42 protein-coding genes are annotated in these 44,791 nt (G+C 46.8%); 19 read left to right on the forward strand and 23 right to left on the reverse strand.

Annotation, left to right across the window (positions count from 1 at the left end; translation table 11 throughout):
• The first annotated feature begins 412 nt into the window (after window positions 1-412).
• Window positions 413-3,370: a CHAT domain-containing protein gene (locus IQ257_RS13015; protein WP_193877933.1), complete on the forward strand. Its 2,958-nt coding sequence runs from the start codon at window positions 413-415 to the stop codon at window positions 3,368-3,370.
• 259 nt (window positions 3,371-3,629) lie between these two features.
• Here the strand turns inward: IQ257_RS13015 and IQ257_RS13020 are convergent, their stop codons facing one another.
• From IQ257_RS13020 to IQ257_RS13030, 3 genes are all read right to left on the reverse strand, one after another.
• Window positions 3,630-3,833: a hypothetical protein gene (locus IQ257_RS13020; RefSeq protein ID WP_193877931.1), complete on the reverse strand. Its 204-nt coding sequence runs from the start codon at window positions 3,831-3,833 to the stop codon at window positions 3,630-3,632.
• 175 nt (window positions 3,834-4,008) lie between these two features.
• The gene (locus IQ257_RS13025; RefSeq protein ID WP_193877929.1) at window positions 4,009-4,698 is read right to left on the reverse strand and encodes a hypothetical protein; all 690 of its coding nucleotides are present in this window, start codon (window positions 4,696-4,698) and stop codon (window positions 4,009-4,011) included.
• Between the two features lie 44 nt (window positions 4,699-4,742).
• Entirely contained in the window at window positions 4,743-6,839 is a 2,097-nt protein-coding gene (locus tag IQ257_RS13030) for an S-layer homology domain-containing protein (protein ID WP_193877927.1), read from the reverse strand.
• Window positions 6,840-6,977: 138 nt separating this feature from the next.
• On the opposite strand from IQ257_RS13030, the gene IQ257_RS13035 reads away from it, so the two are divergent.
• The 5 genes from IQ257_RS13035 to IQ257_RS13055 all read left to right on the forward strand — a co-directional run bounded on the left by IQ257_RS13035 (window position 6,978) and on the right by IQ257_RS13055 (window position 12,508).
• Window positions 6,978-7,988: an ABC transporter ATP-binding protein gene (locus IQ257_RS13035; protein ID WP_193877925.1), complete on the forward strand. Its 1,011-nt coding sequence runs from the start codon at window positions 6,978-6,980 to the stop codon at window positions 7,986-7,988.
• Between the two features lie 315 nt (window positions 7,989-8,303).
• A complete protein-coding gene (locus tag IQ257_RS13040) occupies window positions 8,304-9,104 on the forward strand; it encodes an ABC transporter permease (RefSeq protein WP_193877923.1) in 801 nt (266 codons plus the stop codon).
• Window positions 9,105-9,182: 78 nt separating this feature from the next.
• Window positions 9,183-10,940 carry a GldG family protein gene (locus IQ257_RS13045; RefSeq protein WP_193877921.1) on the forward strand — a complete coding sequence of 586 codons (1,758 nt, stop codon included), beginning with the start codon at window positions 9,183-9,185 and terminating at the stop codon, window positions 10,938-10,940.
• A 34-nt stretch (window positions 10,941-10,974) separates the two neighbouring features.
• The gene (locus tag IQ257_RS13050; protein ID WP_193877919.1) at window positions 10,975-11,751 is read left to right on the forward strand and encodes a DUF4340 domain-containing protein; all 777 of its coding nucleotides are present in this window, start codon (window positions 10,975-10,977) and stop codon (window positions 11,749-11,751) included.
• Between the two features lie 106 nt (window positions 11,752-11,857).
• Window positions 11,858-12,508, forward strand: a complete 651-nt coding sequence (locus IQ257_RS13055; RefSeq protein WP_193877917.1) for an ABC transporter permease — start codon at window positions 11,858-11,860, stop codon at window positions 12,506-12,508.
• A gap of 128 nt (window positions 12,509-12,636) precedes the next feature.
• Here the strand turns inward: IQ257_RS13055 and IQ257_RS13060 are convergent, their stop codons facing one another.
• Entirely contained in the window at window positions 12,637-13,287 is a 651-nt protein-coding gene (locus tag IQ257_RS13060) for an ABC transporter permease (protein WP_193877915.1), read from the reverse strand.
• A gap of 100 nt (window positions 13,288-13,387) precedes the next feature.
• Here IQ257_RS13060 and IQ257_RS13065 point away from each other — a divergent pair, with 100 nt between their 5' ends.
• From IQ257_RS13065 to hppD, 3 genes are all read left to right on the forward strand, one after another.
• Window positions 13,388-14,023, forward strand: coding sequence for an HAD-IA family hydrolase (locus tag IQ257_RS13065; protein ID WP_193877913.1), 636 nt, complete (start codon window positions 13,388-13,390; stop codon window positions 14,021-14,023).
• A 132-nt stretch (window positions 14,024-14,155) separates the two neighbouring features.
• Complete coding sequence (locus IQ257_RS13070; RefSeq protein WP_193877911.1) at window positions 14,156-14,872, forward strand: SDR family oxidoreductase; 717 nt, start codon at window positions 14,156-14,158, stop codon at window positions 14,870-14,872.
• A 112-nt stretch (window positions 14,873-14,984) separates the two neighbouring features.
• Entirely contained in the window at window positions 14,985-16,097 is a 1,113-nt protein-coding gene (gene hppD, locus IQ257_RS13075) for a 4-hydroxyphenylpyruvate dioxygenase (RefSeq protein ID WP_193877909.1), read from the forward strand.
• A 78-nt stretch (window positions 16,098-16,175) separates the two neighbouring features.
• Here hppD and IQ257_RS13080 read toward each other — a convergent pair whose 3' ends face one another.
• On the reverse strand, window positions 16,176-16,796 hold the full coding sequence (locus IQ257_RS13080; protein ID WP_193877907.1) for a CPP1-like family protein: 621 nt from the start codon (window positions 16,794-16,796) through the stop codon (window positions 16,176-16,178).
• A 596-nt stretch (window positions 16,797-17,392) separates the two neighbouring features.
• Between IQ257_RS13080 and IQ257_RS13085 the strand changes: the two genes are divergently transcribed.
• Window positions 17,393-18,118, forward strand: coding sequence for a winged helix-turn-helix domain-containing protein (locus IQ257_RS13085; RefSeq protein WP_193877905.1), 726 nt, complete (start codon window positions 17,393-17,395; stop codon window positions 18,116-18,118).
• A 136-nt stretch (window positions 18,119-18,254) separates the two neighbouring features.
• Here IQ257_RS13085 and IQ257_RS13090 read toward each other — a convergent pair whose 3' ends face one another.
• Entirely contained in the window at window positions 18,255-18,542 is a 288-nt protein-coding gene (locus IQ257_RS13090; protein ID WP_193877903.1) for a TatA/E family twin arginine-targeting protein translocase, read from the reverse strand.
• 311 nt (window positions 18,543-18,853) lie between these two features.
• The gene (gene psbH, locus IQ257_RS13095; RefSeq protein WP_193877901.1) at window positions 18,854-19,057 is read right to left on the reverse strand and encodes a photosystem II reaction center phosphoprotein PsbH; all 204 of its coding nucleotides are present in this window, start codon (window positions 19,055-19,057) and stop codon (window positions 18,854-18,856) included.
• Window positions 19,058-19,142: 85 nt separating this feature from the next.
• On the opposite strand from psbH, the gene psbN reads away from it, so the two are divergent.
• On the forward strand, window positions 19,143-19,274 hold the full coding sequence (psbN, locus tag IQ257_RS13100) for a photosystem II reaction center protein PsbN (protein ID WP_193877899.1): 132 nt from the start codon (window positions 19,143-19,145) through the stop codon (window positions 19,272-19,274).
• A 129-nt stretch (window positions 19,275-19,403) separates the two neighbouring features.
• Here the strand turns inward: psbN and thiS are convergent, their stop codons facing one another.
• Window positions 19,404-19,625, reverse strand: coding sequence for a sulfur carrier protein ThiS (gene thiS / locus IQ257_RS13105; RefSeq protein WP_193876669.1), 222 nt, complete (start codon window positions 19,623-19,625; stop codon window positions 19,404-19,406).
• 3 nt (window positions 19,626-19,628) lie between these two features.
• Window positions 19,629-20,705 carry a thiamine phosphate synthase gene (locus IQ257_RS13110; protein ID WP_193876667.1) on the reverse strand — a complete coding sequence of 359 codons (1,077 nt, stop codon included), beginning with the start codon at window positions 20,703-20,705 and terminating at the stop codon, window positions 19,629-19,631.
• Window positions 20,706-20,907: 202 nt separating this feature from the next.
• Here IQ257_RS13110 and IQ257_RS13115 point away from each other — a divergent pair, with 202 nt between their 5' ends.
• The 3 genes from IQ257_RS13115 (at window position 20,908) to IQ257_RS13125 (ending at window position 24,594) form a co-directional block, all read left to right on the forward strand.
• Window positions 20,908-22,710, forward strand: a complete 1,803-nt coding sequence (locus tag IQ257_RS13115; RefSeq protein WP_193876665.1) for a DUF1565 domain-containing protein — start codon at window positions 20,908-20,910, stop codon at window positions 22,708-22,710.
• Between the two features lie 76 nt (window positions 22,711-22,786).
• Window positions 22,787-23,242, forward strand: coding sequence for an ATP-binding protein (locus IQ257_RS13120; RefSeq protein WP_193876663.1), 456 nt, complete (start codon window positions 22,787-22,789; stop codon window positions 23,240-23,242).
• Window positions 23,243-23,403: 161 nt separating this feature from the next.
• Window positions 23,404-24,594: an HhoA/HhoB/HtrA family serine endopeptidase gene (locus IQ257_RS13125; protein WP_193876661.1), complete on the forward strand. Its 1,191-nt coding sequence runs from the start codon at window positions 23,404-23,406 to the stop codon at window positions 24,592-24,594.
• A gap of 93 nt (window positions 24,595-24,687) precedes the next feature.
• On the opposite strand, the gene dnaK is transcribed toward IQ257_RS13125, so the two are convergent.
• From dnaK to hemW, 5 genes are all read right to left on the reverse strand, one after another.
• Window positions 24,688-26,631, reverse strand: coding sequence for a molecular chaperone DnaK (gene dnaK / locus IQ257_RS13130; protein WP_193876659.1), 1,944 nt, complete (start codon window positions 26,629-26,631; stop codon window positions 24,688-24,690).
• 349 nt (window positions 26,632-26,980) lie between these two features.
• On the reverse strand, window positions 26,981-29,167 hold the full coding sequence (locus IQ257_RS13135; RefSeq protein WP_193876657.1) for a CBS domain-containing protein: 2,187 nt from the start codon (window positions 29,165-29,167) through the stop codon (window positions 26,981-26,983).
• 578 nt (window positions 29,168-29,745) lie between these two features.
• Complete coding sequence (locus IQ257_RS13140; protein WP_193876655.1) at window positions 29,746-30,690, reverse strand: fused MFS/spermidine synthase; 945 nt, start codon at window positions 30,688-30,690, stop codon at window positions 29,746-29,748.
• A 134-nt stretch (window positions 30,691-30,824) separates the two neighbouring features.
• Entirely contained in the window at window positions 30,825-31,286 is a 462-nt protein-coding gene (locus IQ257_RS13145) for a hypothetical protein (RefSeq protein ID WP_228060677.1), read from the reverse strand.
• A 130-nt stretch (window positions 31,287-31,416) separates the two neighbouring features.
• A complete protein-coding gene (gene hemW, locus IQ257_RS13150; RefSeq protein WP_322744310.1) occupies window positions 31,417-32,679 on the reverse strand; it encodes a radical SAM family heme chaperone HemW in 1,263 nt (420 codons plus the stop codon).
• A 280-nt stretch (window positions 32,680-32,959) separates the two neighbouring features.
• Between hemW and IQ257_RS13155 the strand changes: the two genes are divergently transcribed.
• Both IQ257_RS13155 and IQ257_RS13160 read left to right on the forward strand, forming a co-directional pair.
• Window positions 32,960-34,039 carry a PIN/TRAM domain-containing protein gene (locus IQ257_RS13155; RefSeq protein WP_193876652.1) on the forward strand — a complete coding sequence of 360 codons (1,080 nt, stop codon included), beginning with the start codon at window positions 32,960-32,962 and terminating at the stop codon, window positions 34,037-34,039.
• A gap of 242 nt (window positions 34,040-34,281) precedes the next feature.
• Window positions 34,282-34,503: a ferredoxin-thioredoxin reductase variable chain gene (locus tag IQ257_RS13160; RefSeq protein ID WP_193876650.1), complete on the forward strand. Its 222-nt coding sequence runs from the start codon at window positions 34,282-34,284 to the stop codon at window positions 34,501-34,503.
• Between the two features lie 168 nt (window positions 34,504-34,671).
• Here IQ257_RS13160 and IQ257_RS13165 read toward each other — a convergent pair whose 3' ends face one another.
• The 9 genes from IQ257_RS13165 to IQ257_RS13205 form a co-directional block, all read right to left on the reverse strand.
• Window positions 34,672-34,890 (reverse strand): hypothetical protein, encoded by a 219-nt coding sequence (locus tag IQ257_RS13165; protein ID WP_193876648.1) that lies wholly within the window; start codon window positions 34,888-34,890, stop codon window positions 34,672-34,674.
• Window positions 34,891-35,050: 160 nt separating this feature from the next.
• On the reverse strand, window positions 35,051-35,608 hold the full coding sequence (locus tag IQ257_RS13170; protein ID WP_193876646.1) for a DUF2231 domain-containing protein: 558 nt from the start codon (window positions 35,606-35,608) through the stop codon (window positions 35,051-35,053).
• Window positions 35,609-35,647: 39 nt separating this feature from the next.
• Entirely contained in the window at window positions 35,648-37,348 is a 1,701-nt protein-coding gene (gene crtO / locus IQ257_RS13175; protein WP_193876644.1) for a beta-carotene ketolase CrtO, read from the reverse strand.
• Between the two features lie 258 nt (window positions 37,349-37,606).
• The gene (gene tkt, locus IQ257_RS13180; protein ID WP_193876642.1) at window positions 37,607-39,613 is read right to left on the reverse strand and encodes a transketolase; all 2,007 of its coding nucleotides are present in this window, start codon (window positions 39,611-39,613) and stop codon (window positions 37,607-37,609) included.
• A gap of 225 nt (window positions 39,614-39,838) precedes the next feature.
• Window positions 39,839-40,624: an exodeoxyribonuclease III gene (gene xth / locus IQ257_RS13185; RefSeq protein WP_193876640.1), complete on the reverse strand. Its 786-nt coding sequence runs from the start codon at window positions 40,622-40,624 to the stop codon at window positions 39,839-39,841.
• A 72-nt stretch (window positions 40,625-40,696) separates the two neighbouring features.
• Entirely contained in the window at window positions 40,697-41,344 is a 648-nt protein-coding gene (locus IQ257_RS13190; RefSeq protein WP_193876674.1) for a helix-turn-helix domain-containing protein, read from the reverse strand.
• Window positions 41,345-41,557: 213 nt separating this feature from the next.
• Complete coding sequence (locus IQ257_RS13195; protein ID WP_193876638.1) at window positions 41,558-42,046, reverse strand: Dps family protein; 489 nt, start codon at window positions 42,044-42,046, stop codon at window positions 41,558-41,560.
• A gap of 240 nt (window positions 42,047-42,286) precedes the next feature.
• Window positions 42,287-42,550 carry a ParB N-terminal domain-containing protein gene (locus IQ257_RS13200; RefSeq protein ID WP_193876635.1) on the reverse strand — a complete coding sequence of 88 codons (264 nt, stop codon included), beginning with the start codon at window positions 42,548-42,550 and terminating at the stop codon, window positions 42,287-42,289.
• 143 nt (window positions 42,551-42,693) lie between these two features.
• The gene (locus IQ257_RS13205) at window positions 42,694-42,879 is read right to left on the reverse strand and encodes a hypothetical protein (RefSeq protein WP_193876633.1); all 186 of its coding nucleotides are present in this window, start codon (window positions 42,877-42,879) and stop codon (window positions 42,694-42,696) included.
• Between the two features lie 239 nt (window positions 42,880-43,118).
• On the opposite strand from IQ257_RS13205, the gene IQ257_RS13210 reads away from it, so the two are divergent.
• The 3 genes from IQ257_RS13210 (at window position 43,119) to IQ257_RS13220 (ending at window position 44,690) form a co-directional block, all read left to right on the forward strand.
• A complete protein-coding gene (locus IQ257_RS13210; protein WP_228060678.1) occupies window positions 43,119-44,033 on the forward strand; it encodes a heme-dependent oxidative N-demethylase family protein in 915 nt (304 codons plus the stop codon).
• Window positions 44,034-44,184: 151 nt separating this feature from the next.
• On the forward strand, window positions 44,185-44,358 hold the full coding sequence (locus IQ257_RS13215; RefSeq protein WP_193876631.1) for a hypothetical protein: 174 nt from the start codon (window positions 44,185-44,187) through the stop codon (window positions 44,356-44,358).
• 38 nt (window positions 44,359-44,396) lie between these two features.
• On the forward strand, window positions 44,397-44,690 hold the full coding sequence (locus tag IQ257_RS13220; protein ID WP_193876629.1) for a type II toxin-antitoxin system RelE family toxin: 294 nt from the start codon (window positions 44,397-44,399) through the stop codon (window positions 44,688-44,690).
• The last annotated feature ends 101 nt before the right edge of the window (window positions 44,691-44,791 follow it).

Consider the following 44,791-nt stretch of genomic DNA (forward strand, 5'->3'; position numbering starts at 1 on the left):
GGTGAGGGGGAGATGGGGGGAGTTATGATGGAAAATCCGGCGCTTCTATCCCTTTGTGTCCTTGTCTCTTCAAAAAAACCCTAGTCCCTAGCTATAAGATTGAGCGATCGCATTCAACTACTCTTCGTCGCGCTGATGATAGTCGTGGGCGAGAATTGAAGACTCGACGATGAGGTTCTAGGATTCATTCGCCACACTCAAAGACTCAATCACCACACTCAAAGACTCATTAAAGAGATTCTGAGTCTCGATTGAAAGTGAGATGCCCGACTTCTTAGAGAAGTCGGGCATCTGAACATCTCAAATTGCATAACCTCTCACCCATCGGAGATATAGCATAGATAGATTGAGTCAGCACTCGGCTTTCTTATTTACAGGCAAGAAATCTAATTATTCATCCTGAGAGTAACTTATGCAACTACGAAGCAGACTATTCGGCATCATTACCCTATTGGCTGCTACTGGTGGTGTTTTTACTGCAAGTTTTGCAGCGCCATTCTCTGTGCTGCCAGTAATGGCTCAAACCTCTACTGAACAGGAAGCGGAAGCCGATCAACTTTTTCAGGAAGCTGGTAGACTTTTTCAACAGGGGATTGAACAGTATAAAACTAGTCAATTCCAAGCTGCCATACAGTCTTGGCAGCAAGCGTTGGATATTTATCTGGAGATAGGAAATAACTCTGGAATTGCTAATTCTTCGGGTAGTTTGGGCGTAGTTTACCTTTCTTTAGGGCAATACGAGAAAGCGATTGAGTTTTTTCAAATTGCCTTGGTAATTCAACAAGAAATAGACGATCGTGTAGCCGTTGCTGCTTCTTTCGCTAATTTGGGTAATGCTTACTATTTCCTAGGACAATACCAGAAAGCGATTGAGTTTCATCAACAGTCCTTGGCAATTAAACGAGAAATAGATGATTCGCCCAACGGCAATAGCTTCGCTTCACGGGCAGCAGTTGCTAATTCTCTGAGTAATCTGGGCGTAGTTTACGAGGCTCTAGGGCAATACCAGAAGGCGATTGAGTTTCATCAACAGTCTTTGGCAATTCAACAAGAAATAGGCGATCGCTCAGGAATTGCTGCTTCTTTCGCTAATCTGGGCACTGCTTACGCTTCTCTAGGGCAATACCAGAAAACAATTGAGTTTTTTCAACAGTCCTTGGTAATCGCACAAGAGATAGACAGTCCAGAAACTGAAGCTATACTTTTGGGTAATCTGGGCAATGTTTACGGTTCTCTAGGGCAATACCAGAAGGCGATTGAGTTTCATCAACAGTCTTTGGAAATCAAACGAGAAATAGGTGTTCGCTCAGGAGTTGCTAGTTCTCTGGCTAATCTGGGCAATGCTTACGCTTTTCTAGGGCAATACCAGAAAGCAATTGAGTTTTTTCAACAGTCCTTGGCAATCGCACAGGAGATAGACAGTCGAGAAATTGAAGGTAAAGTTTTGGGTAATCTGGGCAATGTTTACGATGATCTAGAGCAATACCAGAAGGCGATTGAGTTTCATCAACAGTCTTTGGCAATTTCACAGGAGATAGGCGATCGCTCAGGAGTTGCTTATTCTCTGGCTACTCTGGGCAATGTTTACGCTTCTCTAGGGCAATACCAGAAGGCGATGGAGTTTCATCAACAGTCCTTGGCAATCACACAAGAAATCGGCGATCGCGCACTAGAAGGTTTAGTTCTCAACAATCTTGGTAGCTTGCTAGCCCAACAGAATCAACCAGAATTAGCAATTATCTTCCTCAAACAATCCGTCAATGTCACAGAAGCAATTCGGCGAGATATCCAAGGACTACCCCAAGAACAACAACAATCCTACACCGAAACCGTGGCAAGCACCTATCGCCGCCTCGCCGACTTACTCCTCCAACAAAACCGCATCCTCGAAGCGCAACGAGTACTCGACTTACTCAAACTCCAAGAACTCGACGACTACCTCCATAATGTGCGAGGAAATGAAGAAACAGCCCAAGGAATTGAAACACTTCCCCCAGAACAGCAAATCCTCGCCGAATACAACCAACTGCAAAACCAAGCCATTGAACTGGGCAAAGAACTCGCACAGTTACGCCAAATTCCTGAATCTGAATGGACACCCGCGCAAGAACAACGTATTGCTGAACTCGTCGCTAAACAAGGACAACTCAAGCGCCTATTCGTAGAATTTACCCAACGTCCCGATGTCGTCGCACTGGTTAATCAGTTAAACCAAACTGCCAAAGAACAGAGTCTGCAACTCCCCCGACTTACCAATATCTCCGACAACCTCCGCAACTTAGAGCAAAATGCCGTCCTGCTGTATCCCCTAATACTAGAAGACCGCTTAGAATTAGTCCTAGCAAGTCCTGATTCTCCCCCCATTCGCCGCACAGTACAAGTCACGCGAGAAGAATTAAATCGAACCATTGTTGAGTTTCGGCAAGCTTTACAAAATCCGCGTAGTGACGCTGTGACTCCCGCCCGTCAATTATACGACTGGCTGATTAAACCCCTAGAAAATGACCTAGCCACAGCAGACGCCCAAACTATTATCTACGCCCCTGACGCTCAACTGCGCTATATTCCCTTAGCCGCATTACATGATGGAAATAACTGGTTAGTCCAACGCTTCCGAGTCAATAATATTACCGCAGACAGTCTCACCGACTTTGATAAGGCACCCCAAGCACAACTGCGAATCTTAGCGGGTGCCTTTACCCAAGGGAGTTACAGCTTTTCTGTGGGTAATGAGCAATTTACCTTTGCCGGACTTCCCTTTGCTGGGAAAGAAGTGGAAATCTTAGCAGAGGCGGTTCCCAATACAACGAAACTCATTGATGAGGAATTCAGCAAAACCGCCATACTCCCCCGCATGGACAATCATTCCATCGTTCATTTTGCCACCCATGGGGCGTTAGTGCAGGGCTTGCCGGACGAATCGTTTATCCTATTGGGGAATGGCGATCGCATTTCCATGCGCGAAGTCCAAAACACCTGGTTTTTGACGAATGTAGACTTAATCGTGCTGAGTGCTTGCGAGACAGGATTAGGCGGACAATTTGGCACTGGCGAAGAAATTCTCGGCTTTGGCTATTTGATGCAAAATGCTGGGGCAAGGGCGGCAATTGCTTCTCTGTGGCAAGTCAGTGATGGGGGGACTCAAGTCTTGATGAATGCGTTCTATGCGGCATTGCAAGAGGACAAGATTACCAAAGCCGAAGCCTTGAGACAGGCACAAATTGCCTTAATTACTGACAACTACGAAACGTTAGGTGAACAGCGAAGCACTATTGCAGTAGTACGGGATAGTCTGCCAGAAGCGGTGGTGAATCGTCTCAGTCATCCTTATTATTGGGCACCGTTTATTCTAATTGGTAATGGGTTGTGAAGAGTGGGGAGGAGAAATTTCTAATCTTTGGCAGGAGTTCATTTGCCCAAACAGTATCCTATGTCAGCAAAAGATCTGGTTCACAATGCTGCAAAGTCTGCTCCCCAAAAAGACGGGTGGACAATTATAAACTGAAAGAACCTACGTCTTGAGAACTCATGCACCTACGAAGCGGACTGCTCGGCATCATTACTCTATTAGCTGCTACTAGCGGTGTTTTAACGGCAAATTTTCCAGCGCCTTTCTCGACGATGAGGTTCTAGAGTTTTGAGATGGAACTATTGAGTATCCAACCTTGCTCTTCCCAAGGTTCGAGGGGGGCAACCGCGTAAAAGGCAGCAATTTTTTCAATTTGATGAATCTCTTCAGCGTTGACTCCTTTGAAGAGGGTTTCCAATGCCTCCTGATCTGCTTGGGTCAGGGGGACCTGGGGATAGGCGCGATCGCGGGGCGTGTTGGACATAGTTTGGCACCAATCTGCAAGGGTTCAACTATTACAAAATTTTACAAGTCCTTTACAGAATTACATCCGTCACTATACTCAATTGTCCTCTTCCGTGATTCTGACTAGAGAGGGAGTCAGCTTCAACCTCCATTGAATCAGTACGAGATCCCTTGTCCGTACTAATCCCGAGCAATTACTCCTGCTCCCCTGGTGTCAGTACATTCGTTGAAGTAGTATCTTCCTGGTCAGCAACTTTTTTGAGTTTAAAGTAAAAACCCGAATAATCCGGCAGTGGAGTGAATTGATGAATAGGGTTTTTATTGGCATCGCTGCGAGACCAATCTGCCTCGTAAAGAGAACTAACATCCGTATCATTCACCACGTCTGAACGTAATTTTTCCTCATCAATAAGCATCTCACTTACTTCTTCAATTGTAGATGTTGCTGAAAACAGCTCCTCTGAGTCATCAATGGGTACTGGTTCCTCCGGTTCACAAACCTCAACTCTTAGATTTTCATCAACAGCGTCAGGCAAACTCTCGATCGCAGACAACAAACTCAATTGTTGGTTCGGTTTAGCCGTATCAGTTCCTCCTGTTAAATTTTTGGGGAGTTTGCGGCAAATCAGCCGCTCAAACTCGTGGTTAAAGCGATAGATTGGTTGTCCGCGTCGAAACCAAACGGTTAGAATTTGCTCCACAGAAACGGCTTTATAACGTCCCTGATATAACGCTTCGATTACAGCTAGACGTATCCAGTTACTCGTATAGTGCTTCAACCACTGATGCACCAATTCTTCAGCACTATAACCCCTCAGTTCAAACCCGTAGTGACTGAGCAACTCTACTGCATAGCCAACTGCTGAATCTGAGTCCCTGGTCATTGGTTATTTGTCATTAATGGTTGGCTTTTACAAAGAATAAATGACTAAGAACTACGGACTATATAGGGTGAGTTGATCGCGTTTGCACGTCCTTTATTCACCAACGCCTGATACAGAAAAGCACTGGCATCGGCGCGTGTCGCTGCCTGTTTCGGTTGCAGGAGGGATTGTTGAGGATAATTAACAATAATGCCAGCTTGGGTGGAAGCAGCAACTGCACTTTGAGCATAGGCTGGAATGGTATCTCGATCTTGGTAAGTTTCCAAAGCATTAGCTGCCGCCTTAGGTAAAGAAAGCCCATTCACTAACGAAACAATTAACTCAACACGCCGCAAACTCTGCTGGGGATGGAAGGTTTGATCGGGAAATCCAGACAGGAAGCCGCCGCGATAGGCAGCTTGAATAACAGATGCTGCCCAGAAATTAGTGGGAACGTCGCTAAACTGAGTGGCTGGGCGGATGGGAGTTGGGTTGAACACTTTTACCACCAAGGCGGCGTATTGCGCCCGATTGAGTGGTACATCGGGTTTGAAGCTACCATCGGCAAAGCCACTCACTAAGTTTAGACCAGCAAGGCGGCGAATAAAGTCCTCTGCCCAATGGTTTTGAATATCGGTAAACGAAGGAACGTAGGAATCGGGATTGACAATGTAAGGAGAGGCGATTGCTTCTGCTTTGCCTGCTGATACCAATGCCTGATAAATCAACACGGCTACCTCCGCGCGACTAATTGCCCGCATCGGTTCGATCACATCGGTTTGGGGATAATTCACCACCATGCGTCGCCCAGTTGCTGTCGAGATGGGGTCTGTGGCGTAACTGGGAATCTGGGCGCGATCGCGGTAGAACTGCAAGATGTTAGAATTTCCTCCCGTAAGTCCCAAACCATTGATCAGTGACACCAGCGCCTGGGTCCGGGTTAAATTTTGCTGGGGGCGAAATGTGTTATCGGGAAATCCGGAAATAAATCCCATAGTCCCAGCTTTCTGAATCGCCGCTGATGCCCAAAAATCACTGGGAATATCTCGAAACGACCCGGTACTAGCACCCACCTGCCGGGGTAAATCAAACGCTTTGGCAATGATCGCGGCATACTGTGCGCGGGTAATACTCTCTTCTGGCTTAAATGTACCATCAGGAAAGCCACTAATCAGCCCCTTATCAACCAGTCCCCGAATAAATGCCCCTGCCCAATGACCCGTCAAATCGCGGAACTGAACCGGACCAAGGGCAGGTACTAGAACTTGAGCGGAACGCAAGTCGATCGAACCGGAAATCCGGGCTGGATTCAGCAGATTGCCTACCGATACCAAGGTCAAAGACGTGCCGTTTTGCAAATCCACCTTACCGTTATTTTGCAAAATATTCCCGGCTGGGTCTTGGGTACTGCCCAAATTGGGTTGGGCGTTACCGTTCACCATCAGCCCTGCCTCAGTATTATTTTCAATACGATTACGGCGCAAAACGGGTCGGGCATCGCGGGAGAGGACAATTCCTGCCCTATTGTTAACTAAGGTGTTGTCTGCCACTAACGGTGCTGCCGAATCGCTAATGGCAATGCCGTAACCAGTGGTTTGACAGAGATTTCGCAGCACTTCTCCTTTAGCATTGCGCACCAAGAAAATACCACTGGCAGCATTTTCCTTCAATTCATTATCTAAAATCAGAGGTTTGCTGGTTCCAGTGACAAAAATCCCCTCCCGACGGCAGCGCGTGAAGGTACTATTGGCAACTACAGGTGCTGCGGATTCAATCCAAACACCCGTACCATTCTCTGCTGGATTAGTGACGGTGACGCCTCGCAGTTCAGCACCCGACTCCAACCGCAGAGCGATCGCTTGATTGCCAAAAGTTGGGCTGTTATACTGTCCGCTCCCCACGATCGCAATCTCCTTCCCTTTACTGGGTTCGTGTCCTACTACAATCGTTCCTGCGGGAATAACCAGGGGAAATTGTTCTCCATTAGCGGTATTGTAGGTGCTGGGAGCCAGGTAAATTGTAGTGTCAGCAGCCACTTGCTCGATTGCCCAAGTCAAGGTTTTAAAGGGGGTGTTGACAGAACCCGCATTGGCATCACTACCAGTGACTGGGTTGACGTAAAGTGTGGTAACTGAGCCTTGTCGAAGTGTGGATTGAACCATAAAGCAAGCTTCTTCAGTCCTTATGTAAAGAGGATGGGGGGAGTTGTGTAGGAAAATGCGGCTGTTCTATCCCATTTTTTCCTTGTCTCCTTGTCTCGGTGCATTCTTTATTCTGCTCAATTATTGACCCCTGACACTATGATCGAAGTCGAGCATCTTAGCAAAATCTACGGTTCTACTCCAGCCATTCAGGATGTCACTTTCGAGGTTGAACCTGGAGAAATTTTAGGGTTTCTCGGACCGAACGGTGCTGGAAAAACTACAACCATGCGGATTTTAGCGGGTTATTTACCGGCAACTAGTGGCAGTGCTCGCATAGCGGGCTACGATGTGCATGAAAATTCTCTGGCAGTCCGACAGCGAATCGGTTATTTACCGGAAATACCGCCTCTGTACCCGGAGATGACGGTTGAAGGATTTCTGCATTTTGTGGGTCGCATCAAGGGGGTAGCCGCAGGCGATCGCCCTAACCGGGTTAAACAGGCGATAGAACGTTGCAACCTCAGTGAAAAAAGCAACGTACTCATCCGCAAACTATCGAAAGGGTTTCGGCAGCGAGTTGGTATTGCTCAAGCGATCGTTCATGACCCCCCTGCCATTATTTTAGACGAGCCAACGGTAGGTCTTGACCCCCGACAAATCATTGATGTCCGCAACTTAATTAAAAGTCTGGCAGGGGAACATACTATTATTCTCTCAACTCATATCCTGCCAGAGGTGAGTATGACCTGTAGCCGCGTTGCCATTATCAACCAAGGTCGTATTGTCGCAACCAATAGCCCAGAAAATTTGATGGCGCAGTTATTTGGGGGAACGGGATATGAGTTGGAAGTCGATGGTGACGTTGTGCAATTGCAAAAGCTCTTGCAAATTCTGCCAGGAGTTTGTTTAGTAGAAATTGTTCCCACTCAAGAGTTACCTCCCAGTCGCTCTTTAATTCGCATTGTCTCAGCACCAGGCGCTGAACCCGGACGGGATATTGCTGCTGTCACAACTGGGGCGGGTTTAGGATTGCATGAGATGCGACGCACTCGCGCTACTTTAGAAGATGTCTTTTTAAAATTGACGACACAGGAGCAACCGGCTACTCCAGTGGAGCATCAGGATTTAGAGGAGTCTGAGGTTACTGATTCTGCACCAACGTCTTGAGGAAAGGTTTAATAAACACTTGGGTTCCTCTTGCCATATGATACCTCTACAAGGTTAGTCCTGTAGCCACAGGTGTGAGAGATAAGCCCCAGACTCCCAAAATCTACCCTATTTGGTAGGGTGAGAGCGGACAGTAGGATACTCAAACCTATCTGTTAGCCTTAGCAAAGCGGGATACAGGTAAGCGCTAGCTAATCCCATGGCTCAGGAATTACCCTTGTCAGTGTACTGAGGGCAAGAGAAGGCAAGTCTGTACTCAGTTGCTCTGGTTCTGAGCGTGAAAACCAAAGCGTTAGTAATCGAAAGGAAGTCTAAATGCGAATCATCATTGGCAACATCGTGGCAATTTTTCGTAAGGAATTGCAGGGCTATTTTGCCTCGCCCTTAGCTTATGTGGTAGCAGGCTTTTTCTGGCTGCTATCTGGCTTCTTTTTCGTAACTATTCTATTGGGTCCGAATGGTATCATTCAGCAAGCAGCGGCGCGGGACCAACTGGGAATGCCAACGCCCCCAGTAGATGTTGCCTATGAATTTTTGAACTGGTTTTTAAGCGTTATGGGTTCCCTGGTTCTGTTCGTGCTGCCGATTCTCTCGATGGGGCTTTACGCCGAGGAGCGCAAACGCGGTACGCTGGAACTGCTAGCAACGTCACCGATGACGAACTGGACAGTGGCAGTGGGAAAATTGTTGGGTGTGCTAACATTTTTTACCATCATGGTTCTGCCTTTGCTGGCTTATGAAGCGATCGCCCTGAGTGCAGCCGATCCCGCCATTCAACCCGCCGTGCCTTTACTGGCTCATGCCGGATTGATTTTGCTAGCCGCATCGGTTCTCTCCTTGGGAATGTTCATTTCATCCCTAACCGATAGCTCAATTCTGGCAGCTTTTTTGACCTTTGTTTTAATTTTATTTCTCTGGATTATCGATTTGATTGCTGAGGGTATTGGCGGTCTAGTTGGACAAGCTTTAGGTCATTTGTCGCTCCTAGAAAACTATAACAATTTAATACGAGGTGTTCTTGATACTAGCAGCCTCATTTTATTTACTAGTTACATCCTTCTCGGCATATTTTTAACTGCCCAGTCAATCGAAACTTTACGTTTTCAGCGTTCTTAAATAGTTGGATAATTGACTTTTAGAAAAAGAAACATGACAAAAAACAAATGACAAAGGACAAATGATATAAAGACCACTATGAAAACAAGCAGAATTAAAGGGAAGTATTTAAACTATCTATTTTGGCTCGGTCCCATCCTAACTATTATGGGTATCAGCGCCAGAGTCGTCTCTGGTGAATGGTCGCCCGTCACTTTGGGGTTACTGATTGCGGGACTCATCATTATTGGATTGTGGGTGCTATTGCTGGAGAGTTTAGCACCTGGTTTTTGGGGACGCCGTTCCACTCAGGTAGGGACGAATGCCGTTGTTGCTACCCTATCGGTGTTTGTAATTTTGGGGCTAATTAACTTTTTGGGGGTTCGCTATGCGGTGCAACTGGATTTAACGGAAAATAAGCTTTTTAGCCTCTCGCCTCTGTCCCAGGAAGTGGTAAAAAATTTGGAGCAGTCGGTAAAGGTTTGGGTATTTCAAAGACCTGCAAGTCCGGCTGATCGGGAATTACTGGCAAATTATCGCCGATACGGGTCAGAGTTGGAATTTGAGTTTGTTGACCCGCAGCTTAAACCCGCACTGGCTCAAAAATTTAACGTGCAGTCTCCGGGAGAGGTTTACCTAGAATACGGAACTGAACGGCAGTTAGTGCAAGTTTTAACTCCCTCGGAACCGCTTTCGGAAGTCGAGTTGACTAATGCCATCGAACGTATCACGAACGATCGCGCCGCTACAGTTTACTTCCTCCAAGGGCATGGGGAACGCCCTCTTGAGGGAGAAGATGGACTCTCTCTGGCAGTACAAGCCTTGGCAGAGAAAAATTTTACGGCTCAACCCCTTAACCTAGCCGATCGCTCAGAGATTCCCGAAGATGCCTCACTTGTGGTTATCGCAGGTCCCAAACGGGCGCTGTTTGAGCCAGAAGTTGAAGCCTTCAGACAGTATCTTTCAAAGGGTGGCAGTCTATTAGTAATGGCAGATCCAGATACTAATCCCGGACTGAACAGCTTGCTCGCCGACTGGGGTGTTAAGTTAGATAACCGAATTGCCATTGATGCTTCCGGTCAGGGACGTGTTGTAGGTTTGGGTCCGGCAACGCCTCTGGTCAATAAATACGGCGACCATCCCATTACTAACGATTTTGGGGATGGCTTTTCATTATATCCGTTAGCGCGACCTCTAGAAACGAAACCCATAGAGGGTATTAAGGAAACTCCTCTAGTCATTACGAATGACCAGAGTTGGGCAGAGAGTTCACCGGAAAACCAACCTCTAGAATTTAATGAGGAAGAGGGTGATATTCCAGGTCCTCTGATGTTGGGTGTTGCTTTAAGCGGTACACCCGAATCCACAACAGCGTCATCCCAGGCAAAAGGCGAAGATACAGAAAGTTCTCAGACTGCTTCTCAGGACGAGAAAAACGCTGAAGCTAAGGAAGCCGACGCTTCACGTTCCCCGGAAGCTGAGGCAACAGCTAGTCCTGAAGTCTTTCCCCAGGAAAACGCTGAAGCATCGCCATCTCCTGAGGAAGAGGATACCGATAAAAAGGAAACCAGTCCCAAGAAAACGGCTGATGAGGCGCGACTTGTTGTTTTTGGCAACTCAAATTTTGCCACCGATGGTTGGTTTGAGCAACAGTTGAACAGTGATGTCTTTCTCAACTCCGTTACCTGGTTGAGCAAAGGGAACGAACAAGCCCTTTCGATTCGCCCCAAAGAACAGCAAAATCGTCGGATTAATCTAACGCCTGGGCAAGCTGGGTTATTGGCTTGGACAGCAATTGGGATTGTGCCGATAGTAGGGTTTTTGACAGCCGGAGTAATATGGTGGCTGCGTCGTTAATGTTCAAAATTCACGCATTCAAAATGGTTGACTAATGAAACTACAGCGAACTACTCTGATTTTGTTAGTCTTAGCGGTGTTCTTAGGCGGTTTTGTTTATTTTTATGAAGTTCAGGGAGCACCGAAGCGGGAAGCAGCAAAGGAAACTAAGAAGCCAATTTTTTCCTTTGAAGAAGACCAGATTCAAGGGGTGACAATTTACCTCAATAAGGATCAACGTAAAAAGATTTTCAAGTTTGAGAGAGTCGGCAAGGAGAAAATGCCTTGGCAGATGAAGTATCCTAAGGATGTTTCAGCCAGTGATGCCTCTGTTGCTTTTTTATTGGACTTACTTGTGGAAGGAAAGAGCGATCGCTCTTTCACCGTTCCGGCAACCCAACTCAAGGAATATGGGTTAGACAAGCCGCAAGCCACGGTAAAAGTGGAGCTAAAAAATCGGGAAATTCATCGGATCAATTTAGGTAAGCCGGACTTTAATCGCAGTTTCTTATACGCTCAGATTGATCCGCGAACTCAGGATTCGGGGCAGGTGGATGTGCTTTTAGTGCCAGTAGACTTTGAGTATGCTGTCAATCGTCCTGTATCAGAATGGGAGCAAAGTACAGAGGAAGAACCTGAACGTTTCCAGGAACCAGAGGCTGAACAAACCCCATCGCCTACTGAGGACAAAGAGACACCAGCAACAGAAGGAAAACCATCGCCTACTGAGGACAAAGAGCAACCTGCTACGGAGGCAAAACCATCGCCTACTGAGAAAAAAGAGACACCAGCAACAGAAGAAAAGCCATCGCCTACTGAGGAAAACGAGTAGACATCGTGTATAGCGTTTCCTAGCATCGTCTCTACAGGATTGCGGTTAAAAGAGGTGTTGAAAATGAGGTGCAAAATAACTGGGAAAAGAATTCCCCTGTAATCCCATGAACTACATCATCCAAAATCCTGAAAATGTTTTTAAATTACTGTTAGAACACCTCAAAATGACTGCTTTGACAATGGCAGTTGCTGTAGCGATCGCTCTACCCTTATCATTACTAATTACTCGCTATCGCTGGCTTAACGTTCCGGTTTTAGGAGTTCTGGGAACCCTTTACACCATACCGAGTCTGGCGTTAATTATTTTACTAGTGCCAATTTTTGGATTGAATCGTCAGTCTGTAGTGGTGGCGATGATTGTTTATACCCAAGTCATTTTGGTACGAAATTTCTCGGTAGCGCTGCAATCGGTTGAACCCACTATTCTGGAAGCGTCACGAGGGATGGGAATGAATTCTTGGCAGCGTTGGTGGTGGGTACAGGTGCCGTTAATTTTACCAATTTGTTTGGCGGGGGTGCGTCTAGCTACTATTGTAGCGATCGCAATTGCCACTATCGGAGCCAAGTTTGGTGCTGGAGGATTGGGAGTATTACTCTTTGAGGGTGTTGCCCAAACTCGTTACGATAAGATTTGGACAGGAGCTATTGCTGTAGCTGTACTGGCGTTTTTCCTAAATAGTTTGCTATTGGGCTTGCAGTGGCTTTCAAGTTCAACCCGAAAAGTTATCCCGCCTGGTTTATTTGTAAGGCATTAATCAGTCGAGTGCTGACGGCGGCTGATATTGTCACAAGTCAGTCTCCTTAATTCGACTACCATTTGTGCAATTTCTTCTTGAAAGAAATCTAAATAGACTTTATTTGAAATAGCTATAGAACACATTTATCATTCCGAATTCCTTCTTGGTTGCAGATACCGTTGCAAAACACTCAAACTTACCTCAGCCACCACTGCTAGCAGCGCCACGGGAATGGCACCAACCAACAGAATTGCCGTATCGTAAAGCGAGAAGCCTAGGACGATGAAACTCCCGAATCCTCCGGCACCGATAAAAGCAGCAAGGGTAGCGCTAGCGATCGCTTCCACGGTAGCGGTTTTGATGCCAGCAACAATTAAAGGTAACGCTAAAGGGATTTCTACCTGTAGCAGAAGTTGTTTGGGTGCCATTCCCATACCCTTTGCTGCCTCTAGAATAGCTGGATCTATGCTGCGAAAGGCAACATCGGTGCCAATCAGAATGGGCGGCATAACCAAAATCGTTAGAGCGATCGCGGCAGATTGGAAGCCAAGACCAAAATAAGGAATGGCAATAAATAGAATCGCTAAACTCGGAATAACCCGCAACGCATTAAAACTGTTAATTAAGACAGTTGATACCACCTGCGAACGAGAACTCAGCAGTCCGAATGGCAAACCCAGCACTAACCCAATACCTAATGGCACTCCCACCAGCAGCAAATGCTGTCCAAATGCTTCAACAAATTTATCACTATGACTGGTAGCATAAGTTAGGGTTTGAGTAAAACTATTGAACATTGTAGATTTTTGAGCAGCTAACGTTGGAAGGCTTGTAAAATTTATCCTATACGTTACGTTGCTGTATTAACTAACACCTATCAACAGTCCGAGTTAACTCATGAGCGTAAAAGTAATTATTTTTGATTTTGACGGTACTATCGCTGACACCCTTGATGCTATTGTCAGGATTACCAATCGTTTGGCTGTCGAATTTGGCTATAAACCAACCACTCCTGAGGAACTCGAACAAGTTAGAAAAATTAGCTCTCGACAAATTATTAAACTATCAGGTCTTTCAATTTTTAAAATTCCTTTCTTGCTGAAAAGGTTGAAAACAGACCTACGCCAAGAAATTGAGCAGCTCAATACAATTACTGGAATTAAAGAAACATTAGAAAATTTAAAAAATGATGGAAAAATAATCGGCATTCTAACTTCTAATTCCGAGGAGAACGTCAGCATTTTTCTAAAAAAGCATGATATGCAAAATTTGTTTGATTTTATTGATTCGGGGACAACACTATTTGGAAAACACAAGATTTTGAAAAAATGGATCAAAAAAAATAAATTCAAACCCGAAAATATTATTTATGTGGGAGATGAAACAAGAGATATTGAATCAGCCCAAAAGATTAACATCAAAATCGTTGCAGTGACTTGGGGATTTAATTCATCGGAAGCATTAGCCGAGTGCAATCCGGATTTTTTAATTGATCATCCGAGGGAGCTGATTGAGTTGATGAAACATCTGTAATCGTTTCAAAGAAGACAGCAGACTGGCTCTGGATGCTCTCAAGGTAGCAGCCAACCCCTGAGTAAACTTGCTTAATTATAGGCAAGTTTGTATCAGCACTATAATCATTAATGTAAAGATATGTAAACAATCATGCAGGATAAAGTTGTTGTTATTGTAGGTGCCACTGGCGGTATTGGTTCTGCCTTAACGCACCAACTGGCGCGGAGCGGTTCCCGTCTGGTGTTGGCGGCAAGAAAGAGCGTGAGCCTAGAGACTTTGGCATCCCAGCTACCCACTGCCTCTCCAGAGCAAGTCTTGGTGGTGCCGACTGACATCACTAACCCCTTAGAAGTGGAGACACTCATGGAGAAAGCGGTTGCTCAGTTCGGTCAAATTGATGTGCTAGTGAATGCTGCGGGAGCTGGAGTTTTGAAACAGTACAATAAAATTCAACCGACTGACTTAGATGCCATGTTGGACTTAAATCTCAAGGGGAGTTTCTATACCTGTCAGGCAGCAGCAGAGGTGATGAAAGGGCAGAAGTCTGGTCACATCTGCAATATTGTTGGCATCTTGGGCAAGCACTCCATGGCGATGGCATCGGCATATTGTGCCTCAAAGTTTGGTGTTGTCGGTTTTAGCAAATGCATGGCAGAGGAACTGAAGCGTTTTGGTATCAAGTTTACGCTGTTCTACTTTGGGGGTATAGATACTCCCTTCTGGGATAATGTCAGCTTAAAGGTTGATCGGCAGAAGATGCTGAGTCCTCAAACGGCGGCTGATGCTATTCTGTTTGCACTCAAAGCCGAGCCGCAAGCCGTGCCAATGGAAATCAACCTTCAGCCGGAAAGTCACTTATTTTTCTGATGGGGCATACTATCGCAGCGGAAATAATGTTTCTTCTTTCTTGGGAATGACCTGTAAATCTTCAAAAAACGGCAAAATTGACAATCAGGTAAGCTCCCAGATGGGATAGATAATGAAAATCGATCACATTCATTTCTATGTAGAAGATGCTACATCCTCTCGCGACTGGTTTATCAAGTTCATGGGCTTTCAAGCTTTAGGAGTGGGTGCTAGTCACCACACTCGCACAACGGTGGTAAAAAGTGGCAAGGTTTGCATCGTGCTGTCGTCCCCACTGACTACCGATAGTCCAGTTGCCGAATTTCTACACCTACATCCTCCCGGCGTTGCTGATATTGCTTTTGCAGTTTCAGATCTAGAAGGTACTATGGATCGACTGGTTGAGCAAGGAGCTAAAGTCCTGCAACCCGTTCGGGAACAGTATTTAGTCGGGGGATGTTTGAAGTGGGGCAAAATTGCGGCTTGGGGTACGCTGACTCATACCCTGGTAGAACGGCAGGGCATTCATCCTGGGTTGTGGCTACCCGTTCAAGCTGACTGGGTTGGAGAGGCGAATGAGGTTGGATACTCACCGACTGAGGTTTCCGGGGCAATTGCTCTTTTTACGAGTATCGATCATATTGTGTTGAATGTTGCTCCTGGGGATTTAGGGCGGGCAGTGCAGTGGTATCAAACTGTTTTGGGATTCCAGCCACAGCAAGTTTTTGCGATTGAGACAGAGCAATCGGGTTTGTGTTCTCAGGTGATGGTTCATCCTGTAACTGGGGTGCAACTGCCAATTAATCAACCAACGTCAGCTAATTCCCAGATTCAGGAATTTTTAGATGTAAATCGAGGATCGGGAATTCAGCATATTGCTTTGGCAACGGATAATATCGTAGCGGCGATCGCTCAATTGCGTCATCGGGGTTTATCCTTTTTAGAAGTTCCTGCCAACTATTACACCCAGCTACGACAGCGCTACCCAAAAAGCGATCTACCAATAGCCCAATGGCAGAAGATTGCCGCTCAACAAATTTTGGCAGACTGGCAGGAAGAGTCGCCCCAAGCGCTGTTACTTCAAACCTTTACCCAGCCTATTTTCAAGCAGCCCACGTTCTTTTTTGAGGTGATTGAGCGTCGCAGCCAAGCTCAAGGTTTTGGAGAAGGAAATTTCCGCGCTTTGTTTGAAGCGATTGAGCGGGAGCAGTTGAAACGAGGCAGTTTGGGGATTCAGTCAGGATAGGGTCGTTAAAAAGGAAGGGGCAAGGGAAAATTCTTCTTCCCTATTCCCTATTTCTTTATTTATTCCTCAAAATGTTTATCAACGGAGAAAACTACTAATCAGCCAGAGCAACACAAACGTTATCAACGTGGCAAATTTTTCAATAGTCAAGCCAATACCCATTAATTGCGACTCTATGACACCCCCCAGCGCAGTTCCCAGTCCAACACCGATTAACAAACCTGCCAACGTTAGCAATACAGCCCGACCAAATTGTTGTTCTTTGCGATTGAGAAAGTAAATGTTACATCCAAAGCCTAAGGCGACAGCCAAGGGGAGAATTGACACACCGGAGTACAAAACTGCCAGACCGCTCAATATCAAGAACACGACACCAGGCCAAAGCAAATCGCTGGTCGTCGGTGTGTCTAAAAACCGTTGCAGCCAAGCTGGAGGGGAATTAGCAGGAGTTTGGGAAACATTCAAGGGGGTTTGAGGCAATCTCTCTGGGAAGCGAATGCGTTCCGGCACCTTGATTTTTCCCTCTTGCCGCATTCTGAGGCGATCCATAATAATGGCATCGTAAGCCGCCTCTACAGTTTCTACAAGCTTTGGGTCGCCTCGATATTGTTGCATCAGGCGTCCTTTCGCATCCTGAATTTCATCAAACGATGCGTCTTCCGTAACCCCAAGCTTTTCATAGGGATTTTGATCGCTCATTCAAAACCTCCGAGACATCCCTTGTTTTCACTAATAGGAGTGCAACATTAGGCTGGATATTAGGTTGGAGACCGATGACGCTCATATCCTGCTGTTGCACCCGACAGGAAACAGGTTAGGCGTTATCGAGTGTAATACTAACTCCCCCTGAAAGCTAGTGTAGCCTGATCCTCGAAAACAAGTCCTCTCAAACGAGCATTTCTTTGCGTTTGGATAGGAAACAGGCTCTAGAGGGTTAAAGCTGTTAGGATAAAGCCGTGACATTTGGATAATATAGCCTCAGGGCATTTAGGGTCAGCTTTTTGCTTGTCTGCCGTTTTGGAATCAGTCACGAGTCAGTGCTAGAAGTTTTTAGGCTTTTGGGTAGCTTGTGGACTATCAACCTAGGTATGATGTAGCAGCTATTGGCATACCCCAGTTCTGCGACGATAATTGACTTAAAGGCTGTATAACACCATTGGTGTCAAAACTTCTGTATCTTGATTCCTGATTCAGTTCTGTGTGGAAAGTAATGACTAAAATGCCCTAATCCACCAGTGGTGTGAAAAAATGTGCATCTCCTCTCAAATTCCTGATTCAGTTCTCTGTGAAAATTTATGACCATGGCCGCCGCCAAAATTCTTGTCGTGGATGACGATCCGGCAATCCGTAATTTAATTATGCGCTTTTTAAGCCAGAAGAGCTATGAAATGCAGTCGGCTGAAGATGGCAAGACTGCTCTAGTCGTGTTTGAGCAATTCAACCCAGACCTAGTAATTTTGGATGTAAATTTGCCTGATGCTATTGGCTACAACCTTTGCCAGGAAATGCAGCGCCGTACCGATGTCTTTGTCCTGTTTCTCACCAGTCGATCAGACGCTTCTGACAGAAATCTAGGATTTAAGCAAGGTGGGGATGATTACATTACCAAACCCTTTGATTTACAGGAACTGGAAAACCGAGTTGGAGCGATTTTGAGGCGCAAGCGGGAAGTAACCCCAACTGAGCAAACGCGCCTCATTTTCAGCGATTTGGTCATCGATCCGGTACGTCGGGAGGTGACTCTCCACGAGAAGCTCGTTCAGTTAACTGCTCTAGAATTCGATCTCTTGCATTTTCTGGCTTCTCATCCGGGTCAAGTACTGCGTCGTTCCGAGCTAATCCAGGAAGTTTGGGAGTACGACTACGTCGGAGACCAGCGGGTTGTTGACGTTCATATCGGTCAAATTCGCCGGAAGATTGAACTCGATTCTAGTGACCCACAATTAATCCAAACTGTTCGTGGAGTGGGTTACAAGTTTGAAGCTCCTAACAACACGCAAAATGGCAAAGCTCAAGCCTGAAAAGCCCTAACTCTAGTGAGCAATTCCAAGAGTGTTCCGGCTAATGAACCCTTTGTTTGATTACCGACACAATTGGCTAGAGTAGCAGCCCGTGACTAAAGCTTGTACCCGTGATACAAGCCCTACCCTAGTCCTCTCAGCTTTCTTGAGAGGAAATAGCCCTATGGTTGGAAGCCTCTACTGTGGCAGGTTCCTTTTCAGCTACTTCCTTGCTTTGAGGCAGCGTTGCCGTATTTACCGTTTGCTCTAGCTGTTCAGCTTCACGCTTAAATTCAGTTTCAAACTCCTTCGATGCGTCTTGAAAACCCCGGATTGCTTTACCCAGACTTCGACCAATTTCCGGCAACTTCTTGGGTCCAAATACCAGAAGAGCGATGACGAGAATCAGCGCCATTTCCGGAAGACCAATACCAAAAACGTTCACCTAATGACCTCCTGCAATTTGTCGGTAGCTCCTCCCAGCTTTGATTTGAGACGCGGATGAGCGTGATTCTGGGAATTAAATAGAGCGGGTACTCGGGCGATATACCCTTGATTGTATCGCTATTGCTAGTAGCCGTGGAAAAATGGCATACCCTTTTACCATTCCCACGAACATCTTCAAGAGGGAGTCTTTTTAAAGCTAAATTCCCCTCAAAACTCAGTTTTGGAGGAATTTAGCTCTTGTGGGAAGTAATTGAAACAACCAGATGAACTGGGATTGGGAACAATGGCTTAGAGTGTGAGTACAGCAGACTACTGACCCAAGCTTCTCCAGTCTACATTGATGTTTTCAAGCAGCAGTGAAGAGTTGTACAGCTGCAGGATGATTAGCAAGAAAACAAAAAACAGAAGCATGAAGACTGCCATCAGTGGCGTAGTTCCCCAACCGGGAGCAACTTTACCATACTCAGAATTCAAGGGTTTTAGAATATCTCCTAACCGAGTCTGTTGTGCCATGGGTGTCCTAATGAATGGATTGTGAACAAGTTTTGTAATGTTCTGTAATATTATAGGGGAAGAACACTCATAATTTATGTCAACTATGGAACCCGCAATAGTTCTTAGCATTTCTATCGCCGTCATTGTGATCGCGGTCACTGCTTTTTCAATCTATACCTCTTTCGGTCCGCCCTCTGCTGAATTGAGCGATCCCTTTGAAGATCACGAAGACTAGTACAGCGTGGCGGAAAGTGACCACCTATTGTCAGGCTGGGGAGCTGGGGAGCAGAGAAAGTATATATACTTGGTCAGTTATTTCTGCCAGCCTGAATTAATAGAGATTAAGCACGCTCCTCCTTTTCCTTTAACCTCCTCCGACAATGGTGACTATTTCCAACCTGTCCCCTGGTTGTATCTGAGTCTGAGTCCAAAACTGTCGGTGGAGAATTTCACCATTATATTCGACGGCAACTAGGCGCGGATTTAAGCCGAGCCGTTCAAGTAACTGGGGGAGTCGAGTTTGAGGAGGACAAGTGTGGGGTTCGCCGTTGACTTGGAGGGTAATGCGATCGCTGCTGGGGTTCATAAGTTAGAAAACGTTGGATTCAAGACGGCGGAGGGTTTGCTGTCTGCTGAGTTGAGATAGAAAATACTGAGTAACAAGAGTCGGTTGTTCTGCCTGCATGATTGCCCGCACAATTGCCACTCGTTGAGCACCCGCCCCTAAAACTTCATTGATGTTATTCGGATCGATTCCCCCAATCGCAAACCATGGAATCGAAGCATTTTCGGCGGCATACTTGACATAATCCAAACTAGCCGCAGGTCTATCTGGTTTGGTCGGCGTTTCATAAACAGGACCAACGCCAATGTAATCGGCTCCTTGTGCGATCGCTAGCTGCATTTCGTCCGGGTTAGTCGTCGAACGACCAATCAAGCGCTGGGAACCGAGTAACTGCCGTGCCAGAGCGATTGGTACATCCTTTTGTCCCAAATGAACCCCATCGGCATCGACTGCTAAAGCTAAATCGACGCGATCGTTCATAATAAACAACGCTCCGTAATGATGGCACAGTTGAGAGAGTTTCTGAGCATGAGCAGCTTTTACCACATCGTCAGCATCTTTTTCCCGGTACTGAACTAGGGTTAGTCCCCCTTGAAGCGCTGCTTCTACCGTTGACAATAGCCGCTCTGAGCTAGAAGTAACCAGATAAAGGCGCGATTGCTGGAGGAGCTGATAGCGGTGGTAAGCGAATAGATTGCTCTCTAAGCTATAGACTCGATAACGCATCTGCTTGAATGCAGCACCCATATTCGGGTTGTAAAGCTTGCCATATTCTTCCAACACCCGCATTGCCTCTTCGACTCGGCAAAGATTAGCCTGCAAGAGCTGATGGATGTTAGCGCGTTGCTCTTCTTGAGGATGAGTCAGCTCAGTACCAGGATCTCCCGGAGTATCCCGTGCTGCCCGAATTTCCGGACTATGCCAGCTTGCTAATTCTTGACGCATTTGCTTACATTCGCCAGCCATTTGCGAACTGTTGAAACCAAAGCGACACCACTCTTCAATAATTCGCAAACCTTCTCTGGCTCTGTCTAAATTGGCATCCAAGATACGGTAAACCGCTGATTCTTGTCCGCTACAACCACTGTACTGATCGCTCATCGCGAACTACTCCATTATTCCTAATCGTAACAGAGCTCCCCATGAACATTATCCTTACAGAACGTGGGCTTTCTGCTTCGATTCCTGTACACTCAAAACTATACTTTGAGCAGTCAGTAATTAGCACTCACCGAATCAGCCAAAGCTGATACCTGATAGCTCCCTTAAACTAAACGCTCAATTCATAACCGTGCAGAGTATAATGATGCACCCACCTAAGATGCGTCTGCTTTGGGGAATTCAATGGCTTCGTCACCCGCTCCACTTCCGACAGGAGAAATGGGCAATTGCAGCGGTTTCTGTAGGATTAATCGCCTTTGCTACCTTGGGCTTGAGAGTGCCGACAGCAGTGGCACAGTTGACTCGGGTTCAGAGTTTCAGCATTGCTCAAAACGAGTTAGACATTAATTTGTTGTTTGTTAACCCAGCGACTGGGGATGACAATAAAGGTAACGGCAAAGCGGATTCGCCGTTCAAAACGATCGCCCGAGCCTTGCAACTTGCTCAACCCAACACCGTAATTCTGCTCGCTCCAGGTATTTATAGTGCGGAAACGGGGGAAAGCTTTCCTCTAATTCTGAAACCAGGTGTGACGATTCAGGGCAATTCCCGTACTAGGGGGCAAACTATCGAAATTCGGGGAGGTGGGACGTTTGAAAGTTCTACCGCTAAGAGTGAGACTATTACGATTCTAGGTGCTGACCAAGCCACCTTAACAGGAGTCACCATCACCAATCCTAATCCAGCAGGCTATGGTCTTTGGATTGAATCGAGTTCTCCGGTGGTTGTAGACAATACCTTTACGGGTAATAGTAATGCTGGAATTGTTATTAAAGGCAACAGTGCGCCAACTATTCGCAGCAATTACTTCTACAATAACGGCGGCAAGGGAATTATCGCTGACGGCACCTTACAAGCAGATGTGCGGGAGAATGTTTTTGAAGGAACTGAGAATGCTGCACTCCAGTTAATCAGCGATCGCCAAACAAGGCTACCCAGTACTAAACCCTCCACCAACCTTAGCAATGAAGCGGACAACACACCGATAGCATCTGGCAATTATCCCAGAACAGAACCTGACAGTAATCTTACTGGGGAAGGGGCAAACGGTGAATCCAATCCTCAAATCCCCTTCCCTGCTGCTGAAATCAAGCAGCCAGAAAGACAGCTACAAAATGTCCCCTTAAATGGGATAGAAAATAACCTATCGACTTCAGGTGTTGACTCTACGACAACTGGAGAAGCGAATAATCCTTCAGATTCAGCCCCTGCTGCATCAACAACAACTGTTAATTCACAACCCGATAACTCTACTCCCCCAGACAGCGTGGCAAGTTCCTCAACCCAGAACGAAGTTGCCGAATCCTCATTGGCGAACTCTATCACGGCTGCATCCTTTCCCGTTCCCTCCAGTCTAAAACCCAAACCCTCAACCTCTAGGGTTGAAGTCAGCTCAACACCAGCAACGTCAAACTCCACCAACGAGCAAGCAATTCCTCAACATCCTGTTATCAACGAGTCTACTGCTTCTCCTCCAATGGCAGCAATTCCTCCCCAAAAACCTTCCTTCAATTCTGCTCAAATCCCAATGGTTCAGGCAACTCCCCAGAGTGAATCCGTGGAAATTCCCGTGCCGCAACCGGAGTCTGCTGCCATACCACCTGCATCTGAGCAAACATCTGAGGAGTCTGGTGTAATTGCGAGTTCTCAACCCAACTCAGTAGAAAATTCAGTCCCTGTACTCAACAGTACTAACCCATTAGCAGATAGTGGTGCAGGGCAGATAGCGGCAGTAGGGGAGCAGCGTTACCGGGTTTTGGTTGAGGTAAAAAGTGATAGCCAACAAGAATTAGTGCGATCGCTCGTTCCCGGTGCGTTCCGTACCTCATTAGATGGGCAAACCCTGATGCAAGCGGGATTATTCAGCACCCGCGAGAATGCTGAAAAAATTCTGCAACTGCTTGACAGTAAGGGTTTAAATGCCACGATTGAGCCGCTGAATTGAGGGACAAGGAGACAAGGAGACAAGGGGACAATGGGAAAATTCCCTTATCTTTTCATCTTCAACGCCTAAAGATTCGATGGAATTAATCATCTTTATCGGTTTGCAGGCTTCTGGAAAAAGTACCTTTTTTCGCCAACACTTTGCAGAAACCCACCTCCTGGTTAGCAAAGACTTAATGCGTAATAATAAAAACCCTTCCCGGAGGCAGGCACAACTCATTAAAGAGGCACTTCGTGCGGGACGTTCCGTGGTTGTAGACAATACTAATCCCAAAGTTGAGGATCGTGCAGCACTTATTCAATGGGGTCAAGTCTACGATGTCCAAATAATTGGTTATTACTTTAAATCCCAAGTAGAATGTTGTCTGGAACGCAATCAGCAGCGATTGGGAAAAGCTAGGGTGCCAGACGTGGCAATTTACGCCACTATCAAGAAATTAACACCCCCTTCTTATACAGAAGGATTTCATCAGCTATTTTACGTGCAGATTGTTGCTGAGTTTAGGTTTAAGGTTTCTTCATTTCTTAACTAAACCCTACACCCCTTCTTCGTCAGTCGCAAGAATAGGGGAGGAATAACGGGCAGGATCTAAACTGAAGTTGTACAATTGAGGCAGCAACAAGGCGGAAATTGCTGGTTGCTATAGGGGAACTATTAACCTGCACTCACCTCTTAAATTTAGTTTTCAAGACCATGAGTTTATCCTTGAAGCAGCTAACCGTTTATCTGACTTTACTGGGCTTAGGCGGTGGAGCAGGAGTATTGGGTAGTCAGTATCTCATGGCAGAGCAGCAGGTGGTAAAGCCCCCGACAGCAATGCCTGCCGTATTGGAACCCTTTTCAAAACCATTAACTCGTCCGGCTGACGAAAACCTCAACTTTATTGCTAGGGCAGTAGAGCAAGTCGGACCGGCTGTCGTGAGGATAGATGCGGCACGTCAGGTATCGAACGAAATTCCAGAACCGTTGAAAAACCCCTTCTTCCGTCGGTTTTTTGGGGATGAGTTGCCAATTCCAGAGCAACACGTTGAGCGAGGCACCGGTTCCGGGTTTATTCTCAGCTCCGATGGGCGGCTGATTACCAATGCTCATGTTGTTGATGGGGCTGATGCCGTAAAAGTTACTCTTAAAGACGGTCGATCATTTGATGGGCGCGTCATGGGTACAGATTCGGTGACAGACATTGCTGTTATCAAGATTGATGCCACGGGTTTACCCACTGTACGTTTAGGAAAAGCGGAAACGCTAATTCCAGGAGAATGGGCGATCGCTATTGGCAATCCCTTAGGTTTAGATAATACCGTGACCGTTGGCATCATTAGTGCTTTGGGGCGATCGAGTTCTCAAGTCGGTGTTCCAGAGAAACGAGTCAGCTTTATCCAAACTGACGCAGCAATTAACCCTGGTAACTCGGGGGGACCATTGTTGAATGCGAAGGGCGAAGTCATTGGCATCAATACAGCTATTCGAGCCAATGCCCAAGGTTTAGGCTTTGCCATCCCGGTTGAAACTGCTGACCGAATCTCTAATCAGCTTTTTGAAAATGGTCGCGTTGAGCATCCCTACCTGGGCATTCAGATGGTGACGCTAACACCAGATGTGAAGAAAGAAATCAACCAAGACAGCGAGGCAGGTATCAAAGTCACCCAAGACAAAGGTGTCTTGATTGTCCGTGTCGTTCCTAACTCACCAGCCCAGCAAGGGGGACTCAAACCTGGGGATGTTATTCAAAGAGTTGGCGGTAAAGCGATTGAGAGCGCCTCTGACGTACAGGAGCGCGTTGAAGCCAGCCAGGTGGGTTCTGATTTAGAAATTGAAGTCAGTCGCCAGGGTAAGGCAGAAAAAGTCTTAGTGCGACCGGGGGCGTTTCCAGCTAAGGAATAAAAAAGTGATGGAGAGCGATCGCTTTCCATCATCTCTTTAACTTTAATGGGTAGGGATTGAGGCAGTTCTTCACTCACCTCCAATCCCACCGTGCTACTTCGTTTCTGGTTCCGAGAACTCAGCGTCGATGACATCATCGCCACCAGAAGCAGCATCAGAACCGGGCGCACCAGCACCAGGAGCACCAGTACCAGGAGCACCAGCACCAGGAGCACCAGCTTCTGCACCACCGCCACTTTGTTGATACAGGTTAGCACTGATGCTGTAAAGAGACTGCTGTAACTCAGTCGTCAAAGTCTTAATCTGCTCGTCGTCTTCTTTGGCAACAGCCTCTCGCAAGTCTTTAATCAGCCCTTCTACCTTCGTCTTATCAGCGGCTGGGACTTTGTCACCCAGTTCGCTGATTTGCTTCTCAGCTTGGTAAGAGAGAGAATCAGCTTGGTTCTTGCGATCAATTTTTTCACGGCGCTCTTTGTCAGCAGAGGCATTGGCTTCTGCTTCCTTGACCATGCGCTCGACATCCTCATTCGGCAGGGTTGAAGCCCCAGTAATGCTGATCGATTGCTCTTTATTTGTACCTTTGTCTTTGGCAGTGACGTTAAGGATACCGTTGGCGTCAATATCGAAGATGACTTCAATTTGGGGTACGCCACGAGGAGCTGGAGGAATTCCATCAAGACGGAAAGTACCCAGACTCTTGTTGTCGTTGGACATTTCCCGTTCACCTTGGAGAACGTGGATTTCTACGTTCGTTTGACCATCCACCGCCGTGGAGAAGGTTTCTGACTTCTTGGTGGGGATAGTGGTGTTACGGGGGATGATCTTAGTCATGACACCGCCCAAGGTTTCCACACCCAGAGATAGGGGCGTGACATCCAACAGCAGAATGTCTTTAACTTCACCCGCTAGCACACCTGCTTGAATTGCCGCACCAATGGCGACCACTTCATCAGGATTCACGGTTTGGTTGGGATCTTTACCCAATACCCGCTTGACCACTTCTTGGACGGCAGGAATACGAGTCGAACCTCCCACTAAGACAATTTCATCAATGGCGCTCTTGTCAAGTTTGGCATCGCGCACCGCATTCTCAACGGGGATGCGGCAACGGTCGATCAAGTCAGCGCATAGTTCTTCAAATTTAGCCCGTGTTAGGGTCATGTCCAGGTGCTTGGGTCCATCCTGGGTTGCCGTGATGAAGGGCAGGTTGATTTCAGCTTGCGTGACGCTAGAAAGCTCGATCTTAGCTTTCTCAGCGGCTTCTGTTAGGCGTTGCAGGGCTTGCTTATCTTTACGCAAGTCAATGCCTTCAGATTTTTGGAATTCTGCGGCTAGGTAGTCAACGATTTTCTTGTCGAAGTCGTCACCCCCCAAGTGAGTGTCACCGGAGGTTGCTAATACTTCAAATACACCGTCACCCACTTCCAGAATGGATACGTCGAACGTACCGCCGCCAAGGTCAAATACTAGAATGGTTTCGTTGCTCTTCTTGTCTAAGCCGTATGCCAGAGAAGCAGCGGTAGGCTCATTGATAATCCGCAGGACTTCAATGCCTGCAATTTTGCCCGCATCCTTGGTGGCTTGACGCTGGGAATCATTGAAGTAAGCGGGAACGGTAAGGACGGCTTGGGTAACGGTTTCACCGAGGTACTTGGATGCATCCTCGACTAGTTTGCGCAGCACCTGAGCTGAAATTTCTTCGGGTGCAAACTGCTTACCTTGGGCTGGGCAGTCTAGCTTGACGTTATCACCAACCTTGAGGACTTTGTAAGAGACTTCGGTGGCTTCATTCGTGACTTCACCGTGTCTGCGCCCAATGAAGCGTTTGACAGAGTAGAAGGTGTTTTCCGGGTTCATTACCGCCTGACGCTTGGCGATTTGACCCACCAAGCGATCGTCGCCATTTTTCGCATAGGCAACCACCGAAGGGGTTGTACGAGCCCCTTCAGCGTTAGCAATAACGGTGGGTTTGCCGCCTTCCATGACAGCTACACAGGAGTTTGTTGTACCTAAGTCAATTCCAACAACTTTTGCCATAAGAGTGTTCCAGGTTCGTTTAACTACAAATATCGGTGGGGTATGGGAGTGTCACCATTGAATCCTAATTGGTTCAATCAGCAGCTACCGCGAGCATCTCTTGCCATTGGCTTGCTACCAATCTCTATACTGAACAGAGTTTGCCTGTCTCATGAAGGAGGGGTTGCCGAACCTGAGATGGGACGGTTCTACCTCGGATCGTTTTTGCTACTCTTTCTCCCATCAAGGTCAATCAACATTCATACAGTCTGCTGATTGCTATCACTGTGTCTAATGTAGGAAAATCAATGGCTCTAGGTATTGGTGCGAACCGTAAAGAATCAGTTGTGTTTGCCGTCTGTCCCACTAGTTAGGCGATCGCAAATCCAGGGGAATGGCTACGCTGCCGGATAGGAATTTCAATAACAAACTCTGTTCCTTGTCCCGGTGTGGAAACGCAGTGGATGCGTCCGCCGTGTTTTTCTACCACAATCTGATAGCTGATTGACAAACCCAATCCCGTACCTTTACCGACTGGTTTTGTCGTGAAAAAGGGATCAAACAGACGCTGACGCACGGTTTCTGTCATGCCAGAACCGTTATCAGCAATTCGGATTGCGACATGGGGGTTAATCGCTGAACCTTGAGGGCGACTGTCCCAATCCTTTCCTTCCTCGATGTCGGTACAGATCACAATTGTCGGTACGACGGCAGGACATTTGCCATTTGTCGTTGCTAATTGAGAATTTTGCGTTCTCAACTCTTCCAGAGCATCAATGGCATTACCGATCAGATTCATAAATACCTGATTGAGTTGCCCCGGATAGCATTCTAATAGGGGAAGATCTCCATATTTTTTAATAACTTTAATTTCAGAATGACCAGGCGCTGCTTTGAGTTGATTCTGCAAAATTAGCAGGGTATTATCGAGTCCCTCATGGAGATTCACTGATTTCATCTCAGCTTCATCCAGTCGTGAGAAATTTCGCAACGACAGCACTAAGTTTCGAATGCGGTCTGCTCCCAACTTCATTGAATCAATAATTTTGGGAAGATCCGTTTTTACAAACTCTAAGTCAATTTCTTGGGTAACTTCCTGAATAAGTCGTTCTGGTTGGGGATACTCTTGCTCGTAAAGTTGCAGCAGGTGCATGATATCTTGAATGTACTGAGAAGCGTAAGCAATATTGCCGTAAATGAAATTAATTGGATTATTAATTTCGTGTGCCACTCCAGCAACCAGTTGACCCAGAGAGGACATTTTTTCGGTTTGAATGAGCTGACTCTGGTAAGAATGTAATTTTTGGAGAGCCTGTTTCAGTTCGTTGGTTTGTTGCTTTAATTTAGCTTCGCTTTGCCGCAGTGCCGCCTCTACCCGCTGGCGTTCCTGAATATCTTGTTTGAGCTGGAAATTGGCTTGCGTTAACTGAGCTGTTCTTTGCTCAACTTTTATTTTCAACTGATCGTGTGCCTTCAGGAGTTCTAACTCGGCTTTCTGGCGTTCAAAAATCTCATGGCGCAGCCGCTCATTTGTCTGTTTTAATTCAACCGTTCGCTCCTCCACTGCTTGTTGCAACAGTTCAATGACACCATACATATCGGCTGGGTTGAGTACTTGCAAAAGACTGGTTTGGGAAACAATTCCCACCAATTCTCCCCAATCCCCTGTGACAATCAGACGGCGGACATGACGGCGATGCATTTCTTCATGGGCAACCCACAGTGAATCAGACGGATGCAGACAAAAGACTGGTGTACTCATCACATCTCCAGCACACATCCGTGACATATCCAGTTCTAGTGCCTGAAATTGCACGATATCTCGTTCGGTGACAATGCCAACAGGAATTATTAAGGATTGGGAAAAATTCTCTCGTGTTTCCCCAGCTTCCCAATCTTGTTCAGCGATAATAACACAGCTTACCTGATGCTCTGTCATGAGCTGGGCTAGCCTCAGTCCTGAAGCCGTTACTGGGGCGTGAATGACTTGGGTTGTCATGACATCTTTGACACACCGCAGTCGTGTCAATAGATTGACGGGTTGCAAGGCTCGACGAATGCTCTCGTGGGTGACAATGCCCATCGGTTGTCCTTGCTCGTCTACAATCGGTAGGTGGCGAATTCGATGTTGGCGAAACAGCCCCAGCGCTGTAAAAATGTCGTGAGTCTGGGACTGTCTAAGCAGGATTGGCGGTTGAGCCATGATGTCGGCAATTTTGACCTTTGCTAGGGAAATCCCGGTTGCCGTCAGCTTCACGATATCCCGCTCTGTAAAGACGCCAGCCAGTTGTGACTCTTTCATGACTAAGACACAGCCTGCGGCGGTATCAGAAACATCGAAAAGGAGTTCTCCTTCCTGACTGATGCAGGAAATTTTGCCAGTCTGTATTTCCTCGCTGCTTTCACCTAAAGGGCTGGCTGGCAGCATACAACTCCGAAATTGACTCATGAGCGCCAAAACATCAACCAATAGGGTATCTGATGCCACGGTCAAAAAATGAGAGTCAATTGCTGGATCTAACGCTAGGGAATGGTGTCGCAGACCTAAAGGCTGCATGAGCAATTTCTATGAAGTTGGCATTGACATAACCCGAGAGGTTCGCGCAGCATTCAACTGTTCCTAGAAATGCCCTACTGCCCGAACGGGAGTTTTTACAAAGGCAGAGGGCAAATTGGGAGTGGAGTTAAGGTAGTAGCTGACGCTCAGAAAGAAGGAATTTTTTTCTGCAGTTATGTACAGATAATTTTAAGGTAATTTTAAGCTCTGAACCTGTGAGCCTCCCCTCATTTTTTTAGAAATTGCAATAAATCCTTACATTGACGCAACAAATCTTTACATTGCTTAAGTTTTTGTACCTAGCTACCCGGTTCGCTGCTTTTATTTTTTGATGAAGTAATTAATAACTGATTCTTGAAAATGCACAATTACTGGAAGTAATTATAGTGAGACTTTTGATTGTAACAATTTTAGAAAAAAAATGAAGGAGAAAGGTTCAAAGAAAAATTCTTTTTCCTCTTCACCCTTTCCCTTAAAAGTTGTGCTTATTGGGGCAGATCTGTAGAATAGACCTCTCCTCTGGCAACTATCGGGTTGTAGTACTCTAGAGTTCCCTATTCCCTACTTCTGTAACCAGCCTAATGACCAAGCGTGCCTTTGCCAAAGAATTTTGGCGGCTCTTTCAAGGTATAAACCTCAGTTTCTGTGGCGATCGCTTTGCGGATGTAGGCAAGGGTTTGGAATAGTCCCAACAGAGTCATACCATCAACTAGTTGCAAACCCCCTGCGGTTTTTTCTTGCAGGAGTTGATCGGTAGTGGCAGGATCGGGTTGTGTGGCGATCGCTTCGGCTGAGGCGATCGCAAACCCCCACGGAGAGCCATAGGTAGGGGTATAAGACGTATAGGAATGGACGTTAGGAAATACTGCCTTGAGAGTATTGACTAGACGTGCGTGAAGCCTCAGTTCACTAGGAGCTACAGGTCCAGCTTGCACCACAAAATACCCACCCGGTGCCAAAACCCGCTGAACTTTTTCAAAGTACTCTTTGGTAAAGAGCTGAAAGGATGGTCCTTCTTCTATCGGATCAGAAAGATCAGAGATAACAATATCCCACTGCTGGTCAGTATTGTCTAAGACTTCTAGGGCATCACCTATAATCAGATGGGTACGCTTGTCATCAAAAGCATTTTGATGCATTTCTGGTAAGTGTTCGCGGCACGCTTCCACCACCTCACCATCAATGTCTACCATCGTCACCTGTTCAACGGTATTCCAACGCAGGATTTCCCTAACTGTCGCTCCCTCTCCACCGCCTAAGACGAGTACATTGCGAGGAGAGCCATGGCAAATCATAGCGGGATGGACGAGGGCTTCGTGGTAAAGGAACTCATCACCCGTGCAAGACTGCCACTTACCATCCAGAACCAGCGCTTTGCCATAAACACCAGTTTCAACGATATACATTTCCTGGTATGTCGTTTTTTTGTAAGCCAGAACTTTAATGACGCCGTGAACGTAAACATCCCAAGGCGTAATGTACTCGCTCATCCAAAAATCAGCACCCACTTGGCTACCAGCCATCAGACTACCCTCCTTGACCCTAATTTGGACAGATAGCCATTATTGCAGAAGAGTGGAAAATTTCTATCTACCTGGTGTTATATCCGGGTGTCACACTAGGAATTTTAGGGAATGGGACACAGATTAAACTGGGTTTAGGAGCGATCGCTATGTTCGTGAAACAGTTTCAGTATCTCGTCAAAGAGCGGTTCCCCTGCACGGGTTTGTAGAATTGCTTGGACTAATCCCATAAACTTTTCATCTTGTTGGGGATTGTTCTCAATCAGTTTACTGGCGGGATGGAAAATCATGTCGTCTGTTTGCAATTCATTCGTCTTGCCAGTTTGGAAGCCCGAAAACTCTGGCTTCCAGGAAATTGATTTGCCCCGCAGCGTAAATTGAAACCACTCAAGTTTGCCGTTGCGTAGTTCTACAACCATATCGAAATAAGGCTCCCCCCCCTGGTACCAGATTTTCGTCATCCCCTCCTTGGCTGGACTCATTATCCCTGGGTCAATCTGTCGTAGGGAAGCACCTAGTCTTATCATTTCATCGTGATCCATCAGCGTCGTGATTCCGTTCCCAGCGATCTGGTTCATCCAATCATACTGAATCATAAGGAGGCAGGCTCATCATTAGACTCTATATGTATATGTATTCGATACAGAGTCCTTGTCAGGGACTCCGGATACATAAACTTCTAGCCAGTGCTTATCGGATTTCTGGAGAGAAGGGGTAGGCTCGAGCCTAACCTAACTTATTAAACAAATCTGAGAGTACTGTGTTGGAAAACAAGAACCCCTCTGGATCGCTTAACCGTACCCGTCCAGTCATTGGTAGTTTTTGAGCCGCTTCAAGATGAACAATTTTCTCATCCGTCCCCCTGACTTCTACCCAACCGTCTTGGTAGTAAGGCTGCAAGCTTTTCCAAAGAAGCTCTAGCGTCTTTGCTCCAAACTGCTCTTGCAGAGTAGACAAGCTCAAACCTTCTGCCAAGCGCAATCCCAGCATTAAAGTCTCTAACAAAACATCGGTATCTGAAAGTTTGGGATAATCTAAGATGCCACCCACTTCAACAAGCTGCTGTACCCAGGCGTAATATTCGCGTCGAGTCCGAGCGCGAGTGAACCGTTGCCCTCGAAGGTAACTAGCTGCCCCCATGCCAAAGCCGTAGAAGGGGCGGTTTTCCCAATAAACCCGATTGTGACGGCATTGATGACTAGGTAAGGCGTAGTTGGAAATCTCGTAATGCTTGTAACCTGCATGGGTGAGAACTTGCTGGGCGAGGCGGTACATCTGGGCAGTTGCGTCCTCTGTTGGTAAGGGTTTGTTGCCTGGGGTGTACTGGCGTCCAAAGGCGGTGATGGGTTCTACCGTTAGGTCATAGCAGGAAATATGAGTGGGGGCAAGATTGATGGCGGCTTCTAAGGATGCGTGCCACTGCTCTAGGGTTTGATGGGGGAGTCCAGAAATTAAGTCTAGGCTGAAGTCGGGAACCTCTACTTGGCAGATTAAATCGATGGCGGCGAGTATATCCTTAAGCTGGTGCGATCGCCCACAAGCGGTTAGTAGTTCATCCTGAAATGCCTGAACTCCCAGGCTGATTCGCGTGACCCCGGCGTTCCGGTATCCTTGGATCTGTTGTCGGCTAAATGTTCCTGGATCTATTTCCATAGAAATTTCAGCCTGGGCAGCAATTCCAATGTACTTTTCTAAGGTAGCCAGGATGCGTTCTAGCTGTTCGACGGATAGTAGAGAAGGGGTGCCACCGCCGAAGAAAACCGTTTCTAAAGAGGAGTTGGGAGCTGGTGTTATCGCTATTTCTTGACATAACACTTCGACATATTGCGCAATAGTGCCAGAAGTACTGCCAGTTGCTCGATCTCCGACTACAGAAACGGGAAAGTCACAGTAGTAGCATCGTCGTCGGCAAAAGGGAATGTGGACATAGGCAGAACTGGGAACTTCAAACTCGAATTGTTTCTCAGATTTCTTTAAGGAATTTAACACGTTCTTTTTGCCTGACTTGACTATGTTCAGCCAATTCTTAATGCTTAATTAACACTTATTAATAAAGACGGCGATCACGCTAGATCAGGTTGTATCAAGTCAACTCTCTAACTGCCAAAAATCTCCCTGACTAGAAAGGGCAATTGCATGATTGATTTAACCCAATAGGTATAAAGAGGTAAAATAGCGTGAAAGATATAATGAATGTGACCGTCAACTATCATTTTTTTTCTACTAAATTCCTTAAGGAATTTCTACACCAATTACTTGGATCGGAACAATGCTTGATTTTGTCATTATTCTTTTATTCATCCTAGCAGGGGCGGGGATAGGGTTCGATAGCGTCGAATTACTACCCCCATCTGCCCAAGAGCAGGTAACTAATCTAGAAGCGTTACGCTGGACTACTGCTGGCTTTGCCGCCCTTATTGGTCTTGCCGTTGGTTTAACGGTACAGGTGACTTACCGTCGCATAGAAGCACAAGTGCGCCAACTGCCGATTGAGGTGATTTTAACCAGAGCTGTTGGTTTAGTGTTGGGACTGCTGCTAGCCAACTTGATGCTGGCACCCGTTTTCTTGCTGCCTTTCCCATCAGAGTTTGCCTTTATTAAACCCATCGCTGCCATTTTGGGCAGCGTGATGTTTGCCTTTTTGGGGATTAGTCTGGCAGATACCCACGGTAGAACCTTCTTGCGGTTGATCAACCCCAATAGCTTGGACACTATTTTGGTGGCAGAAGGCACCCTCAAATCAGCATCGAGTAAGGTTTTAGATACGAGTTGTATCATTGATGGTCGCATTGAGGAGCTGCTCAATACGGGCTTTATTGAGGGTCAAATCTTAGTGCCGCAGTTTGTCTTGCAAGAATTGCAGCAATTAGCGGATGCTGCCAACGATCAAAAGCGAATTCGAGGGCGTCGGGGATTGGATATCCTTAAGCAGATGCAACAAAGTTACCCAGATCGCTTGGTTGTTCACCCAGCCGATTACGAAGACATTCACACTGTAGATGCTAAGTTAGTGCGGTTTACTCAGGAAATCAATGGGACCCTCGTAACCAATGACTACAATCTGAGTAAAGTTGCCAATTTGCAAAAAGTCCCGGTTCTCAATGTCAATGATTTAGCTCATGCAATGCGCCCAATTTACCTTCCCGGTGACAGCCTGGAGTTGAAAATTCTCAAAGAGGGCAAAGAACCCACTCAGGGAGTTGGCTATCTGGATGATGGCACGATGGTTGTGGTGGACGAGGGGCGCAATCTGGTTGGCGGTGAAGTGCGGGTGGTTGTGACTTCAGCGTTGCAGACTTCAGCGGGACGGATGATTTTTGCCCGACCTCAAGCGTCTGTTGCAGCGTGAGAGATTCAGTAGGGTTTAGGGGATTATGGGGATTACAACCCTCTCTTTTCCCCCTTTTCCATTTTGTCCAACTGGGGCGATTGTACAACTTATCGATGCGATCGCTTGCCCGATTACCCCACCAAGTTTTGCGATTACGGGATTGTTGGTATAGGAAAGAACACTGCTATGCAAGAATAGTTTAAGTTGTCGGGGTAACTTCCGGCTAAATTCAGGCTGTTGGAGAGAAAACGAACTTTTTTATGAAAGTTGGCGATCGCGTCCGAGTGAAGACATCTGTTATTGTTTACCACCATCCTTCCCAACGCAACGAACCCGTTGATATTAAAGGGATGGAAGGCGAAGTGATGGGAATTGTTACGGAGTGGCAGGGAAGACCTGTGAGCGCCAACTTACCGGTGCAAGTCAAGTTTGACAAAAAATTTCGCGGTCACTTCCGGGAAGACGAGCTAGAAGTCTTGTGAGCGCTGCTAAATCCCTAATCCTAGGATTATCCAGCTCATTCAGGTAGACAGCAACGCCCATAACCAAAAAGTAGGGGAGGGATACGGCACGAGCAACAGTAGTTTCCAAGCTTCAAATGCTCATAATGCCGTGTCTCTACTCCACTAAAAATCATCTTTTGCCCTCCATCAGCGGCGACAGAACCAAGCAAACAGGTTGATATCACCTTGCATTTTCTGGAATTCTTGCTGGTGGCATTTAGCGGTTAGGCGATACCACTCGCAGTAGCGCTTAAATTCCTGCCGATGGTGCGCTTCTCTGTAAAATTTATGAGTGATTTGGTAGCTAGCAAAATTATCTGCTGGAGGTTGTGGTGTAGGAAAAATTTGGTGAAATCCTTCTAGCATTGCGATTGGGGGCTAGGGGTTGGGATGGCTTAAGGGTCTATATTGTCAAGTGTACATTATGCTACTTATGCAGCTCTAGCTTTGACGTGCGATCGCTTTTATCGATATTTCGCTCACTGAGCTAGCAGTACTGGCAAGGATAACGGAAATCGTGAGGCTTTTAGGAAATGTAGGTTTCATCAGAGCCGACAATGCCAACTTTATGGCGAAACATCAACTCCCCACCATACCAGCCACTAACCAAGAGCAGTACTGCCACCACCCACGACAAAATCAGTCCTACAGGGAGAATGATAGTTGCTGGACTGACCCATCGGAGGATGAAATTAATGGTGGTTAGTCCAATGGCAGTAATGTTGACAACCATGTGTACCCACCCTGCCGTGCGCCTGCGGACTCTCGGAATGTTGATGAAATCTGCCATACCAATAATCCCGGCGGCAAGACCTGAGAGCAACCCCACTCCCAGTAACCAAACCGAGGCTTGTGCCCAAAATGTATCCTTGGTTAGCCAGTAACCCAAATCTGTACCAGCAACAAAACTCAAAGCCCCTATCGGGAAGATAACGATGATGGGATGGATGGGATGACCAAAAATGGCAACGGAACTCGTAACTCCTGTCCCTCGATACTCGGTCTGGCGACTATCAATGAGGGGTGGAATACTTGAATAGGGAACATTGGTCTGTGTTTCTTGCTGAAACTCTCTGCTTTCCATTTGTTTCTCCTAGCGATCGCATGAAATTGATTGTTTGCTTTATTGGGAGAGTTTTGGCACTGACTCTAATCTGGATTTCAGCCAATTTCCAGCTTCCTTAAGGTTCTGCGCTAAAGGCTCCTGGACGTTAAGAAACACACGAGCACAATTGCGACCAGGCAGTCCGGAAATCGAACCACCGGGATGGGTGCCAGCACCGGTTAAGAACAGTCCATCAATGGGGGTTTGGTAGTTGGCAATTTCGGGTAGAGGACGGAAGACCACCATTTGCTCTAAGGTCATGTCGATATGATAGTGGTTGCCTTTATAGACCCCTAAGCGATCGCTCAACTCCGCCGGACTCTCAACCCGACGGGCAATCACGGCATTTTTGACATTTGGCGCGTAGTCTGCTAGCTTATCCATCAGCCGATCTGCTACTTTGTTCTTTAGCTCATCTGTCCAACCCGTACCAAAGAGTCCTGTTCCTTCCGCGCCTTCAATTTGATAGGGGGCGAAGAATTCAATCCACAGGGTATGCTTTCCATCGGGAGCCATTGAAGGATCGAGTACCGTCGGCACAACAACGTAGAGAGATGGATCGCTGTCAGGAATCTGCCCCATGACTGGCAAATTATGAGCTGCTTCTAGCTGATTCATGGAATCTGCAATCAGCACTGAGCCTATCAAGTACTCCTCTTTGTGATCGTAGCCTTCAAAGCGGGGAGCTTCTGAGAGGGCGCAGTCAATTTTGAAAATACCCTCGTTGCTGTTAACGATGCGGCGCTTTAGACGTTCTCGCAGTTCGGGAGCAATCGCCTCTGCGGTAGCGGGTTCAATTAACTCCAGAAAGACTCGTCTAGCATCGATATTAGAAATGACGCCCTTTTCAGCTCGATATTCCTGTCCCCCCGCAACTCGCACCCCAACAGCTCGACCCTTATTATCAATTAAAATCCGCTCAACGCTTTGGTCACAGAGAATCGTTCCTCCCTTACTTGTAACCAGGTTAACCAAGGCTTGAGTGAGGGCACCTGTTCCCCCTCTCGGTCGAGCCATTCCCGGATCATGCCGTAGTGCCATCATCATGGCTCCAATAGACATGATTTTTTGGGAAGGGGCAGCACCGAGTTCTGATGCCAGTCTCGCTAGGGGAGCTTTGACAAATTCCGAATCAAACCACTCCTCAAGGGTATCCTTCGCACTACTCAGCATAGTACGAATCAGATCCAGAGTCTGGTTGGAACCCCCTAGAATCGAGAAAAGATCTTGAATATTGTGCCACCCGTAATTACCGGCGATATCTACGATCGATTTAGGTGGCGCATTGAAGACAGGGGTGATGGCTTGCGTCAGGCGATGCCAAAAGTCCATAAATTCCCTGTACTTTTGGGCATCGCGCTCGCTATAGCGAGCAATTTCTGCACAAGTTTTTTCAACGGAACGATGAGCTAAGAAATATTTACCGTCCGGGTGGGGGCAGAAGACAACTGGATCGCAATACAGATACTCTAAGCCGTATTTCGTTAGCTCCAGCTCTTCAACCACAGGACCTAAGTGAATAAACTCATGGTCAATAGCGCAAAGGTTGAAATAAAAGCCAGGAGCTTCGTCGGGTAAGGATTCTTCGGTGGTGGCTGCACCACCAGGAACGGAGCGTTTCTCTAATAGCAGAACACTATAACCCGCTTTCAATAAATAAGCAGCACAAACCAAGCCATTGTGTCCTGCGCCAATGATCACAACATCGTAAGATTCCATGAAGAAAACCGCTCTCAATCGACGATGCTTTCAATGATAGGAATCTTGGCAAAATGAATTGACCTATCCTAGGGCTGACTTTTCACGGGAAGTCTTGAGACTGAGTTGGTAGGGAAGATAGGGGAAAAATTTCAGACTAAATGTTGATTAAAATACCGCTCACTTTCCCCATCTCCCTCACCTTTTCCAAAAAAATCAAAAGGCTCCCTATTGCTAGAGAGCCTCTTGAATTAAAGCGGGTATCCTAAAATTGGATTACTACCCTAACAGTTCCTTCGCCTTAGCCACCACGTTATCCACCGTGAAGCCAAACTTTTCTAAGGCAACGTTACCAGGAGCCGAGGAACCAAAGCGATCGATACTGATCGTGGAACCTTCAGAGCCAACATAACGACACCAGCCAAAGCTAGAACCTGCCTCTACTGACACACGCTTCTTCACAGCCTTGGGCAGTACCGATTCCCGATAAGCTTCATCCTGCTCGTCAAACAATTCGCAACTCGGCATCGAGACGACACGGACTTTTTTGCCCTCACCGCGCAACTGCTCGGCAGCTTTGACACAGAGTTGAGTTTCACTACCCGTACCGATCAAAATGATATCCGGAGTGCCATCACTATCCGAAAGAATGTAACCGCCTTTGCTCACATTCTCAATTGAGCTACCAGCCAGGTTTGGCAAGCTTTGCCGCGTCAGTGCCAGCAGTGTGGGTCGTTTACGGTTTTCAACCGCCACTTTATAAGCACCAGAGGTTTCATTCCCATCCGCAGGGCGCATCACAATCAGGCTCGGAATCGCCCGCAGGGTCGGTATATGTTCAATGGGTTGGTGGGTTGGACCATCTTCGCCGAGGGCGATAGAGTCGTGAGTCATTACCCAGATAACACCTGCATGAGACAGGGCTGAGAGACGAATCGACGCCCGCATATAGTCGGTAAATACCAGGAAGGTGGCACCGTAGGGAATCAGACCCGAACCATGCAGCGCCATGCCGTTGCAAATTGCGCCCATACCGTGTTCCCGCACGCCAAAGCGGAGGTTGCGGTTTTCGTACTGACCTTTTTGGAAATCACCGGACGACTTCAGCAGGGTTTTGTTAGAGGGAGCCAAGTCAGCAGAACCGCCAATCAGTTCTGGTAAGACTCCAGCTAAGGCGTTGAGGACTTTACCGGAGTGGTTGCGGGTAGCATCCCCTTTCTCTTCTGGGGTGTAGGTCGGCAGAACCTTATCCCAACCTTCGGGAAGCTTACCGCTCATCATCCGTTCTAGGGTAGCGGCTTCTTCTGCATACTGGGTTTTGTACTTGGTGAAGAGTTTATTCCACTCGTCTTCGTACTTGGCTCCCCGGTCTACTGCTTTGCGGAAGTGGCTTAAGGCATCGTCAGGAACTTCAAAGAGTCCATGTTCCCAACCCAGATGCTTGCGGGTTGCTTCTACTTCGGAATCGCCAAGGGCTTCACCATGAACGCCGTGGGTACCAGCTTTATTGGGAGAGCCATAGCCGATGGTGGTGCGGACTTTAATTAAGGAAGGCTTGTCCGTAACCCCTTTTGCCGCTTCAATTGCCTTGTGAATGGCATCAAGGTTGGTGTTGCCTTCTTCTACAACCTGGACGTGCCAGCCGTAGGCTTCAAACCGCTTACCTACATCTTCGGTGAATGATAAATCAGTAGACCCATCGATAGAGATGTGGTTGTCGTCGTAGAAGGCAATTAGCTTACCCAGTCCCAGGTGTCCGGCAAGGGAGCAGGCTTCGCCAGAGACGCCTTCCATATTGCAACCATCACCTACGATGGTGTAGGTGTAGTGGTCTACAATCGGGCAATCGGGTTTATTGAATACAGCGGCTAGATGGGCTTCAGCCATTGCCAGCCCTACAGCATTGGAAATTCCCTGTCCCAGAGGACCTGTGGTAACTTCCACACCTTCGGTCATGAAGTTTTCTGGGTGTCCTGGGGTTTTGGATTCCCACTGGCGAAACTGTTTGAGGTCTTCGAGAGTGATGTCGTTGTAGCCCGTCAGGTAAAGCAGGGCATACTGTAACATACTGCCATGACCGGCTGACAGGACGAAGCGATCGCGGTTAAACCAGGCTGGATTTTTCGGGTTGTACCGCATAAAGCGATCCCAAAGCACGAATGCCATAGGAGCCGCACCCATCGGCAGCCCTGGATGACCAGAGTTGGCTTTTTGTACCGCGTCAATCGCTAGAAAACGAATTGAATTGATGCAAAGTTCTTCGAGAGATTGGGTTGCAACGGCCATGATTTTTATCTAAATGACTCTAGGAAACTAGGGTTTAACGCAAGATTTGTGTGAGTTAAAGCAAGGGTGACTCTGCCCCAAGGCTACACCCCCATCATCCCATTAGGGGGATCGATGATCAAGACTCACAGCTATAAGCCCAGCTAAAATTTTGTAATGCCTTTGCTTCCTAGGTTTCTAATCCTAGCTTGCTGGAGTGCATCAATTTTGTGATCCACAAAGACCCTAAAATTCAACAATAACCGGCGCGTGATCGCTCGGCTTGTCCAGTTTTCTGGGTGTTGTATCAATCCTACAACTCCTTGTACGTTTGTAGAGGTTGGAGGTGAGGTAATGATGGTCAATTCGCCAACCTCGATTGCGGCTAAACCCGCCCTGACGATAGTCCCACCAGGTAAAATGTCCCTCTTCTGGGGTGAATTTGCGGAACGCATCGGCTAACCCGAGTTCCAAGACATCCTGCAAAGCTTGCCGTTCGGCAGGGGATGCCATGATATGGTTTTTATCCTTGGGTTTGTAAATATCTCGGTCTTCTAGAGCGATGTTAAAGTCCCCGCAGATACAGAGTTCGTTGGGCTGTTCGGCTAAGAGCGATTGCACATACTCCCGCAGTAAGTTTAGCCAGCGTAGCTTGTAGTCGTACTTATCGCTTCCCACAGAAGCACCATTGGGGACGTAGAGATTGACAACCCGAATCCCATCGATAATGCCAGTAATCACCCGCTTTTGTTCGTCCAAGTCCCCCACTTCTGCAACGGGTAATACTCCTGCAAAGCCAGTACTGACGGCTTCCAAGGGTTTTTGACTAAAGAGGGCAACACCGTTATAGGATTTTTGTCCCGAATTGTAGAGATGATAGCCGAGGGACTCGAAGGGCGATCGCGGAAAATCCTCATCCACTACCTTCGTTTCTTGCAGGCAAAGCACATCTACAGAGTTATCCTGCAACCAATTCACGACTTGCTCTTGGCGGCTGCGAATTGAGTTGACGTTCCACGTCGCAATTTTCATAATTTACGGATTTGGCAACGGATTATGATAGCGGATGTAACGGATGTGTTATTGGGATTGAGCCGAGTTCAATTATCCAGACACAGGACTAACTTTAGCTCGGTAGAGTAGCTTATCTCCTTGGCGATACCCAGTGTAGCGAACTCTTACCCTATCTCCGGGTTGAGCTGTACCTGACATTAATTGATGCCACTGGGGTTCATAGGGGAGTTCGTCACCAACAGATGCGATCGCTTCTATTCCCCATTGTTGCAGCAATTGCTCTACAGGTTTGACCAAGGGCAGTAATTTCAGGGCAGATAACTGCTCATTTTGTTGCGCGGCATAAGCAGCAGTGGGCCACTGTATCAGCCAAGATTCCAGCACTTGCAAACTTGACTGCTGAAACTCTTTCATTAACCCTTCTCGCTGCTGCTCTAGCTGCTGTTGCAGTCGCTGGTATTCTTGCTTTAATGCCAAATTTTCGGGTTCAGGCGGGTTGGAAGATTTCGATTCAGGTGAAAATAAGGCTAATAACTGAGTTGCTGACACTTGCAATGCTTCAGCGAGTTTCAGCACTGTCTCTACCCGCATTTGCGATATCTGTCCTTGTCGCAGACGCTTTAGTTGTCGCTCAGAAACGCTAGCCGTGCGACTGAGTTGCCGAAAACTGGAAACACCCACCTGCTGCATCAGTTGTTGCAACAGTTGGGTGTGATGGGTTTGGGACGACTGGTTCATCGGAGTCGATAGGGTAGAAGCACAGGAATAGAGATGATTCTCCCTCTTGAACAGACCCCACTCTCCTGCTGTTACCACGAAGAGCCGCTGTTCTCGGTGGGTATCAGGAACTTTTGCCTTTATACCCTTCCTTGCCATTTCTGCTAAGACTAAAAAGCCTTTTGAAACTAGGGGATGATTCCGTGCCTCAATCAGTGTGATACTCGAGAATGCTTATCTAATCATACTCCGCAGCATCCAAGCTGTCTTCTCGTGCGTCCGCATCCGTTCCGTTAACATATCAACGGTGGATTCGTCGTTAGCACGTTCAGCAGCCGGGAAAGCCGCCCGTGCAGTCCGTACAACCGCTTCATTTCCTTCTACCAGTAGGCGCACCATTTCTTCGGCATCAGGAACACCACGGGTTTCCTCAATGGAGGAGAGTTCCGAAAATTCACTGTAGCTGCCAGGAGCAGTATAACCGATAGTCCGAATCCGCTCGGCAATATCATCCACGGCGACGGCTAACTCGGTGTACTCTTCCTCAAACATCGTATGCAGAGAGTGGAACATCGGACCGGTGACGTTCCAGTGGAAGTAGTGAGTCTTCAAGTAAAGGGTGTAAGTATCTGCTAACAGGCGAGATAGTCCGTCAGCGATCTCTTTGCGGTCTTGTTCTCCGATACCAATATTAACTGGTGCGGGTTTGTCAGTCGTTTGCATAATGCTCTCCTAATTTATAGTATCAGTGTCCGAAAAAACTCTAATTGAGGGCTGGCGTTACAATTTTCAATCTTACGCAATTAGGGGTCTGTTCGAGAATCGTCCCTGAGAAGGAACTATCTACTCTTTTGCCGTTCAAAGAATATCTTTGGTTGAGGTGGGGACTTGGGAGTAGGGAGTGGGGAAGGGGATGTTACATAACTTTGGGTGGGAAGGGAGTTGGTGAAAGATTCGCAGTTCTTAGGCTAAGTGCCTTTGTAAGACTGATCGCGGGGCGCGACGAACTCGGCACTTAATGGTTTCCTTTCCTAAGCGTTGATGTGCTTCAAATCTGTGGCAGCCGGAGAAGCCGTAGTACTGCCCGTCTACTTCTAGAACGTCGATGGGTTCTCTCAACCCTTCTTTAGCAATCGACTCCATCAGTGCTGCTACCTTATCTGGATCATTCTCTCGCGGCAGGGGACGGCGAATCTGCCGCAGTTGAATTTCCCTAATCTCTACCATCTGTGTTAGTTGCTGTCTTTCGTTCGTGAATCCCTACTTTCAAATCATAATCGTTATGACTTCGATTTGCAAGGTCAGTCTTGAGAGCTTTGAGCGTAGTGAGTAAAATAGCTGAAGTTCCTTAATAACCGCACATTCTGTAATTAGCGGTGAGGGAGTTGTTGGGTTTTGACAACCACCACCATTTTCATGCCGCTCTCGATTTGTTGAAATCTTTGTTGCTTGGGGGTAGTTTCGGGATGATTGTGGACTTCGGCTAAACCAAGGCTAACCAGAGTCAGGATGACGGTTGTGGCGGCTAAGTTACGAGTAAAGGTTAAGTTAAACACGAGCGTGTCAATCTCCTACTGTTTATACTTCAACAGTAGAATGCCCGTTTTTGCCGTAAGAAAAGCTCTATGCAACTAAAAAAGAGTGCATATCTAACGTATAGTAAGTTTCACGGCAGTCAGCGTTTTAGGGAGCATTGAGATAAGGACAATCTCTGAACTGGTATCGTGCTGATAAAATGCGATCGCGATTCTTGTCAGCTACTATCGCTACAGTAATCGTCATGAACTGCAAGAGGATGAGCAGCCCACCCAGGTATCTACCCTTTACTGATGGGCAGTGGCATATGAGCATGAGCCTCAAGGCACTTGATCCAAAAGAGTGGATTGAAATCGACGCCCATTTGTCCGAACAACTCGCGATTAAAGATCAACTGCTCAAAACCCGACATTCAGAAGTCTTCGCCAGCCTTCCAGGAAGCGAACCCAGTCAGCAAGAGGTACTAGACTTACTACTCAACCACCTGCTCGAAGAATTCCCCCAACACTATCGACGGCACACTCAAAGTATTGAAAACATCACTACTGGGCAAGTTTGGCATATCCCGGATTTTGAATCAACTCCCCTCGATTTAGCAGGGCGTCTGGTGCAAGAGGATTTATTACTCATGCAATCCACGCCTAAAGGTTATTGTTTGGCAGCAGCATCTCTGTGTTTTCCCTTACGTTGGCGACTGCGAGAAAAGTTGGGGCGTCCATTGACTCAAATCCACTCCCCTGTTCCGGGATACCAGGAAAAATTATCTCATCCTGTCGATAATTTCTTCAACCGCCTCAAATCTAATCATCCAGCTTGGCGATTGAATTGGAGTATTGTGGATTCCCCAGAACTTTTCTTCCCTCCAGAAATGGCACAAAAGGACTGGTATGCAGTGATAAATTCTCAAAATGCTGGGGAAAAGCTTTTTCTGAGAATCGAGCGTCAGACTCTACGACGGCTGATAATCAGTAGCGATATTCTTTTTACAGTTCGTACTTACGTGTATCCTTTACGAGTGTTGGAGGATAATCCAATAATGGCTTTGAATTTAGCTGAGGTTATCCGACAAATGCCTTCTGATGTGCAAGATTATAAAAATTTATTGCCAATCCGAGAGGCGCTACTGAGGTATCTTGAGGATATTGTCAAAAGTTCAGCATTGAATAATTCATAATTTATTGACGCTGAACTGACTTGAATGCTAGTGTAGAGGAGATGAAACTTCAGCATCTAAATCAATAGGTGAGCTGCTGTCTCATTTACAGTATATGTATCTATTTATACTGTATGTGAGACATCGGCTCACACCCTGTAAGACATCAAAAATGCTTGCAGAGTGTGGGTTGTTATTCTTTATGGACTTCCAGAAAGAAAAGTATCCCAATATAACGAGTGACTTGGATGTGGCATTAATGGCTACTTCCTATGTCGCCTTCGTTTGGGAATTTTTACCTCTCGGAACTTCCTTGAGAAATACTCCGTTGGCGCTAGATGCTTGATGTTTTGACGCTGTTGAAGTCAAAACTTAGGCAAAAATATGCAAACCTTTCCTACCCAAAACCTAGTTCATCCCTATGGCTATTCCGTAAATACCAGATTTAGTTCGTCTCAATGGTTGATTGCATGGAGTGATGAATTCGTCAAAAATATCCAAAACATAGATCGCAAACTTCAGGGACGCATCCTGGAAGCAATTAGTCACATCAGCGCTCAACCTACAGTATCTACAGGAGATACTGTTAAGCCGCTAAAAGGTGAATTGAAGGGATTATGGCGCTATCGAATTGGAAAATATAGGCTTGTATCCCACATTCCGCACTTCAAAATGTAGTATAACTGAAGTATGAAGGGCGCTCGCTAAAACGAGGTATTGGCTGAGTAAAAATACTTAGTTAATTAACGGAGCCAAGATTTGACTCAATGAATCAACAG

The sequence above is a fragment of the Coleofasciculus sp. LEGE 07092 genome (assembly GCF_015207375.1).
Classification (GTDB): domain Bacteria; phylum Cyanobacteriota; class Cyanobacteriia; order Cyanobacteriales; family Coleofasciculaceae; genus LEGE-07092.

Coding starts and splice junctions, on each gene's coding strand:
- IQ257_RS13015 (WP_193877933.1), top strand. CDS start 413: ATGCAACTACGAAGCAGACTATTCGGCATCATTACCCTATTGGCTGCT.
- IQ257_RS13020 (WP_193877931.1), bottom strand. CDS start 3,833: ATGTCCAACACGCCCCGCGATCGCGCCTATCCCCAGGTCCCCCTGACC.
- IQ257_RS13025 (WP_193877929.1), bottom strand. CDS start 4,698: ATGACCAGGGACTCAGATTCAGCAGTTGGCTATGCAGTAGAGTTGCTC.
- IQ257_RS13030 (WP_193877927.1), bottom strand. CDS start 6,839: ATGGTTCAATCCACACTTCGACAAGGCTCAGTTACCACACTTTACGTC.
- IQ257_RS13035 (WP_193877925.1), top strand. CDS start 6,978: ATGATCGAAGTCGAGCATCTTAGCAAAATCTACGGTTCTACTCCAGCC.
- IQ257_RS13040 (WP_193877923.1), top strand. CDS start 8,304: ATGCGAATCATCATTGGCAACATCGTGGCAATTTTTCGTAAGGAATTG.
- IQ257_RS13045 (WP_193877921.1), top strand. CDS start 9,183: ATGAAAACAAGCAGAATTAAAGGGAAGTATTTAAACTATCTATTTTGG.
- IQ257_RS13050 (WP_193877919.1), top strand. CDS start 10,975: ATGAAACTACAGCGAACTACTCTGATTTTGTTAGTCTTAGCGGTGTTC.
- IQ257_RS13055 (WP_193877917.1), top strand. CDS start 11,858: ATGAACTACATCATCCAAAATCCTGAAAATGTTTTTAAATTACTGTTA.
- IQ257_RS13060 (WP_193877915.1), bottom strand. CDS start 13,287: ATGTTCAATAGTTTTACTCAAACCCTAACTTATGCTACCAGTCATAGT.
- IQ257_RS13065 (WP_193877913.1), top strand. CDS start 13,388: ATGAGCGTAAAAGTAATTATTTTTGATTTTGACGGTACTATCGCTGAC.
- IQ257_RS13070 (WP_193877911.1), top strand. CDS start 14,156: ATGCAGGATAAAGTTGTTGTTATTGTAGGTGCCACTGGCGGTATTGGT.
- hppD (WP_193877909.1), top strand. CDS start 14,985: ATGAAAATCGATCACATTCATTTCTATGTAGAAGATGCTACATCCTCT.
- IQ257_RS13080 (WP_193877907.1), bottom strand. CDS start 16,796: ATGAGCGATCAAAATCCCTATGAAAAGCTTGGGGTTACGGAAGACGCA.
- IQ257_RS13085 (WP_193877905.1), top strand. CDS start 17,393: ATGACCATGGCCGCCGCCAAAATTCTTGTCGTGGATGACGATCCGGCA.
- psbH (WP_193877901.1), bottom strand. CDS start 19,057: ATGGCACAACAGACTCGGTTAGGAGATATTCTAAAACCCTTGAATTCT.
- psbN (WP_193877899.1), top strand. CDS start 19,143: ATGGAACCCGCAATAGTTCTTAGCATTTCTATCGCCGTCATTGTGATC.
- thiS (WP_193876669.1), bottom strand. CDS start 19,625: ATGAACCCCAGCAGCGATCGCATTACCCTCCAAGTCAACGGCGAACCC.
- IQ257_RS13110 (WP_193876667.1), bottom strand. CDS start 20,705: ATGAGCGATCAGTACAGTGGTTGTAGCGGACAAGAATCAGCGGTTTAC.
- IQ257_RS13115 (WP_193876665.1), top strand. CDS start 20,908: ATGATGCACCCACCTAAGATGCGTCTGCTTTGGGGAATTCAATGGCTT.
- IQ257_RS13120 (WP_193876663.1), top strand. CDS start 22,787: ATGGAATTAATCATCTTTATCGGTTTGCAGGCTTCTGGAAAAAGTACC.
- IQ257_RS13125 (WP_193876661.1), top strand. CDS start 23,404: ATGAGTTTATCCTTGAAGCAGCTAACCGTTTATCTGACTTTACTGGGC.
- dnaK (WP_193876659.1), bottom strand. CDS start 26,631: ATGGCAAAAGTTGTTGGAATTGACTTAGGTACAACAAACTCCTGTGTA.
- IQ257_RS13135 (WP_193876657.1), bottom strand. CDS start 29,167: ATGCAGCCTTTAGGTCTGCGACACCATTCCCTAGCGTTAGATCCAGCA.
- IQ257_RS13140 (WP_193876655.1), bottom strand. CDS start 30,690: ATGGCTGGTAGCCAAGTGGGTGCTGATTTTTGGATGAGCGAGTACATT.
- IQ257_RS13145 (WP_228060677.1), bottom strand. CDS start 31,286: ATGATTCAGTATGATTGGATGAACCAGATCGCTGGGAACGGAATCACG.
- IQ257_RS13155 (WP_193876652.1), top strand. CDS start 32,960: ATGCTTGATTTTGTCATTATTCTTTTATTCATCCTAGCAGGGGCGGGG.
- IQ257_RS13160 (WP_193876650.1), top strand. CDS start 34,282: ATGAAAGTTGGCGATCGCGTCCGAGTGAAGACATCTGTTATTGTTTAC.
- IQ257_RS13165 (WP_193876648.1), bottom strand. CDS start 34,890: ATGCTAGAAGGATTTCACCAAATTTTTCCTACACCACAACCTCCAGCA.
- IQ257_RS13170 (WP_193876646.1), bottom strand. CDS start 35,608: ATGGAAAGCAGAGAGTTTCAGCAAGAAACACAGACCAATGTTCCCTAT.
- crtO (WP_193876644.1), bottom strand. CDS start 37,348: ATGGAATCTTACGATGTTGTGATCATTGGCGCAGGACACAATGGCTTG.
- tkt (WP_193876642.1), bottom strand. CDS start 39,613: ATGGCCGTTGCAACCCAATCTCTCGAAGAACTTTGCATCAATTCAATT.
- xth (WP_193876640.1), bottom strand. CDS start 40,624: ATGAAAATTGCGACGTGGAACGTCAACTCAATTCGCAGCCGCCAAGAG.
- IQ257_RS13190 (WP_193876674.1), bottom strand. CDS start 41,344: ATGAACCAGTCGTCCCAAACCCATCACACCCAACTGTTGCAACAACTG.
- IQ257_RS13195 (WP_193876638.1), bottom strand. CDS start 42,046: ATGCAAACGACTGACAAACCCGCACCAGTTAATATTGGTATCGGAGAA.
- IQ257_RS13200 (WP_193876635.1), bottom strand. CDS start 42,550: ATGGTAGAGATTAGGGAAATTCAACTGCGGCAGATTCGCCGTCCCCTG.
- IQ257_RS13210 (WP_228060678.1), top strand. CDS start 43,119: ATGAGCAGCCCACCCAGGTATCTACCCTTTACTGATGGGCAGTGGCAT.
- IQ257_RS13215 (WP_193876631.1), top strand. CDS start 44,185: ATGCTTGCAGAGTGTGGGTTGTTATTCTTTATGGACTTCCAGAAAGAA.
- IQ257_RS13220 (WP_193876629.1), top strand. CDS start 44,397: ATGCAAACCTTTCCTACCCAAAACCTAGTTCATCCCTATGGCTATTCC.